General features: G+C 40.3%; 44 protein-coding genes, 2 tRNA genes and 2 pseudogenes (2 of these 48 only partly in view). 32 read left to right on the plus strand and 16 right to left on the minus strand.

Going from position 1 to position 57671, the window contains the following annotated elements; all coding sequences use genetic code 11:
* The 3 genes from NDQ71_RS01955 to NDQ71_RS01965 all read left to right on the plus strand — a co-directional run.
* Nucleotides 1–106 carry the 3' portion of an NAD(P)-binding protein gene (locus tag NDQ71_RS01955; protein WP_064666096.1) on the plus strand. The gene continues 2138 nt to the left of window position 1, outside the view, so the window shows 106 of its 2244 coding nt (coding positions 2139–2244); its start codon lies off the left edge, out of view; its stop codon occupies nt 104–106.
* A 109-nt stretch (nt 107–215) separates the two neighbouring features.
* Nucleotides 216–2486 (plus strand): TonB-dependent receptor, encoded by a 2271-nt coding sequence (locus NDQ71_RS01960; RefSeq protein ID WP_192540721.1) that lies wholly within the window; start codon nt 216–218, stop codon nt 2484–2486.
* A 30-nt stretch (nt 2487–2516) separates the two neighbouring features.
* Nucleotides 2517–5219, plus strand: a complete 2703-nt coding sequence (locus tag NDQ71_RS01965) for a 7TM diverse intracellular signaling domain-containing protein (protein WP_192540722.1) — start codon at nt 2517–2519, stop codon at nt 5217–5219.
* On the opposite strand, the gene NDQ71_RS01970 is transcribed toward NDQ71_RS01965, so the two are convergent.
* On the minus strand, nt 5208–6020 hold the full coding sequence (locus tag NDQ71_RS01970) for a hypothetical protein (protein WP_192540723.1): 813 nt from the start codon (nt 6018–6020) through the stop codon (nt 5208–5210). The two genes, NDQ71_RS01965 and NDQ71_RS01970, sit on opposite strands and share 12 nt — an antisense overlap.
* Nucleotides 6021–6190: 170 nt before the next feature.
* Between NDQ71_RS01970 and icd the strand changes: the two genes are divergently transcribed.
* Nucleotides 6191–7447 (plus strand): NADP-dependent isocitrate dehydrogenase, encoded by a 1257-nt coding sequence (gene icd / locus NDQ71_RS01975; protein WP_192540724.1) that lies wholly within the window; start codon nt 6191–6193, stop codon nt 7445–7447.
* 1 nt (nt 7448) lies between these two features.
* Here icd and NDQ71_RS01980 read toward each other — a convergent pair whose 3' ends face one another.
* Complete coding sequence (locus tag NDQ71_RS01980; protein WP_192540733.1) at nt 7449–7898, minus strand: hypothetical protein; 450 nt, start codon at nt 7896–7898, stop codon at nt 7449–7451.
* A 296-nt stretch (nt 7899–8194) separates the two neighbouring features.
* Nucleotides 8195–8938: a YciK family oxidoreductase gene (locus tag NDQ71_RS01985; RefSeq protein WP_064666101.1), complete on the minus strand. Its 744-nt coding sequence runs from the start codon at nt 8936–8938 to the stop codon at nt 8195–8197.
* A gap of 230 nt (nt 8939–9168) precedes the next feature.
* Here NDQ71_RS01985 and NDQ71_RS01990 point away from each other — a divergent pair, with 230 nt between their 5' ends.
* A complete protein-coding gene (locus NDQ71_RS01990) occupies nt 9169–11634 on the plus strand; it encodes a VolA/Pla-1 family phospholipase (protein ID WP_301562166.1) in 2466 nt (821 codons plus the stop codon).
* 95 nt (nt 11635–11729) lie between these two features.
* Nucleotides 11730–12746, plus strand: coding sequence for a protease SohB (sohB, locus tag NDQ71_RS01995; protein WP_192540726.1), 1017 nt, complete (start codon nt 11730–11732; stop codon nt 12744–12746).
* A gap of 87 nt (nt 12747–12833) precedes the next feature.
* Here sohB and NDQ71_RS02000 read toward each other — a convergent pair whose 3' ends face one another.
* A complete protein-coding gene (locus NDQ71_RS02000) occupies nt 12834–14165 on the minus strand; it encodes a dicarboxylate/amino acid:cation symporter (protein ID WP_192540727.1) in 1332 nt (443 codons plus the stop codon).
* 204 nt (nt 14166–14369) lie between these two features.
* Here NDQ71_RS02000 and NDQ71_RS02005 point away from each other — a divergent pair, with 204 nt between their 5' ends.
* Both NDQ71_RS02005 and topA read left to right on the plus strand, forming a co-directional pair.
* Nucleotides 14370–17864 (plus strand): hypothetical protein, encoded by a 3495-nt coding sequence (locus NDQ71_RS02005; RefSeq protein ID WP_192540728.1) that lies wholly within the window; start codon nt 14370–14372, stop codon nt 17862–17864.
* Between the two features lie 257 nt (nt 17865–18121).
* Complete coding sequence (topA, locus tag NDQ71_RS02010; protein WP_192540729.1) at nt 18122–20824, plus strand: type I DNA topoisomerase; 2703 nt, start codon at nt 18122–18124, stop codon at nt 20822–20824.
* 117 nt (nt 20825–20941) lie between these two features.
* On the opposite strand, the gene NDQ71_RS02015 is transcribed toward topA, so the two are convergent.
* Nucleotides 20942–21184 carry a hypothetical protein gene (locus NDQ71_RS02015; protein ID WP_064666107.1) on the minus strand — a complete coding sequence of 81 codons (243 nt, stop codon included), beginning with the start codon at nt 21182–21184 and terminating at the stop codon, nt 20942–20944.
* A 217-nt stretch (nt 21185–21401) separates the two neighbouring features.
* Between NDQ71_RS02015 and NDQ71_RS02020 the strand changes: the two genes are divergently transcribed.
* Nucleotides 21402–21950, plus strand: coding sequence for a TIGR00645 family protein (locus NDQ71_RS02020; RefSeq protein ID WP_064666108.1), 549 nt, complete (start codon nt 21402–21404; stop codon nt 21948–21950).
* Between the two features lie 66 nt (nt 21951–22016).
* Here NDQ71_RS02020 and NDQ71_RS02025 read toward each other — a convergent pair whose 3' ends face one another.
* On the minus strand, nt 22017–23225 hold the full coding sequence (locus NDQ71_RS02025) for an ABC transporter permease (RefSeq protein ID WP_192541017.1): 1209 nt from the start codon (nt 23223–23225) through the stop codon (nt 22017–22019).
* Nucleotides 23222–24160 (minus strand): ABC transporter ATP-binding protein, encoded by a 939-nt coding sequence (locus tag NDQ71_RS02030; protein ID WP_192541016.1) that lies wholly within the window; start codon nt 24158–24160, stop codon nt 23222–23224. The genes NDQ71_RS02025 and NDQ71_RS02030 overlap by 4 nt, the downstream gene beginning before the upstream one ends.
* Before the next feature lie 178 nt (nt 24161–24338).
* On the opposite strand from NDQ71_RS02030, the pseudogene NDQ71_RS02035 reads away from it, so the two are divergent.
* Together NDQ71_RS02035 and NDQ71_RS02040 are read left to right on the plus strand one after the other, a co-directional pair.
* Nucleotides 24339–24791, plus strand: a pseudogene (locus tag NDQ71_RS02035) (PAS domain-containing protein); the annotation flags it as partial.
* Nucleotides 24791–25162 (plus strand): annotated as a pseudogene (locus NDQ71_RS02040) (FixG Ig-like domain-containing protein); the annotation flags it as partial. The pseudogenes NDQ71_RS02035 and NDQ71_RS02040, both read left to right, overlap by 1 nt.
* A 1-nt stretch (nt 25163) precedes the next feature.
* Here the strand turns inward: NDQ71_RS02040 and NDQ71_RS02045 are convergent.
* From NDQ71_RS02045 to NDQ71_RS02055, 3 genes are all read right to left on the minus strand, one after another.
* The gene (locus tag NDQ71_RS02045; protein ID WP_192541014.1) at nt 25164–25589 is read right to left on the minus strand and encodes a hypothetical protein; all 426 of its coding nucleotides are present in this window, start codon (nt 25587–25589) and stop codon (nt 25164–25166) included.
* Between the two features lie 186 nt (nt 25590–25775).
* Nucleotides 25776–26687 carry a M14 family metallocarboxypeptidase gene (locus NDQ71_RS02050; protein ID WP_301562167.1) on the minus strand — a complete coding sequence of 304 codons (912 nt, stop codon included), beginning with the start codon at nt 26685–26687 and terminating at the stop codon, nt 25776–25778.
* A 113-nt stretch (nt 26688–26800) separates the two neighbouring features.
* A complete protein-coding gene (locus tag NDQ71_RS02055) occupies nt 26801–27367 on the minus strand; it encodes a hypothetical protein (protein ID WP_192541012.1) in 567 nt (188 codons plus the stop codon).
* A gap of 377 nt (nt 27368–27744) precedes the next feature.
* Between NDQ71_RS02055 and NDQ71_RS02060 the strand changes: the two genes are divergently transcribed.
* Entirely contained in the window at nt 27745–29028 is a 1284-nt protein-coding gene (locus NDQ71_RS02060; RefSeq protein WP_192541011.1) for a sensor domain-containing diguanylate cyclase, read from the plus strand.
* A gap of 62 nt (nt 29029–29090) precedes the next feature.
* Here the strand turns inward: NDQ71_RS02060 and NDQ71_RS02065 are convergent, their stop codons facing one another.
* The 6 genes from NDQ71_RS02065 to NDQ71_RS02090 are packed head-to-tail and all read right to left on the minus strand — an operon-like array spanning nt 29091 to nt 31794.
* Nucleotides 29091–29768: a pseudouridine synthase gene (locus tag NDQ71_RS02065; RefSeq protein ID WP_192541010.1), complete on the minus strand. Its 678-nt coding sequence runs from the start codon at nt 29766–29768 to the stop codon at nt 29091–29093.
* 2 nt (nt 29769–29770) lie between these two features.
* The gene (locus NDQ71_RS02070; RefSeq protein ID WP_192541009.1) at nt 29771–30100 is read right to left on the minus strand and encodes a TusE/DsrC/DsvC family sulfur relay protein; all 330 of its coding nucleotides are present in this window, start codon (nt 30098–30100) and stop codon (nt 29771–29773) included.
* A gap of 3 nt (nt 30101–30103) precedes the next feature.
* Nucleotides 30104–30370, minus strand: a complete 267-nt coding sequence (locus NDQ71_RS02075) for a DsrH/TusB family sulfur metabolism protein (RefSeq protein WP_064666118.1) — start codon at nt 30368–30370, stop codon at nt 30104–30106.
* Nucleotides 30367–30723 (minus strand): sulfurtransferase complex subunit TusC, encoded by a 357-nt coding sequence (gene tusC, locus NDQ71_RS02080; RefSeq protein ID WP_064666333.1) that lies wholly within the window; start codon nt 30721–30723, stop codon nt 30367–30369. The genes NDQ71_RS02075 and tusC overlap by 4 nt, the downstream gene beginning before the upstream one ends.
* Entirely contained in the window at nt 30720–31073 is a 354-nt protein-coding gene (gene tusD, locus NDQ71_RS02085; RefSeq protein WP_064666119.1) for a sulfurtransferase complex subunit TusD, read from the minus strand. Before tusD ends, tusC begins: the two co-directional genes overlap by 4 nt.
* A gap of 55 nt (nt 31074–31128) precedes the next feature.
* Nucleotides 31129–31794 (minus strand): Bax inhibitor-1/YccA family protein, encoded by a 666-nt coding sequence (locus NDQ71_RS02090; protein ID WP_064666120.1) that lies wholly within the window; start codon nt 31792–31794, stop codon nt 31129–31131.
* A gap of 252 nt (nt 31795–32046) precedes the next feature.
* Here NDQ71_RS02090 and NDQ71_RS02095 point away from each other — a divergent pair.
* The 20 genes from NDQ71_RS02095 to NDQ71_RS02190 all read left to right on the plus strand — a co-directional run.
* Nucleotides 32047–32137 (plus strand) — tRNA-Ser (locus NDQ71_RS02095).
* 51 nt (nt 32138–32188) lie between these two features.
* Nucleotides 32189–32279: transfer RNA gene (locus tag NDQ71_RS02100), tRNA-Ser, on the plus strand.
* Between the two features lie 142 nt (nt 32280–32421).
* Nucleotides 32422–32817, plus strand: a complete 396-nt coding sequence (locus NDQ71_RS02105; protein ID WP_064666121.1) for a hypothetical protein — start codon at nt 32422–32424, stop codon at nt 32815–32817.
* Between the two features lie 125 nt (nt 32818–32942).
* Entirely contained in the window at nt 32943–33404 is a 462-nt protein-coding gene (locus NDQ71_RS02110) for a GAF domain-containing protein (RefSeq protein ID WP_192541008.1), read from the plus strand.
* On the plus strand, nt 33401–33679 hold the full coding sequence (locus NDQ71_RS02115) for a hypothetical protein (protein WP_064666123.1): 279 nt from the start codon (nt 33401–33403) through the stop codon (nt 33677–33679). The genes NDQ71_RS02110 and NDQ71_RS02115 overlap by 4 nt, the downstream gene beginning before the upstream one ends.
* 15 nt (nt 33680–33694) lie before the next feature.
* Nucleotides 33695–34345 (plus strand): RNA chaperone ProQ, encoded by a 651-nt coding sequence (proQ, locus tag NDQ71_RS02120; protein WP_064666124.1) that lies wholly within the window; start codon nt 33695–33697, stop codon nt 34343–34345.
* Between the two features lie 28 nt (nt 34346–34373).
* Complete coding sequence (gene prc, locus NDQ71_RS02125; RefSeq protein ID WP_192541007.1) at nt 34374–36413, plus strand: carboxy terminal-processing peptidase; 2040 nt, start codon at nt 34374–34376, stop codon at nt 36411–36413.
* A 161-nt stretch (nt 36414–36574) separates the two neighbouring features.
* Nucleotides 36575–38038: a Na+/H+ antiporter NhaC gene (gene nhaC / locus NDQ71_RS02130; RefSeq protein ID WP_301562168.1), complete on the plus strand. Its 1464-nt coding sequence runs from the start codon at nt 36575–36577 to the stop codon at nt 38036–38038.
* Nucleotides 38039–38082: 44 nt separating this feature from the next.
* Nucleotides 38083–40677 (plus strand): aminopeptidase N, encoded by a 2595-nt coding sequence (pepN, locus tag NDQ71_RS02135; RefSeq protein WP_192541005.1) that lies wholly within the window; start codon nt 38083–38085, stop codon nt 40675–40677.
* A gap of 3 nt (nt 40678–40680) precedes the next feature.
* Entirely contained in the window at nt 40681–40902 is a 222-nt protein-coding gene (locus NDQ71_RS02140; protein WP_192541004.1) for a DUF2835 domain-containing protein, read from the plus strand.
* Between the two features lie 245 nt (nt 40903–41147).
* Nucleotides 41148–43259 (plus strand): DUF1302 domain-containing protein, encoded by a 2112-nt coding sequence (locus tag NDQ71_RS02145; protein ID WP_192541003.1) that lies wholly within the window; start codon nt 41148–41150, stop codon nt 43257–43259.
* Nucleotides 43260–43269: 10 nt separating this feature from the next.
* Nucleotides 43270–44634, plus strand: a complete 1365-nt coding sequence (locus NDQ71_RS02150; RefSeq protein WP_192541002.1) for a DUF1329 domain-containing protein — start codon at nt 43270–43272, stop codon at nt 44632–44634.
* 132 nt (nt 44635–44766) lie between these two features.
* On the plus strand, nt 44767–45768 hold the full coding sequence (locus tag NDQ71_RS02155; RefSeq protein ID WP_064666130.1) for a YCF48-related protein: 1002 nt from the start codon (nt 44767–44769) through the stop codon (nt 45766–45768).
* Nucleotides 45768–48092, plus strand: coding sequence for an RND family transporter (locus tag NDQ71_RS02160; RefSeq protein ID WP_192541001.1), 2325 nt, complete (start codon nt 45768–45770; stop codon nt 48090–48092). The genes NDQ71_RS02155 and NDQ71_RS02160 overlap by 1 nt, the downstream gene beginning before the upstream one ends.
* 210 nt (nt 48093–48302) lie before the next feature.
* On the plus strand, nt 48303–53144 hold the full coding sequence (locus tag NDQ71_RS02165; protein WP_192541000.1) for an NAD-glutamate dehydrogenase: 4842 nt from the start codon (nt 48303–48305) through the stop codon (nt 53142–53144).
* A 114-nt stretch (nt 53145–53258) separates the two neighbouring features.
* The gene (gene pyrD, locus NDQ71_RS02170) at nt 53259–54269 is read left to right on the plus strand and encodes a quinone-dependent dihydroorotate dehydrogenase (protein WP_064666133.1); all 1011 of its coding nucleotides are present in this window, start codon (nt 53259–53261) and stop codon (nt 54267–54269) included.
* Between the two features lie 121 nt (nt 54270–54390).
* Nucleotides 54391–54921 carry a cell division protein ZapC domain-containing protein gene (locus NDQ71_RS02175; protein WP_064666134.1) on the plus strand — a complete coding sequence of 177 codons (531 nt, stop codon included), beginning with the start codon at nt 54391–54393 and terminating at the stop codon, nt 54919–54921.
* Between the two features lie 90 nt (nt 54922–55011).
* Nucleotides 55012–57129, plus strand: coding sequence for a bifunctional 23S rRNA (guanine(2069)-N(7))-methyltransferase RlmK/23S rRNA (guanine(2445)-N(2))-methyltransferase RlmL (gene rlmKL / locus NDQ71_RS02180; protein ID WP_301562169.1), 2118 nt, complete (start codon nt 55012–55014; stop codon nt 57127–57129).
* The gene (locus NDQ71_RS02185; RefSeq protein ID WP_301562170.1) at nt 57122–57358 is read left to right on the plus strand and encodes a glutaredoxin family protein; all 237 of its coding nucleotides are present in this window, start codon (nt 57122–57124) and stop codon (nt 57356–57358) included. Before rlmKL ends, NDQ71_RS02185 begins: the two co-directional genes overlap by 8 nt.
* Nucleotides 57359–57373: 15 nt before the next feature.
* Nucleotides 57374–57671: the start of an ABC transporter ATP-binding protein gene (locus tag NDQ71_RS02190; protein WP_301562171.1), read on the plus strand. The gene runs 1622 nt beyond the window's last position; only the first 298 of its 1920 coding nucleotides appear in the window; the start codon lies at nt 57374–57376; its stop codon lies beyond the right edge, outside the window.

Below are 57671 nucleotides of genomic sequence, written 5' to 3' on the forward strand. Positions count from 1 at the left end.
TGCCGGCTGTGTAGAAGCTGCCGTTATGGCTGGTATGCAAACAGCACGAACACTGTGCGGGCACCCGGCGCAGATCAGTGGTGAGGATGCGTTTCAATCGCGATAAAACAACTCTCAGAATTAGGTATTTAGGCGACTTTAATCAATAAATTAGTCTATAATCACAAATAATTACAGTATGTTTACATATGTTCGCTATAAAGGTTTATTGTTTTATGAAAAGCCACATTTCAGCTTTTTCAAATAGTATAGTGATACTGTGCTCATCGAGTCTGGTTTTGTCTGCTGCTGTGCAAGCACAAAATGACGAATTGGCTGTCGCCAAAAGTAGCCTTGAAGTGATTGAGGTGTATGCCCAAAAGCGGGCGCAAGCAATTGAAGATGTTAGTATTGCAATTAGTCAGGTGAAAGGGGATACCCTAAAAAATCAGCATTACAAAGATTCAACAGAACTGTCGATATTTGCGCCTAATTTAAAAATTAGCCAAAATGCAGCAGAAGGCACACCGCCTGCAGTTAATATCCGTGGTGTTGGTCTTGTTGATTATAACACGGCGAATACGTCACCTGTGGCCATTTATATTGATGATGTTGCTGTAGGATCCGCAAGCAATCAAATTGTGAACTTTTTTGATATTGAACAGGTTGATATTTTACGAGGTCCGCAAGGTACTTTATTTGGTCGTAATGCAACGGGGGGGGCTATCTTAATTCGGACTAAGCGCCCTGAATTTAACGAGTCGGGGTATTTAACAGCGGGTATAGCAAATAACAACGCATTTAACATTGATGCTATGTATAACAATCAATTGAGTGATAAGACAGCATTTCGTCTTGCTATTAATCGTCAAGATTATGATTACTCAACAAACAATGTATTTAGCCAGTCGCCAACTGCGGGTATGGAGCAAACGAATGCCCGGTTATCATTATTGAGTGAGTTTGATTGTGTACAATTATTGTTACAAGGCCACATAGAAGATTGGCAGGGAATTGTTCAGCCAGTAGGAAATATTGGTATAGTTGCGGATCCTTTAACAGGTGAGCTATGCAGCCCAAGCCAAGCGGGTTCGACAAATTGTTTCGATAACTTTGGCTTTAATGATGCCAGTGACGATTTTTATACCGTTAAGGTCAATAATGATTCACCTCATAAAACTGACGGCAAAGGATTAAGCGCGCATATTAATTGGCAACTCAATGAGCGTAATGAAGTGGTTGCAATTAGTAGTTATAACCAACTAGAACGTACACATGCGTTTAATTGTGATGGCTCACCAGCGCGTTTATGTGAAGGGAATTTAGGGCTTGATACTCACTTATTTAGTCAAGAGCTTCGCCTACAAACACAATGGGATGAACATACTTTAACCAGTGGCCTGTACTACGCGGATGAGTCAATTAAGCAAAATAATATTAATGATATTCTCCGCGATTTTAGGGGGATCCTCGCCCCAGATCTCACTGCGACCTTTTTTTACGATAATCAAATTGATACGCAAAATATGGCTGCTTTTAGCCAGTTAGATTATCAGCTAGACTCCGATTGGTCGATAAGTGTCGGCTTACGTTATTCCTACGAGTCACTTGATTATGATTCAGTCGCACAGTTAAATGTGGTAGTCGATAGCGCGGATTTAGCGGGCGTATTAGTGCCATTTTATCATGTGCAAGGGCAGCAGTCCGACAACGGTTTTTCTGGTCAATTTGCAGTGAACTATCAGCTAAGCGATACAACCCATGGCTACTATCGCTTTGCGAATGGCGCCAAAAGTGGTGGCTATAACGGCGGCTTTTTATCATCGCCTGAACAAGCTGAATTAGCTGACTATGGTAAAGAACGCTTGAATGCTCATGAGGTAGGTAGCAAGTCATGGTGGCCAGAGCAAGGGGTACGGTTTAATTGGGCTGCTTTTTATTATGATTATAATGATCAGCAAGTATTCATGAATCAGCCCTCTGAATCAGTGCAAAAGCCCCCCGTGCAACTACTAGAAAATGTCGGTGACTCAGTGATTTATGGCCTTGAGGCAGAAATTGATTATCAGGCTACGGATGCTTTGTCGATGCGTTTTGCACTGGGCTATATCCCTCATGCGGAATTTGAAGAATTTGTAGACCCCTTAGGTAATAGTTTAACTGACAACCGTTTACCATTTACCTCAAAGTGGAATGTCAGTGCGGGCGTTGAATATCGCTTAGAGCTCGCAGGTAACCCTTTAACAACACAATTATTAGTTGATTATCAGTCAGAGTATTATTTTGATCAAAACCAAAACCCGTATGCCATGCAAGACGGTTACAGTTTAGTCAATGGTAATATTCGTTATCAATTGGATAATTTGAGCTTTGTATTTTGGGGCAAAAACTTATTCGACACTGAGTACAGCAATTTAAAATTTGATTTAAGCTCGTTTCTTGGCATGCTAGAAGACTTCAAAGGGGAAGGCCGTCGTTATGGTCTGGATGTTAGTTATCAATTTTAATAGCTTGCTTATAAAACGAAGGTTTATTCTATGTTGTTAAAGCTAGTATACAGTTTGTGGAGTGTCATTTTTATTGGCTTATTAACAACTTATACTTATGAAGCGCGCGCTATAACTACCTCTGATGTATTTGTATATACTGAGCAACAGCAAGACATTAATTTGTTCCAAGTTGGTACATTACTTGCCACCAGTAACGATGGTTTTCCGCGTTCTAGTTCGCAAATAAAAAGCTGGCTTGACAATAAACAACCGCAATCCACAACCACGTATTTTGGTGGTAGTTATTGGTTGGTTGTAGAGCTGGAAAATCAAACTCAGTTAGATGAATTAGTGTTGTTTCCTTACAACACGTTAGTGTCGCGTATTGAAACACGTGTCTATGACATGACTGATCCTACCATGGCCTTCGCTCGCTATTTGACTGGCGGTATCGAGAAAAATGAATTTGCCTTTCATTATGGTAACAAAATAACGCTTACCCCCGGCAAGCGTTATTTTATGATCACTAAGTATGAAAGCGACTATTTTTATACCCCGCCAAAACTGGTTTTAAAGCCTTATAACGCCTATTTTTCACAGATCACCATCGAGAATATGGTGATGATGTTGTGCTTTGGGGTAGGCATTGCGCTTGGTTTGTATAATCTATTAATTTACTTTGGTGCCCGTGATGTTACGCATCTATATTATGCGTTGTTCACAGCATGTTGGGTATTTGCCTGGAGCCAGTTTTTCCATATTCCTGATCAAATATTTGGTTTTTACAGTTCGCACTTGCATTGGGTTGGCTTTGTTCTCATACCGCTGACTAATATTCTATTTTTCAATAGCCTACTCAAACTCAAAGAAAGCTTTCCGCGATTATCAAATGCATCTTTTATATTGGCTGCGATATCAACAGCAGGGGTTCCTTTTGCGATAATATGGCCGGGCCTTGGTTTTATTTGGGCAACCATAGTCACCGGCGCGACTTTATGCCTAGGGCTTTACATTGGCATACGCAGTTGGATGAGTGGCTTTAAGCCGGCACGTTTTTTTGTATTTGCTTACCTTGCAATGGCTATTCCTAACATGGTGGGAAACCTCACTAATTTAGGTGTGTTACCACAAATCGCAATTGATTTATATTTGCTCGGCCTAATTGGAACTGCTCTCGATGCTATGTTATTGGCTTTTGCGGTGGCAAATAAATTTAGTATCTTACACGATGAGAATGTTGAGCTGACAAAAAACCTCGAGCAAAAAGTTCAACTTCGTACCCAAGAGTTACAACAACTAGCTGAAGAGCTGCGAGATGCCAGTGAGGCTAAAAGCCGCTTTTTAGCGAATATGAGCCATGAGATTCGCACCCCCATGACCTCAATTATTGGTTACGCAGATGGTATTATTTTAGGGGATATTAAACCCCACGAACGAAATCATGGTATACGGGTTATTTTACAAAATAGTCGTCATGTACTGGGCTTAATTAATGACATATTGGATATGTCAAAAATTGAAGCTAATCGTCTTGAGATCGATTTAGTTGAGACCGACTTATTTGCCACCATAGCCAATATTGAGTCGTTATTGGGTAAGCAAATACGTGATAAAGGCCTTAAATTTAAAGTTGATTATCAATTTCCTTTGCCTGATTGGATAGTCTCAGATCCAATACGATTACGGCAGATATTACTAAATTTAACAGCCAATGCCCTAAAATTTACCACGGTAGGCCATATTCAATTAGTGGTGAGTTGTAGCAAAGAGCAGTTGGTTATTAAAGTTAAAGACACCGGTATTGGTATGACAGATGCGGAACAAGCTGATTTGTTCACGCCATTTTATCAGGCTGATTCGTCTATTTCTCGTCAATATGGTGGCACTGGGCTTGGCTTAAATATTTCAAAAAGTTTAGCTGAAAAGTTGGATGGGGATATCACTGTCCATTCTCATGTTGGTAGTGGCAGTGAATTTAGTCTTAGTATGGCATTGTATACACCTGAGCGAGTTCGTTGGATAACTAGTTTTGAAGAAATATGCCAGAGCAGCGTAAAAGAGTTACCAAGCCTGTGCCAACGAAACTTAGTTGGTGAAGTACTGGTTGCTGAGGATCATCCAGAAAACCGTGAGCTTATTAAGCGTATTTTAGAGCGGATGGGGTTAACCGTTACTGCAGTTGAGAACGGTCAAGATGCAGTACAAGCGACTTTAGATCACCAATTTGATTTAATATTATTAGATATCCAAATGCCGATAATGGACGGTGAACAAGCGATACATATTATGCAGGCAACGGGTATAACGACACCGATTGTTGCGTTAACAGCTAACACCATGAAACACGAAATAGAGCGTTACTTAAAACAGGGTTTTATTGACCATATAGGCAAACCGATTGACCGCAGTGAGTTTAGTCAAAAAATCGCCAGCTATTTAGATATTGAAATGCATGAGGAAGTGAACCTTCCTGAGCATGAATTTGCAGCACTGAAGCAAGTATACATCAACGGTTTAAAAGCGCAGCGAAATACACTGAGTCGGCAATACACAGAAGGTGATATCGACGGCTTTTCACAAAGTGTGCATATGTTGAAGGGGACTGCAGGTATGTTTGATTGCGATACCTTGTATCAACATGCACTTAAGTTAGATAAAGCATTGAAAGCAGACCGCGTAATGCTAGACAGTAAGTTAGTGTCTAACGTACTTACTGAAATCGACGATATACTGCTTCACTCAACGCAATGATTTTAGTTGTTCGCGGCTTAATTGTACAAAGTCTGTACGTTGATAATATCGAGCATACAAGGTGGTAAAAATCGCACTTTGCGAGAGTTTATCAAATATGGAAATGAGCTCTTTCGCTGAAGCGGTTTTACTATAACAACAATTGCGATAACGTTTTATTAATTGCGCTAAACTGCTGCCTTGTTGCTGTAATGCTAATTCTGCTTCAATAAAAAACGCAGCGCCACTCCAATACACTCGTTGTTGCGCACCGTGTTGCCACATGTCTGCGGATAACTCACTCAGTGGTTGTGACATTTTACGTGTTTGATTGCGGCCACGTTCAAGTCCAGCACTAAGTCGTTGGATAAATTGTCCACTATTTATTACCTTGTTATCATGCATTATTCTATTTTGCATATAGGTAGCAAACCCTTCACTTAGCCAAAAAGCTGAATAGGGCAATAACGGTAAGTATAAATGAGCAAGCTCATGGTACAGAGTCCAATCATCATTTAGCTGGCGTAAACTAGCGAAGCGGTCAAAATGTAATTCTATACCATCAGGATCGCCTCTTTTTACGCTACCCCAAGGCACCGGCTCAAAGGCAATATAACGAGGGTGTAAATAAATAGGCAACAATGCATGTGGTAGTGGCCCTAAGCTTGCCTGTGTTTTCTCTACACTGGAATTTAACCATTTTATTATCCGTTGTTGTTGGTTGTCCGAAAGTGCCGCTAATCCATGTGGCTGAATCTGCGTACTAACTTGGGCTGCGCAATTAAAACACAACGCAAATAAAATCGAATATAATAGTTCCATAGTTTACCGTGTGACGCTTTAAGTGAGTAAGAGAAGACCAAACAAAGTGCAGCCGACATTCATTATTTTATTGTTGAATAATAAGTATAACGGCTAAAACCACGACATTAGCCCCTAAGCATGGTTTAATTGTTATATCAACACTCTATAACAAAAAGCATGGCAATAGTATGAGTTATCAACATATTGAAATTCCACCACAGGGTGAGCAAATACGTATTGATAACAAAGGTATTTGGCATATACCCGCGCAACCCATCATCGCTTATATTGATGGTGATGGTGTAGGGCAAGATATTTCCCCATGCATGCGGAACGTCGTTAATCATGCCGTGCAATTATGTTACCAAGGACAGCGTCAAATTCATTGGATGGAAGTGTTTAATGGTGAAAAAGCGGCGCAGTTGTATGACGGAGATTGGTTTCCTCAAGAAACGATCCATGCCGTACGGCAATTTAAAATAGCAATCAAAGGGCCGCTAACGACTCCACTCGGTGGTGGTTTTCGCTCACTGAACGTTGCCTTACGCCATGAAATGGATTTATTCGTCAATATGCGCCCAATCAAGGGTTACTCTGCACTGCCTTCGCCATTAAAACACCCTGAAAATACCAATATTGTGGTTATTCGCGATAGCTCAGAAGACGTCTATTCAGGCATTGAATGGCAAGCAGGCAGTGTAGAAGCTGAAAAAATGCTGGACTTTTTATGCCAAGAGATGGGAGTAACCCGGCTGAGATTTGATCAACAGTGTGGAATTGGCATTAAAAATATCTCTAAAGAAGGCTCTGAGCGGTTAGTACGTTATGCGCTGAACTATGCGATTGCGCAAAATAGTAGTTCAGTTACTTTAGTGCATAAAGGCAACGTACTTAAATTTACAGACGGTGCATTTAAGCGTTGGGGGTTTGCTTTGGCAGAACGAGAATTTGCCGCGCAAGCACACAGAAATGGGCGCTGGTTAGAGATCCCCCGCGAAGGGCAAGCGCCACTTATTATCAAAGAAGTGATTGCCGATAACATGCTACAGCAAGCACTAATGACCCCTGAGCAATTTGATGTGGTCGTAACCACTAATCAAAATGGTGATTATTTAGCGGATATGTTGACCGCACAAGTAGGCGGCATTGGCATCATGCCAGCGGCTAATTTGAATAACGAAGTGGCTTTTTTTGAACCTACCCATGGCACATTTGCACGTATTGCTGGGCAAAATAGTGCAAACCCGACAAGTAGTATTTTAAGTGCGGTCATGATGCTGCGTTTTATGGATTGGCATGAAGCTGCACAAGCAATTGAAAATGCGTTAGCACAGACATTAGGGGCGGGTGAAGTGACGTTTGATTTACAACAGCAACAAAACTCGACTATCCTCAGTTGCAGTGATTTCACGCAAAGGATAATCGAGCGTTTAGGCTATTCATGATCTACGCTGCGTTGGCATTTTTAAGCGTTGCACGATATGTACAAGGTCGATTAGTCAAGGTTGCAGCGCGTTGGTAAATCGCTTTAGCACCCTGTTCATCACTTAGTGTTCCACTTAAAGTATCCATTAAAGCAACTACAATAATTGCCGGAACCTGACAGCAATACTCATCTAACACGGCTGTAGTGGTTTGTGCATCAACATGACAATGCGGGTGATTTTGCTCAACTTGATAAGCATGTAGCAACGTTTGAGCATCTAAACTGTCGTTTTCAAAATGCTTGTTTTTACGGCATTGACAGCCAAACTCATCCACTAATGTTGCTAATGCTTGATAAACATCAGCACAATCAAGTGTAATTTGCTGACAAAGCTGTTGTTCAATGAAGGTGTGTAAATGACCATCGATGAATAATCCGTCTTGTTGGGTAAAGCTTGCTGTAGTTTGCATCATAATGTTGTCTCTTAATTGTAGTGGTTAACTCATTGGGTATGGGTTTACTTTAGTGCTAAGTTCACTATTTATGAAATTGTTGTTTTCAATAACTGATATTGATCTAATCAATAATAATATAGTCAGTAACTACTGAAGGGGATTTTTGCTGATGTAGTTAAACGATGCGAGACGAGTAAGGCTATTTTTAAGTGCTAAATTAAGTCTGTTGTTGGGGGAGGGTATAACAACCAGCCAGTCAGTATTTACAGACTGGCTGGTTGTTATAGAGCGACTTTAATTTAAAAGTTTGCTTATTTTGTTTGTGCATCTAATGATTGACCATTCACATCTATAGAATCGTCACTCATTAAGTATAAATAAGTTGGCATTAAATCTTCAGGGCACGCTAGCTTATCTCGATCTTCACCCGGGTAGACACTGGCACGCATTGCCGTATGTGTTGCACCTGGGTTGATACAATTGATGCGAATATTTGTTTTACCAACTTCACATGCCCATGTTTGCATCATGCCTTCAACAGCAAATTTGGAAATGGCATAGGCTCCCCAAAATTCACGGCCTTGGCGACCAACGCCTGAAGAAGTAAAGATAATTGACGCTGATGGCGATTTACGTAATACAGGAAACAGATACTTTGTGATCATCGCCTGAGCAGTCACATTCACTTTCATGATGTTATCAAACGTAGAAGAACAAAAATGCTCAAGTGGACCTAATGAACCAATAATAGCCGCGTTATTAAGTAAACCATCGAGCTTGCCAAACTGTTGTTCGATGGTTGCGCCTAAATCACGAAAATTTTGTTTACTGGCACCTTTTATATCCATAGGTACAATTGCCGGTTTTGGACCGCCAGCAGCAACTATTTCATCATAAACGGCTTCTAGTTTGCTGGTGGTTTTACCAAGTAAAATAACGGTTGCGCCATGTTTTGCATACGTTATTGCCGCGACGCGGCCAATGCCATCACCCGCACCAGTGATCAGGATAACTTTGTCTTGTAGGGCATTTTCAGCCGCTTTATAAGTTTGCATAATAAAGGTCCAAAAGAATCAATTTCATTGATTTTAACATAGCAAAACACCAAGTTATCGAATTTATTGCAAAATAAGGTGGCGAAATTTGAAACTTTACGTTAACTTTAACTGGTCTAATGTCTTATTAATAATCTAATTACAATATTTTAACCAAATATTACGCTATAACTTAAAAGAATTTAATTAAACACACACATAAAAAAAAGATTACGTGCGGAGCAAACAACATGAAAAAAATGCTACTCTCACTTGCAATTACAGCTGCTCTAGCTGGTTGCGGCGGCGGTGAAACGTTAGAAGATGTTAAAAGTGATACACCACCGGTTATACCCGCGGCTACGGTGAAATTTGATCCCGTAAATGGGGAGATCTCAGTGCCAAATGACTTATTAATGAGTGGTACAAAAGATGGCACTATTAATATCCCCGGTGAGTTGGGTGCTAATGGCGTATCAGTGCCAAGAAGTGCCTATGTTAACCCGTCACTGGCACTAGGTGCACTTGATGGCTGGTCTAGCCAAGTTCCTTATAAAGTAGATCTTACCTTTCCTGCGAATGTTAGCCTTGATGAAAGTTCGGCTGGAGCGCCGGGATCTGTGCGTATTTTTGAAGTTGTTATGGGCGCGAGTTTAACAGATGCAGATTGCGCAGCGGTACCTGCTGGAGCTGGATGTAAATTATTAGGTGAATTAACCTTTGGCGTTGATTTCATCACTAAAGCAAGTGGCAATGCGGTTGCTATTATTCCACTAAAACCGTTTAAAGCTGGCAGCTCTTATATTAATGTGCTGACGACTGAGCTTAAAGATTCATTAGGGCGTTCTATCGAACCTTCATCAACTTATGGTTTGGTTAGTGAGGAGACGCCACTGATCACCGAGAGCCAGTTAGCGCTGCAAGGCGTGGTAAACAGTTATGAAAATGTGGTCACCTCAGGTGGCACTATTAGTAAAGATGATATTATTTTTAGTGGGGCGATGACGATTCAGTCTGTTGGTCCGGTACTTGGTACTATTAAAAAGTTACTAGCAGCGAGCTTGCAAAACCCAGCTTTGCCAACACCAATGGTTCAAATCCCAGAGCAATCAATGTTAACGGTTGAGCAAGTCTTTGCTTCACAAGGTGTTACTGGACTTTCGCCAGCATTTGCAGGTGTTCAATATCAAAAAGGTAGTGTGACACTGCCTATGTATTTATCTCAACCTGAAGGGAAAGAAATTGCAAACTTGGCTGACACATATTGGCAAGGCATGTGTTCAAGCCCAGTTGCCGTTCTTAATCAGCAAGCAGCTGATCAAGCGCTGCGCGAAGCAGGAAAAGAAGATGAAATTGATCCTACCATGTTTGATGTTGGTTCATATGAGCCGCTTTGCCAAGGTTTAAGTGAGGGGAGATTACATGATTACCCGAAAATTGATATTACTCGTCACTTAACAAAATACAATCCGATCCCTAAAGTACAAAGCCAGCAAGAAGTGCCTGTTCAGATAACAAAACCTATTTTGCCTGTAATAAATTTTATCAGAACACAAAGTCTTGGTATGTCGGCACTTGAAATGCCTGCGGGTGGTTGGCCTGTTGTTATTATGCAACACGGTATTACTTCTAAAAAAGAAGATATGTTGGCATTAACGGCTAGTTTAGCGATTCAAGGCTTTGCAACGGCCTCAATAGACCATCCAGTGCATGGTGAACGTGGTATAGACGTGGATGACGATGGTAATGATGATTTTAATGCATCAACAGGTTCTGTTCTGGCGTATATGAACTTGCAATCATTACTAGTAGCACGTGACAATTTAAGACAGTCTGCAGCTGATTTACTTGCTTTACGTCTAGGTCTAAACTTTACAAACGATACATCACTTAACACTTCTGATGTAGTGTTTATTGGCCATTCACTAGGTTCGGTAGTTGCTCCCGCTTTTGTTACTCAAGCTAACACACCTTTAGATAGCCAAGTTGATGGTTTGTTCAAAGTCAATACCGTCGCTTTAGCAAGTGGCGGCGGCGGGATTGCCAGCTTCTTACTTGAGTCTGCTTCTTTCGGGCCATTTGTACAAGGCTCTGTTTTAAAATCAGCAGATACCGTAGAATCTGCTGAATTTGAAGCTTACCGAGAAGGTCCTGCAGTAGCGAACTGTGGAGAAAGTGAAGAAACTCAAGCAAGCATTTCGTGTGGCTATATTGAATACATGACTGCTTTAACCGTCGCAGGTGAAACGACTAAAATTGCAAATATTCAGGCTGTAATGACGCAATTCTCATTTGCTGCACAAACGGCACTTGATAGTGGCGATCCAACAAATTATGCCGCAACGGTACAAGCACTTGGCACGCCTGTTTATATGAATGTGGTGGTTGGTGACGGCGCTGGTAATAAACCAGATCAAGTTATTCCGCCAACAACAGTGAATAACCCACTTGCGGGTTCATTGCCATTAGCTAATTTAATGGGCTTAACAACAGTAACCCAATCGCAAGCGCCAACGGGTGAGGGCATGAGTTACCTAGTGAAATTTACTAAAGGACATCACAGTTCAGTACTCACACCTGCACCAAATGAAGCTGCAGGCTCAACGGTAGAAGATAGCGCCGCAGCGACAACTGAAATGCAATTACAAATTGCTAGTTATTTAGCAACACGTGGCCTTGCGTTATCAATCGATAACACAGAGATTGTCACTGACTAATTTCTAAGTGTATCAAAATGATGAAAAGCCACTGAAAAGTGGCTTTTTTTTGTTTGAATGGTAAATTAGGTGAAATTTTTATATGGAGAATACAATTGGAATTTTTATATGAGTACGGCTTGTTTTTAGCTAAAACCGCGACTTTTGTGATTGCCATTGCTGCAATCATCTTGATAAGTGTTGCTGCAGCGGTAAAGCCTAAAAGTAAAAAAGGTGAAATTGAGATTGATGATCTCTCAGAGCAACTCGATGATTTAAAAAATAACTTTATTGAAAGTACGTTATCTAAAAAAGCATTAAAAGCGCACCATAAAGCACAAAAGAATGAGGCTAAAAAAACCACTGATGAAGAGTCGAAGCCACGTTTATATGTCATTGATTTTAATGGCAGTATGGATGCTCATGAAGTCGACAGCTTGCGCGAAGAAATTACCGCGATCATCTCAATTGCTGATCCTAAACAAGACAAAGTACTGGTTAGGTTAGAAAGTGGTGGCGGTGTGGTGCATGGTTATGGTTTAGCTGCATCTCAGCTGCAACGCTTGAAAGATAAAGGTATTCACCTTAGTGTTGCGATTGATAAAGTGGCAGCCAGTGGTGGCTATATGATGGCCTGTGTGGCCGATGAAATAGTTGCCGCACCGTTTGCTATTGTTGGCTCAATTGGTGTGATAGCGCAAATTCCAAACTTTAATAAAATTCTCAAGAAAAATGATGTTGATTTTGAACAGATAACCGCTGGAGAGTTTAAACGCACGTTAACGCTATTCGGTGAAAATACCGATAAAGCGCGAGAAAAATTTAAAGATGAAATAGAACAAACCCATGATTTATTCAAACAGTTTGTCAGCAGCCAACGTCCTAGCCTAGATATTAATTTAGTTGCAACAGGCGAGCATTGGTTTGCAACTCAAGCAATTGGTAAAGGGCTAGTTGATAAAATTCAAACCAGTGATGATACCTTACTCAGTCATCAAAATGAGCGACAAATTTATAAAGTACATTATAAAATTAAAAAGAGCCTCAGTGATAAGTTTGCTATTGGCCTGAGTAACACAGTTAATAAAACGGGTATATCGTTAGTTTCTCGTTTTAAAGGCTTAAACCCATAGTCTGACCGTACTTTAATTAACGCTGTTTAGATAATAAAAAACCCGCTATTTTGCGGGTTTTTTATAGCTGACGGTTACACAAAATGCTTAGTCAGTGGATTTATGATAATCCTCTAAATCTTTGGCTGCATCAGGGTCGTTAAATACGTCCTCATCCAATTGACCTTCAGATTTAGCCACTACACAGGTAACCATACAATCACCTGTCACATTCACAGCGGTACGGGTCATATCAAGTAACCTGTCAACACCGATGATGATTGCAATCCCTTCTACAGGCAAACCAACTTGATTAAGTACCATGGCAAGCATGATCAAGCCTACACCTGGCACACCTGCGGTGCCGACAGAGGCGAGTGTAGCGGTTAGGATCACCATTAGGTAATCAGAAATAGTTAGATCAACACTGAACACTTGAGCAATAAACACTGTCGCAACACCTTGCATAATAGCCGTGCCATCCATGTTGATGGTTGCACCCAGTGGTATTGTGAATGAAGCAACTGAGTTCTTTGCGCCTAATTTTTTGGTGGCGGTTTCTAAGGTGATAGGCATAGTCGCACTTGAACTGGAAGTACTAAAACCAAACAGGCATGCGTGCTTCATTTTCTTTAAAAATATGATTGGGTTTAAGCCTGTTAATAGCTTTAATAAAATGGTGTAGTTAACAAACGCATGAATAGCAAGCGCCGCCATCACCACACCAAAGTATTTAGCTAAGCTGACGATTAAGTTCAGCTCAATGGTGGTAAATAGTTTCGCCATTAAACAGAACACCCCATAAGGTGCTACGTTCATTAATAGGGTCACTAATTTTAAGATAACGGTATTTAAATCTTCAAAAACGGCCGCGACTCGTTTACCTGCGCTGCCACTAAGTGCCATGGCAATACCAAACAGCAATGCAAAAACAATAACCTGTAGCATGTTACCACTGGCCATCGCATCAATCGGATTGGTTGGGAACATGCCAATGATAACTTGCGCAAGCGTTGGTGCTTCTTTTGCGCTATAAGTAGCGTCAGAAGGTAAATTAATGCCTTCACCGGGATTCACTAATAAAGCCAAGGTAATTGCAACTGTAATCGCAATAGCAGTAGTAATAAGGTATAGGCCGATTGACTTACCGCCTAATCGCCCTAACTTTTTTGGGTCACTTAAACTACAAGTACCACAAACAAGTGAAACAAAGACTAACGGTACAACTAACATTTTCAAACTGGCGATAAATATTTGTCCACCAATATGAAATAAACCATCAACAAAAAAGCTTTTAATTGGCAAAGAGAATAATCCAAGTGGGATTAGATAATCGTCTTCGCCAGCTAATATTGCTTGGAAAATAAAACCTACTGCAATACCCGAAAGCATACCAATCATGATACGGGTGGTTAAACTCATTGAACGGATTTTCGACATAGTAACAATCTATTTTTATAAATTTGCCATAGCCTACCAGCATGTAGATTTTTATACAGAAAAAATCGCTAAATATGAAAAAAAAATATTGTTCAAAAAAACCATAAAAAAGTAATAAAAGTTGTGATTTTAAAGCTTGATATAGGTTAATATTGGGTAAATTTTATATTCACATTATTAATAACAAACGCTAGGGAGAGGGCAATGCCTTTAATGCGATGGCTCAGTGTCGTAATGTTAAGTTTTTTGATCACGGCGTGTGGTGGCGGTGGTTCACTTGAAAAGGATGGGGGGAGTATAGGGGATGGTGCGACAGTGCAGCCAGCATATACAATTTCAGTTGTTGGCAGCAGCGCATCCAGTTCGCAACTGAGCAATCAGGTAACCCTTGATGAGCCGCTTATTATTTCTGCAACACTCTTAAATAATGGTACCGCGGTATCAGGTGAAATCATTAATTTTTCTTTAAACAGTTCAATTGGTTTGCTAGAGCCTGAATCAGGTACTGCTTTGACTGACGATAATGGTATTGCTGCTATTAAACTAACGGCTGGCGCTAATCAAGGGGCTGGTATTGTGACCGCAAGTTATGCTGCGGATGAACAAATATATTCAGTCAATTTTGGTTTTTCATCTGATGGTAGTGAGGGAGAGCAGAGCAGCGGCTCAGTCACTCTTAGTGTAACAATAGTTGATCAAAATGGTGCCCCTTTTAGTGAATCAAATCCCGTGAGTAAAGACAACAAAGGGACTGTGACTGCGACACTTTTTGATGATGAGAACCCTTTAGTTGGTCAGCTTATTTCATTTTCGACTAATTTCACGGGTAAAATTACGCCTGAGTTAGGGACTGCCCTTACAAATGAAAATGGTGAGGCAAAAGTCACTCTTAGTAGCGGTAACTTTAAAGGTGCAGGGCAGGTTATCGCAACATATACAAGCGAAACAGGGGACGCTATATCAAAAACGGCGGGCTTTATTTCGAGTGGTGATGACGCGCCTGTTGAAAGTGCTCAGGCTGAGTTAGATATTAAGCTACTGCAAGGTTGTAATGCTAATTGGGATGCTAACCGAAATACGGTTTCGTTAAATCCGTTAGATCCATCAACTGGTTGTACAGTAACGAATCAGTTTTCATCTGATGAGCTAATCGATGTTTTAGTCAAAGTAACAGATATCAGTAGTGGTGATGGTATCTCTGGTATTATTACAGAGTTAACAACTGATTTAGGACGTTTATTACCAGACTCTGGCAAAGCATTAACTGATAATTTTGGCTTTGCATTATTAAAATTGCAACCAGGAGCAAATAGCGGTGCTGGTAGCTTAACTGCAACGGCTAAAGGTACCAATTTAGATAAAGCATTCTCTATTAGCACGGTAGAATTATCGGTGGCTATTGATAACGGTTTACCAAATTTGCTTGATGCTGCGGGTAACCCAATTGCAGATGAGTATCAACCACTCGCTGCTGGTGCTACAACCGTTATTACAGTTGAAATAAAGGATGTAAATGGTAATTTAATTGTGACCCCTTTCGATGTTGAATTTACATCGGGTTGTGTTGAAAATAGCCAGTCAATTATTGATGGTAAAGTAACCAGTATTGGTGGTGTGGCAACATCAACTTACCGTACAGATGGTTGTAAAAGTGCACAAGGTGATACCGTTATAGCAACTGTTTTAACTGGTGGAACGCCAGAGGTTGCCTCTGTTAATATTCCTGTTTCTGAGGCCGATGTTGCGTCAATTGAGTTTGTTGAAGCGACTGACAATGTGATTGCATTGAAAGGAACTGGAGGTGTTGGCCGTAAAGAAAACAGTAAACTTACCTTTAAGTTAATTGACAAAATAGGCAAAGATGTAGCGAGTAAGCGCCTTGATTTTCGTTTAACATCGACAAATGGAAACATAAGCTTATCACACCATAGTGTTGATACAGACGCTGAAGGACTAGCTCGTGTACAAGTTAATTCGGGCTTTGTGCCAATGGCTGTTCGTGTCCAAGCATGCTACATTCCAGACGAGCAAATTCCTGTAGAGCAAAATGATGATGTAACGTGTTGGCAAGATGTTTATTTAGAATGCCAAAAAGCGGAAGCTGATCGTTCTGATCACGTAACTTGCCCAACAGGTAGCTTGTCTCTCATTTCTTTAGATGAACAAATTATCACTGTGTCTGATTTATTGTCTATTAGTACAGGGCTGCCCGATAACAATAGTTTTACTGCTGCAATAACAAACTATACAACCGAAACACTGAGCTATGATAATGAGAGCTTCGACATTACTGTACTGGTAGCCGATCACTTTAATAATCCAGTACCTGATGGCACCGCAGTTTATTTAACAACTGAAGGAGGAGCGGTCGGTACATTAGATGGCACTGATGGAAACCCACAATTAGAGTGTCGAACTGTTGATGGATTATGTGTTGCTCAATGGCGCAGTCAAAATCCAAGACCTTTTACTGAAGATAAATGGGGCAATAAGATTAATGACTATAACCCTAAAAAGCTACTTCAAGTTAAAGCAAAGTACTTAGAAGATGTTGAAGGGGAAATTGATCCAACATTTGTGCAATCATCAGCAGTGACTTTGGCACAATTAACCAGCAATGCTAATTTTGCTGGCTTATTAGCAGCAACCCGTAACTGTGACTTATACAGAAATAGTCCGGCACCTTGTATTAACGGGATTTTGAATGCAAATACTAACGAACTAGGGGTGCCTTTAGGCGGCCGAGCAACAGTATTGGTTACTGCAAAGGGACAAGAGTCGTTCATTGATATTAATGGTAATGGCGTGTTTGACAGTAATGAATATTACTCAGGTTATGATTTGAATGAAGCGTTTGTTGATCATAATGAAAACGGTATTTACGATGGTTTATCCGCAATTTATGATCCAATAACAGCGACTGTTGTCAAACAGCAACAAAATTGTACTGATGGTTCTGATGCTGATCCATGTAGTGAATTTGCATCCAACGGTGCACAATTTGAAGAGCCTATTGGCGATATTGACAGCAACGGCATGCATACTTTGTTAGATGGCAAATATAATGGCTTGTTATGTACTGAGGCAGCAGAAGCCGCCAATATGTGTAATAAAGAGCTTATTGATGTGCGTCGTTCATTTGAAGTTATTATGTCTGGAAGTAGTGTTTATTATCGTTTCACAATTGATAAAGCAAGTTTAGAAAGTAAGTTTGCATCTATATTAGCTGATACTGATGTTAATGGTGATCCATCTGTGGATGCATTGGGTGTGGCTAATAGCATTGATAATTGCACCGATATTACTAACCAATATGATGGCTCTGCTTCAGATGTTGTTCTTGGACTTGAAGCAAATGCTAATGAACAGTTGTGCGATATTACAGAAATTAATATTTCTGATTATCCAAGTGGGGCTGAGCTTATATCATTGTCGTTTATGCTATATTACAGCGACATTTATAATAACCCAATTCCAGCTGAAACGACTGTTGCGATCAGTACTGAAAATGGTGATTATAGCGGTAGTACAGGCTTTGAAGTCGGTAACTCTGCAGCGACAACAGCAGCAGGTTTTGCTTTATCAATTAGCCGAGAAGCTGAACCTAATAAGAAAACGGTTGGCTTTTTAGCAATTACATTTACTACACCAAAAAATAATATTACTACTGCCCAGTTACAAATTAGCGATGATGGCTAACTTGGTTTTTAATTATATTAAAATAAATGCCAACCTTAAGGTTGGCATTTTTGTTGCTATTCTATATATTCCACTGCAAATACCGAAAAACATCGTTTTGTCTAAATTAACGGCAATAATTGTTTAATTAATCATTAAAAACAGAAAAGTTTGTATTAAAAGCTTGTAACAATTGGTGTTTGTAGATATACCTATAAATATTCGCGCCCGTAAATGGGCAAAACACATTTAAAATACTTGGTTAGAAATAGGCAACTATGGGCAAATCGCTAGTAATTGTAGAGTCTCCTGCTAAGGCTAAAACAATTAATAAATATTTAGGAAACGATTTTATCGTCAAGTCCTCTATTGGGCATGTACGAGATCTTCCTACCTCCGGTTCAGGCAAAACCAAAACGACTGCTGTAAAAACACCTGCAGAAGTGCGAAAAATGGCACCAGAAGAAAAGGCCGCGTACAAAAAACAGCGTGATTATACTAATTTAGTTGCTCGAATGGGGATTGATCCAGAGCAAGGTTGGCAGCCACATTACGAAGTATTACCAGGTAAAGAAAAAGTTGTTCAAGAATTACAAAAGCTTGCTGAAAATGCTGACCAAATCTATCTCGCAACGGATTTGGATAGAGAAGGGGAAGCAATAGCTTGGCACCTGCAAGAGATCATTGGTGGCGAGCCAGAAAAATATAAACGCGTCGTATTTAACGAGATCACTAAAAATGCCATACAGGCTGCCTTTGAAGCACCCGGAGAGCTAAATACCGACATGGTCTATGCCCAGCAGACTCGTCGCTTTTTAGACCGTGTGGTTGGTTTTATGGTGTCGCCATTATTATGGGCTAAAGTTGCCCGCGGTTTATCGGCTGGACGCGTACAGTCTGTTGCAGTACGTTTATTGGTGGAGCGTGAGCGCGAGATCAAAGCATTTATCCCTGAGGAATTTTGGGATATTCATGCGGATGTCAAAAATTCTGAATCTAACCTTCGTTTAGAAGTCGTTAAACAAGGCGATAAAGCCTTTAAACCAGTTAACCAAGCCCAAGCTATGGCTGCAACTGCAGTACTAGAAAAGGCTGAATATAAAGTTGTCAGTGTAGAAGAAAAGCCAAGTAAAAGTCGCCCAAGCGCACCACTTATTACTTCAACCATGCAACAAGCTGCCAGTACTCGCTTAGGCTATGGTGTTAAAAAGACCATGATGTTAGCACAACGCTTGTATGAAGCCGGTTACATCACTTATATGCGTACTGACTCGACGAATTTGTCGAAAGATGCGGTGGCTATGTGTCGTGATTATGTAAGCGAGCAATACGGCGATAAGTATTTACCGAAAGAGCCTGTTAATTATAGCTCGAAAGGAAATGCTCAAGAGGCGCATGAGGCGATCCGTCCTTCAAGTGTTACGGTATTGTCTGGTCATTTAGATGGCGTAGACCCTGATGCGAAAAAACTTTATGAGCTAATTTGGCGCCAATTTGTTGCCTGTCAAATGGTTGCTGCGGAATATGATTTAACAACCTTAACTGTGAATGCCGCTGATTTTCAGCTCAAAGCGAAAGGGCGTGTGTTACGTTTTGATGGTTGGACTCGAGTACAACCTGCAGTGCGTAAGAAGAATGAAGAAGACCAATCTTTGCCAGCAATAACAGAAGGCGAGATATTAAGCCTTGTTGAGCTTGACCCTAAACAGCACTTTACTAAGCCGCCGGCGCGCTTTAGTGAAGCGAGTTTAGTTAAAGAGCTTGAAAAACGAGGTATTGGCCGTCCATCTACGTATGCGTCAATTATCTCAACGATCCAAGACCGTGGCTATGTGCGCGTTGAAAACCGCCGGTTCTTTGCAGAAAAAATGGGTGAGATTGTTACGGATAGATTAGTTGAGAACTTTACTGATCTGATGAACTTTGACTTTACTGCAAAAATGGAAGGTCGCTTAGATGACATCGCTGAAGGCGAGCGAGTCTGGACTCAAGTACTCGATAAATTTTACGCTGATTTTTCTACGCAATTGACTTTAGCCAGTGGCGAAGAAGAAGAAGGGGGGATGCGTAAAAATGAAATGGTTGAAACCGACATTGACTGCCCAACTTGTGGTAGAAAAATGGGTATTCGCACTGCCTCAACGGGGGTATTCTTAGGGTGTACGGGTTATAACTTACCACCTAAAGAACGTTGTACTACAACCATGAATCTAGTGTCAGGTGACGAAGCAGTTGCAGCTGATGTGGAAGATGTTGAAACCGAAACATTAATGCAAATGAAGCGTTGCCCAATATGTGAAACGGCAATGGATTCGTACCTTATAGACGAAACTCGCAAATTACATGTCTGTGGTAACAACCCTGCTTGTAAGGGTTATGTAGTTGAGCAGGGCACGTTTAAAATCAAAGGTTATGATGGCCCTATCATTGAATGTGATAAGTGTTCATCAGATATGCAGCTTAAGTCAGGTCGTTTTGGTAAATATTTTGGCTGTAGTAATGATGAATGTAAGAACACTCGTAAATTACTACGTAATGGTGAAGCTGCGCCGCCAAAAGAAGATCCAGTCCAGTTACCTGAACTTGAATGTGAAAAATCGGATGCATACTTTGTGCTACGTGATGGTGCTGCTGGTATTTTCTTAGCAGCGAATACTTTCCCTAAATCACGCGAAACTCGCGCCCCTAAAGTGGAAGAGTTACAACGTTTTAGAGATCGGATTTCACCTAAGTTTTACTACCTTGCGGATGCACCAGTAAAAGATCCTGATGGTAACTTAGCAATTGTTCGTTATAGTCGTAAGAATAAAGAACAATATGTAATGACTGAGGTTGACGGCAAGGCAACTGGCTGGACTGCACATTATAATGCAGGAAAGTGGGTTGAAGAGGCGAAGAAGAAAGCTGCACCTAAAAAGAAAGCAGCGGACAAAAAAGCAACGCCTAAAAAAGCAACTAAAGCCAAAAAAGACGCTGAGTAAGCTAACCGCAAATACTTAGGTTATTTGTGGTTTTTCAAGTCAAAAAAAAACCGGAATGCACACCCTTGTGTCATCCCGGTTTTTTTATATCAAAATTTCGCAATGGCAATTTTGAGATTAAATATTTACGTCAGTGACCTTTTTGTAGCCTTCAGACTCAAGCTCATCATTAACGCATTTTAAAACGTATGGCTTAAGCTCTTCATTGCTGATGTCGTCGTCTTTAGCCCAGTTTAGACACATTTCTGTGTATTCTTTAATTGTTTCGGCTGAAGCGTCAACAGCATCATCTGCAACTGCAAATGTTGTATAAACAGCAAACAGAGGTGCGACGATAAGTGTTAGCAATGCTTTTTTCATTCGTTCATTCCTAAAAAAGTAGTGACAATTGTTTTTTATAGTTAAAAACAAGAGTGTTCCAATCAAGCAAGACGCTGTTGGTAAGTGGATTTTTAAACGAAATGACAATAAAAGATAACGAAATATTTTTATCGTAAAGACAAATATAATGTAATTTAACTAGGGTAGTCATTTTATAAAATGCTATCTTAGTGGACTAACTATTTTAGGAACAAATATGTCTCACAGCCAACCACCAGAAATTAAGCCGCGTACTGCATCTAAATTAGAACAATTTGTTGAAAGCTGTATTTTTCGGGCCCGATGGTTACTTGCCCCTTTTTTTATTGGCTTGCTTGTTGCCATCGTACTGCTGCTGTTAAAATTTTTTAAATACCTGTTTCATATGGCAGTTAATACATTTAATGCCACTAATGAGCAGTTATTAGTAGGAATATTAACCCTCGTTGATACCGCATTACTGGCAGGCTTATTGTTGATCATTATTTTTAGTGGCTATGAAAATTTCGTTTCTAAGCTCAATATAGGGAATCATGAAGATCGCCCAGCATGGATGGGGAAGGTAGGTTTTTCTGGCCTAAAAATGAAATTGATTAGTGCGATTGTCGCTATTTCAGCGGTAGAGCTATTAAAAGTATTTATTAGTTCAACTAGTCACAGCAGTGATGAGTTATTGTGGAAGGTGATTATCCACGTTACTTTTGTTATTTCAGGCGTGATGTTTGCCTTGACTGATTTCATTAATAGTAAAACACACAACCATTAAAAAGGCAGCGAGACAAAGGCTCGCTGCTTGTTTAAATTGTTAAAACGTAGGTGAGCCGATTAATTATCAGGCCTTAGAATTAAATATACTTTGCCACATCACTTTTAGGCTCGGCTCTTTTGCATACATATTCATACCCATTTTAAAAGTGCGCGCGGCAAAAATACGTAAGTAATAAAAGCAAATGATGCTTAATAATAGTGATAGCAGCGGTTGCCAAAATGAAAGTTCAACTACCGACATGCGTACCGGCATTACGGCAAATGCAGTAATAGGCAAGTAGCTAAGTGCAATAGTTAAAATACTATTTGGTGATTCTATAACAAAAAAAGCAATAGCAATCGGAGCTAGCGGAAGCATCATTAAAGCGCTTTTACTGCTGTGGTTAGGGTCATCAATTCCAGCTGCAACAGCGGCCATAAATGCGGCGCAGATGCTAAGTCCAGCAATCGCAAAGGCAAAAAACCAAGGCAGTAATGCCCAATTCACAAAATGTAAATCAAGCGCTTGTTGTTTAATCACCACAGTAAAAAACAGCATAGATAATACAATCGACAATAGCGTGCTAAGCATGGTTTTGACTGCAAGCAATATTTGCCCCAGTAACTTACCATCGATCCATGTTTGCGCCGTCATAGTCGCCAGCAATTGCTCGGTGACACGGTTTTGTTTTTCGCCAGTTATACTTACAAACAGCTGACCAAATACGCCAAACATTGCAACAAAGAGTAATATCAATACCCCAAATGCGGTGTATGTCTGACTGCGATCAGCTTGATTTTTCAAAAGCTCATCAAGTACTTTATGCTCAATTGCAATATTTTTAGTTAACCCTAGCAGCTGTTGCTCGCTTAAGCCTAAACTATCAAATTGAGTTTGTTGCAATTGTGCTGTGAGGAGCGATTGCAATGACGTTTGCCATGCAGATTTCACCGCGGTTATTAAGGTATAAGTATGTGTTGCTTGGTCAAATTCAAGCACGCCGTCATACTCAGTATCTTCAGCTAAATTTGCAATGATGGCGGTCAAGTCATCGTGTTTGGTAAATTTAAATTGCGTTGCTGTCGGCTCTGTTTTTATGCTAAACGGCTGATTACTTGCTAAATGATAGCTGTCTTCTAACTGATTGCTCGCAGTGGCAAACAGATAAATAACCCCAGCAATGGCGAGCATGATCAACTTTGAAATGATCTCTTGTTTAAGTTTGAAAAAGTGTAAGAATTCCCATTTAGCAACAGTCCATAACTGTTGTTGAGTTAATGCTGATTTACTCATAGTGTTGTCCCTTGCACTCGTTGCGCGTTATGCTCGGCAACCGCGTGTAAATAAATTGCATGCAGTGATTGAGCTTGATTTTTAAACTCACACACTTCGCCAATAGTTAGTAACTGAGAGAGCAATTGATTCAGGGGTTGCTGCTCTGTCACAGTGATGGCTAATTGATGAGCGTGCATGTGCTCTATACAATACGTTTCACTCAACTTACTAATGGACTGCGGTGTAATGGCATTTTTAAAAGTGATGTGAATAACGTTATTTTGTGCGTTTTTCAGGACATCACTAAGTTTGCCATATAATACACTTTCACCTTGGTTTAACAGCAATACCCGATCAGCGAGTTTTTCTACCATGGCCATTTGGTGGGCGCTTAAAATAACGGTCATTCCTTGTTTTCTTAATTGGGCTAAAAACTCAACAACTAATTCTTGGTTAATTGGATCTAGACCAGAAAAAGGCTCATCCAAAATCACCCATTTAGGCTTATGTAAAATAGCCGTGATCAATTGGATTTTTTGCTGATTCCCTTTTGAGAGTGATTTTAGAGGATCGTTTAAGCGCTCAGTTAAATTAAACTTGCCTAACCAATAGGCACATCGCTGCGTAAATTCGCTATCTTTTACGCCGTGTAATGCAGCAAAAAATTGTAGATTTTGTTTTAGTGTTTTTTCTGGGTAGAGGCCACGATCCTCTGGTAAATATCCAAGTAAGTGAGCTGGGATTGACGTATAAGTGTGTCCATCATCAGTCAGTTCAATGGAGCCGCTGTTTGGGCTGGAAAAGCCAACAAGCATTTTGACTAACGATGATTTACCCGCACCATTGGGGCCAAGCAGAGCAAAAATTTCTCCCGCTTGCACCTCAAAAGAGAGTTTATTCACGGCCACAACGTTTTGGTGGCGTTTCACAAGATTATTAATGATTAAAGACATGTGTTCCCTACATTGTTTTTTCTTATCTTAATAGTTAAAAGCTATTTATGTAACCACTTATATTGTAAGTAAAGATGTATACAACCAATGCTAGCCCAAGGTAGTAAATTCAGCGTTTCACAGCGGCTCAATATCAAGGCATAATGATCGTGATATTTCGCGAATTTGGTCTAGTGTAATGATAAAACAGTTTTTAGACGATCCAAGCTTATTGCTTAATGCAGTGGGGGAAGGTATTTATGGTTTTGATTTAAGTGGTAATGCAGTATTTGTAAACCCAGCAGCAGAGCGGATGACTGGTTGGCGAGCAGATGAGCTATTAGGTAAAAAAATTCATCAGTACCATCATCACAGTCACGCAGATGGTCGACCATACCCGGCTGACGAATGCCAAATATATTGCACTATGTTTGATGGCAAACATCGCCAAGTTAAAGGGGAAGTGTTTTGGCGTAAAGATGGCAGCCATTTTGCTGTGGAGTATACTTCAACCCCAGTATATAAAGATCAACAGTTAATTGGCGCTGTCGCGATATTCCGCGATGTATCTAAACAGCAGCAAACAGAGCAAGCCCTGCGAGATGCGTTAGCGCAAGTAAATTTGCTTAGTGATCAGTTACAAGAGCAAAACTTTTAATGGTTTCAATGTTGACCTGGTTATTACAAAGAACACCAATTGAGGTATCAGTGTTGCGTGACCGTAACGCGTTATATCGGGTAAATTTTGAAGGATTAGTAGAGAACCCTTATACTTTGACGATTATCAACAAAACTCAACAATTAGTACATTATCGAGTCGCGATCAGCGGCCTTGATGTGGCTAAGTTACAGAGCCCTCAACTTACAGCTGTCGAAGCTGGTCAAATGAAGCGCATCCCGGTCACTGTTGTTGCCGATGGCTATGATTTACCAAATAAGCTCAATGCACTTGATTTTGTGATCACAGCCGAAGAAGACCACAGTATTAAGGCATCAATAAGCAGTGTTTTTTATCGCGACTAAGTTACGCAAAGTGCAATTGAGCTGCTTTACCGGCCATTGTTTGGTTAACAAAGGTTTTAGCTTGTGCTAAACATTTAAACAGACGATGGCGAATATCCACGCTCAGAGCTGCATTGTGAATAATGCGTTGCATTTGATTGATTACGATAGCTGAATCAAAAATATAAGCGCTGGCAATGCATCCATTACGAACCATGGCAGAGGCTAACAGTGTAAGTTGTTGCTCTGCTTGGGGAGTTGCAGCCAACAGATTTTGAGAATTACTAATATATCCCCATGGTTTATTGGCAAGCTGACTAACTTGTTCAAATAAGCCATTGCTAAATGCGGTCACTAAGCTTGCATTAAGATTGCCGCAGAAATCAGCGATGATAATATTTTGCTCGCGGTGTAAACTAACTTGGCCATGTTTATTGCTAAATTTCAACGTGCTTCCTTGTAAGAAAATTTAAGAGCGCGAATTTTATACAATTAAAGCGTAAAGTCTAGTTTTTTAGCAGTATTTCATAAGTTTGCATTGATTATTTTTTTGTACAGGTAAATTTTAACTTGAATATGCTGTTGTGGGCTGATGGTAGTTAATGCAGACCCACAGTTGATTAATTATCAGTGACTAGGCTAGTAAATGATCTAAGGCGCCTGTAATGGCTGCAACTTGCGCTAAAATACATTCTTCATCAGTTGCCGTTGGACTATCTGGGTACACCTCAGTCGTCGTGACATACTGTGCATCTGTAAAGCCCATACATAAACCGAGTTCTCGTGCTGCGTAATTGATCACACCATGTTGCTCTAGTGGCACACCAATGAGTTGATTGTTTTCATCACTGGGCGCGATTTGAGTTACTTTAGTGACAGAGTCAATAATCGCCTTTTGGAATTGTGGTTCAGGTTTATTGCGATCAGCGACAAGATAAAACCCATCAGGAATATTCCAATTAGTGTTCACTTTGCCGTCACGAGCCGCAAGTGCAGGGCGAAACTCACTGTTGTCAGTGTCAGTTGTTTCATGCAGATCAATATGCGCTAATAAGGGTATATTTTGTGCCTTAATATAATTTATTAGTGCTGCTGACTCCGGTGCTGGGCTTGGTGAATAAAACGAACGGTTTGGATCTATGGCGGCTGGATTCCAACGATTAATGGTTTCATATCCCCATGGGCTAATACAAGGGGCAACCAGTAAGTTAAACGCTTTTGTATATTTCATACCTAGCGTTTTCATAAAATGTAATGCGCCATGAACACCGCTTGTCTCATAGCCATGCACGCCACCGGTGATCAAGATGCTCGGTTTATTCGATGCCCACTGTTTTGATTTAATAATAAAAAGAGGATAGCGAGTAGGATCAAAACTGAGCGCACCATATTGCTCAACCGCGAAATCATTATCCAGTTCGTTGATTAAAGTGACAACTTGTGATTGATAACTGCGTTTAATCGTTTGTTGGTTAAACCAGCACTGTTTATCTTTATCATTCCAAGGCGTGCCTTGAGTACCTATTGGATAGTTATTTTCGCTCATAGAACCTTCATTTATTACAATAAAGGTTTAGCTTATCGCTGTGCTAACCTCACTGCAACTAGCTGCGACTAACACACAACGGTGAATTATCAATATTAAGCTTTATATAGCGGTTATCTGGACTCATATAAATTGGCATGTTGGCGCTTATGGGCTTCGAATAAATAGGCCCTGAGATGTTCTTTCCCTTGATGAATTTGAGTGTTCTTGGCGGCCATGCCTCGCTTACTAAAACGCACCGGCTCGATGTCGATAGTAATATTTCTCTTATTTGGCAGAGTTAATTTTATTTGTTGATCAACTGCTAAAGGAGCTTTTTGAGTCGTTGATTTTAGAAAAAGCCCAGTACTTGAGATTGATTCTACTTCAAAGCCTTGGCTCTGAATATTGAGATTATCGCCACGCCAACAGCGTTTTATTCCTCGTGTATCAATAACTTCAGGGGCGCTTAGCACTGGGGTCAAAATGCCTGTTTTATCAATTATTATTGCAAGTGGAAACCATAATTGATAATCGCCAACTTCAGCCAGTAGTGTTAATTTTGTATTGTTTAGTAATTCAGCAATATTGGCAGGGACAGCGCTTTGTAATGTCAGCGTATGATTGTCCTGCAATTTTGAAGGAGCCGTCACTTGAAAAAGATCTGCTATAAAATTTAGTTCTTCATTGGTCATATCCATATAGCACCTGATCCCATGGACGCGATAATGCAGTTAACACCGTATTTTCAAGTCGATAATTTATACATACAATTATGTATAACGGCAGCGCAGTAACATACTTGAGTTATTTAAGAAAATAATCATCGGCTAAATTTTAGTGCTAGAATTCACATAAATAACTGGACCTGATAAAGCTATTAAGGGTATTTTAAAGTTGTGATTTTTTAACTGCAATTATAAAAATAGTTTTAGCATTGCTACCTTACTTTTATCTCGTTTACATTAATCAACTGCTCTTTACTAATCTTTTCACGCCGAATACTTTCATTTGCTTACATTCCTTTAAATTATTCTGGTGTACTTTTAAGTGCACGGTTTTTACGCGCACGTAATTAATGGACAATATTTTCTATCAACAATCAATAATTAACTTCGTTGCACAATATGCCGGCTACTCTAAATCACAATTAGTAACGATGGTTGATGATACGTGCAGTACTTTAAGAGTTGATGCGTATCGGGTGTTTGAAAATACCCTTTCAAATTATCAACAATTGGGTGTAATTGAATACAGTAGCTTAGATAGTCTGCTCAAAAGTGTTGCTGTGAATTTGAAAACGACAAATGAGTCTGAGTCTTTTCTTGTTTCACAGCTAGCAAACTGGTGGCAAGAATGGTACTTCGCGCTATCGATGCATACAACACCGAACCAGCATAATTTTGTTTCGGTGCACCATAATATTGAACATTTAACGCAATATAATAAACCATTAACCCGTCAGCATGATTTGAGTGAATACGTTAATTTATTTATGCAAGTGCCAATACCTTTATGCAATGTATGTATGCACACCGAGAATATAATCCGCATAAACCAACGTTTTGTTGATGTGTTTGGCTACACTATTGACGATATTCCAACACTCAATGATTGGTGGCTTAATGCTTACCCTGATCCACACTATCTGATGTGGGTGCGACAAACCTGGCAACAAGCTCTTAGCTTTGCGTTAGAAAATGATACTGATATTCAACCACAAGTTTATTGTGTTACTTGTAAAGATGGCTCTCATATAATGATGGAAATTTCGGGAAGATATTTTAAACACGAATTTTTAGCTATTTTTAAGGATGTAACACAGCATTTAGCTGTTGAAGATACACTTCGCGACATGGCTTTTGTAGACTCATTAACTCAAATTGCTAATCGCCGTTGCTTTGATGACAAGTTGGTCAATGAACTTGAATTAATGCATAAAAAAATAAAACCGTTATCAATGATCTTAATCGACATCGATTATTTTAAACAATACAACGACAACTACGGCCATATTAAAGGCGATGAATGTTTGTATCAAATTGCACAATGTATTGCGGCTACGATGAATCACGAAAAGGACTTTGTTGCACGTTTTGGCGGTGAGGAATTTGTGGTGCTACTGCCAGAGGCTGATCCGAAAAAGGCTTTACATAGTGCATTACAAATCCAGCAAGCCATTAATCAGTTAGTTATTAAGCATGAATATACTGATATTGGTTATATAACACTAAGCATGGGCATTAAAACTTTGCATAATCCCCAAACTGGCGATTATACCTATTTTGTTGATGCGGCGGATAAAGCCTTGTATCAAGCAAAAGGACAAGGCCGTAATTGTATTGTTGTTAGTGAAGATTGATAGCAAAATCAGCTAGCGCTGCTAGGCGCATTTAAAATTGCAGCGCTCAAGCTTAGCTGACTTTATTGTCCATCAGTGATTACTTTAAAATGGCCATTATCAATTCCTTTTAACGTGTAGTCACCAATACGATAACGAATTAAACGTAAAGTAGGGTGGCCAATATGTGCTGTCATCCTTCTTACTTGGCGATTACGCCCTTCGGTAAGAGTAATACTGAGCCAACTAGTTGGAATGTTTTTTCGCTCTCTAACGGGAGGATTACGTGGCCATAAAGTTGGCTCATCTATACGTTTAACAATGGCGGGTAATGTGAGTCCATCTTTGAGCTCGACGCCTTGGCACAGTTGTTTAATTGCTGCATCAGTTGGTTCACCTTCAACTTGTGCCCAGTAAGTTTTACTGGTTTTTTTGTTTGGCGCTGTTAAAGTGTTTTGTAACTTACCACAATTAGTGAGCAATAGCAGGCCCTCACTGTCTCTATCTAATCGTCCTGCAGCATACACATCTTTAATGGCAATAAAGTCAGCTAAGGTTTGTCTGTTTGCTTCATCAGTAAACTGACACAGCACATCAAAGGGTTTATTAAATAAGACAATTTTGCGCTCACTTGCGGCAATGGCTGGTTTGATCTCGCGCTTTATTGCGTTATTCACTTTTTTGGTTGTAATTGCACCGCGATTATAACTACGGCCGCTATTTCGACGTTTTGCTGTATTACTTGGTTTAGCCGTTGTCATTGTTAAATGCACCGTGCCGGTTTTGGTAAACCGGCTATTTTAGTTGCTTGCTTAGCAGGACCTTTTGGAAACAGTTTATAAAGGTAGATACTGTTGCCTTTATCTTCGCCTAAAGCTTTTGCCATTGCTTTTACTAACATTCTTATTGCTGGGCTGGTGTTGTATTCTAAATAGAAACTACGTACAAAATGGATCACTTCCCAGTGTTGAGAGGTTAATTCAATGTTTTCTTGTGCGGCTATAATAGGTGCTAATTCTTCACACCATAAGGTATGATCGAGTAGATAGCCTTGTTTATCGGTGTCAATAAGCTGATTGTTAAGTTCAAGCATGGGTTACCACGTGATTGAGTGAGAAGTCGATAAAGTCAGCGCGACGAAGTCATCATAACTAAGCGCAAGATCTGGTTTATTTATAGCTATATCGCGCACTTTTGCGTCATCGGCAAGAATTAATAGTTGCCTTGCAAGTTGCCTAAATTGCGTCGTTGCAAAGCAGGCGTCGCTTAGTAATAGCACTTGATCACTTGGTTGAATAAGATTAACCAGTTGATCAGTATTGTAATAGCTAAGTGGCTTAGAGAATATATGCAAAGTACTCATAGGGTCACTATTTGTTGTTGTTGGCTAATAAGGTGATGTTGTTGCTGATAATTTAGCGCTTTTACTGGTACTAGCAGGTTATTTTTATCAAGGCCATATTCAAGCAATGATTTTTCACAGACATAGATGTTTTCAACATCATAAATTTCCAATGTTTTTATGCTTTTAAAATAGTTTTTTAAGCCAATATGTTCAGGCTGTTGCTGTTTTTTTAAGGCAAGCACAGCAGGGCCTGTGAATAACCAGCTGATATTTTGCTCTACTGCCGCAAAAATTAAGGTCATATCCAGCGCGTCACGAATATATAAATCATCAAAAGGACTATGTTGACTTAAAACAAGTACATTAATCATTTGAATTGCACCCATTTGTCGGCATCACTTGCGAGCATGGCAAATTCAGCTAGACCTGCAACAGAGAATACACCAGTATTATTTATGTCTAAACCGCGTTTCTCGGCGGCAGTAACACATAACATTAAGCTAACCCCTTGATCATATAATTGCTGCCAAAGTGAATTGATAGGTAATTCATCGGATGCCAGATTTAGTTGCTTACTGGCATGAAATACACCGTGTTGATACAAGAATATTGCATCAATTTGATGACCTGAGCTTAAACAAGCATCAGCAAATTTAATTAACCGCTGTGTGGCGTCATGATCGGATGGTGCGCTGTGCAGTGAAAGTACAAATCGTGCCAAAATTTTTCCAATAAAAAAGCCCCTAAAGAGGGGCTATTTTAACAGAACTATTTAATTAGTCATTATTTGCGCCAAGTAGGGCAAGTAATGAAGTAAATAAGTTATAAACGCTTAAATATAGAGAAACAGTTGCACGAATGTAGTTAGTTTCACCACCATTAATGATGCGGCTAGTATCAAATAAGATAAGACCAGACATAATTAAAACAACCGCAGCGTTAAGCACCATAAACATGAGTGAACTGCCAATGAAGATATTCACGATACTGGCGATGATCACTACGATAAGACCTACGGTTAAAAAACCACCCATAAATGAGAAGTCTTTTTTAGTATTAAGAGCGTAAGCAGATAAGCCTAAAAATATTAGTGCAGTAGAACCTAACGCTTGCATAATAAGCATCGGGCCATTCGGCATAGCTGCATAATGGTTTAATAGTGGACCGAGGCCTGCGCCCATTAAGCCGGTGAAAGCGAATACCCATGCAACACCTGATGCACTGTCAGCTTTCTTATTTACCACAAATAATAGGCCGAAAGAAATAAGTGTGAAAACTAACCCCATAAAATAAGGAAGTTGTAATGCCATTGAAATACCAGCCGTCACAGCACTAAATGCTAATGTCATAGCCAATAAGAAATAGGTATTTTTTAATACCTTGTTTGTTTCAATGGTCGACATAACCGGTCTAGCGGTATTGTACGATTGATTAAATGCCATTTTAGAGCTCCTTTAGAAACCTATTGTAAGTTCCGATAATTAAACTGAAGTTAGATTACCAAGACTTCTATATTTGGGCAAACCTTTGTAGTTCAATAGACCAATAATTAAAAAGAAAAGTTCAATTTTGTATGGTTTTCATACTAACCTGCATTAAGAGTGAACAAATTAATTGTTTTTTAAGCACTTAAGCATTTTTTTGAAAAAAAAGCTTCACAAAGACCACTGCCTTCTCTATTATGCAGGCCGTGCGGAGAGATGGCAGAGTGGTCGAATGCACCGGTCTTGAAAACCGGCAGGGGTTTATAGCCCCTCTAGGGTTCAAATCCCTATCTCTCCACCACTTAATTACAACAGTTATGAGTGCACTCTTACTCGTGACTTACAAAATTTCGGAGAGATGGCAGAGTGGCCGAATGCACCGGTCTTGAAAACCGGCAGGGGTTTGTAGCCCCTCTAGGGTTCAAATCCCTATCTCTCCACCATCTATAAAAGCCCGCTTATTAAGCGGGCTTTTTTGTATCTAAAATGCATAGTTTGTAAATTACGACCATAGTCTCTATTTCGATGTTGTTAAACATCATGCATCCTTAGTATTTACTCTTAGCCTGATTTTAAGGACGTATTATGAAACATCGGCTTGCGAAAAGTGTGGGTTTATCTTTGTTGTCACCTGTGATCATTGGCACTGTGCTTGGTATTTATTATGCACTTACGCTAAGTGGCGAACCAATAACGACTTTCTTCAATTTATTAATGAGTGCGATAGCCAACGCCCATATTGTTGGCTTGACGATGGCTGCCTTTGTCGTCCCGGGTTACTTATTAATGTACAAGTACGCAAAAGTAAATTACTCAGGTGTACTGACATTGGGTTTACTCGGCGGGGCAATATTTAGTTATTTACTTAGCGCCACAGGCGGTATGGTATTTTTAATTAACACTGCAATGTCAGCCCTTGCAGCTGGGTTATTTTTATATGGTCTAAGACAAGGTGCTGTAAAACAACAATCTCCTCAATAGCAGAATTATTAACCAAGCTTGCTGAAATTTAGGGCAAATTGTTTTTTTTTGCTTTGAAAAGGTTTCAATTATTGGCGACAAAGAGTACCTTTAGCTACTGTATGTTTGATAAGAAGTAGTTTGGTATGCAAAAGCAAGAATTTTACCAGTCATTAGTTAAACAAACTGAATCGCTAATTACTGGTGAGCCTAATATTATTGCCAATATGGCGAATATCAGTGCACTGTTATTTACGTCACTAGATGATGTCAATTGGGCTGGGTTTTATTTAATAGACTCACCGACTGAATTAGTGCTTGGTCCGTTTCAAGGCAACCCTGCATGTATCCGTATTCCACTAGGAAAAGGGGTCTGTGGGACTGCTGCTGCAACTGCACAAACTCAACTTGTTGAAGATGTACATGCATTTGCAGGACATATTGCCTGTGATGCAGCGTCTAACTCTGAGATAGTAATACCTGTCCATAAAAATGGTGAAGTATTTGCTGTATTAGATATAGACAGTCCAAGTATTGCTCGGTTTGATGCGGATGATAAGCTAGGTTTAGAAGCACTCGTAGCGTGTTTTGAGGCAACAATTGCATGAAAGACTTAGTAAATGTACAGGATTATCTGTTTGCCATCACCGATGTGGGTGATTGGGAAGGGGATGAAGAACATGTAGCGGAAACGCTCAATGATTTAATTCATATTGCTTGGGATCGCCTTCCTGATGACACGGAATGTGAATTAATTGATGAAATAATTAATGGTATTTGGGAACACCTTCGAGGTGATATGGCTGTAATTGAAGCCGACTTTGAAGAGCTGGTCGACTGGGTAACACACTACGTCGATTCGTCCCTTGATGAAAAGATGTGAAACATAGGTTCTAAAATGGAAACCACAAACAAGCTAAAAGATATTAATGAAGTGTTGGAATTTTTATATCAAGAATTCCCGCAATGTTTTAAACAAAAAGACGGCATCAAGCCGCTGAAAGTCGGTATCTTTAAAGATATCGCTGAGCGAATTGAAGGGTCTGAAAAAGTTAGTAAAACGCAGGTTCGCCAAGCGCTTAGAAAATACACGTCTAATTGGCGTTATTTAGAAGCGGTGACTAAGTCTGAGTTTCGTATTGATTTAGACGGTAATCACGGTGCTAAAGTTGAGCAAGAACATATTGATCATGCTCAAAAAGCCCTTGAAGAAAGTCGTGCAAAAATGGCTAAGCGTAAAAAAGCGCAGCGCCCACGTAATGATTCAGACACAAAATCTTACAAAAAGAAACCTGGCCAATTCAGCAAACCAGCTGATAAAAACGCTAAGGTTAACACTGCACCAGCGAAAGCTGCACCGGCTAAACGTTCAGGAAAAATTGAACCTTTACCAGCAAGTGAGGTCAAGGTTAATAACAAAGTTAAAGTTAAACTTGGCCAAGCCCTTGTTAATGCCGTAATCACTGAAGTGAATAAAGATGATGTTCACGTTGAGTTGGTAACGGGCATGCAAGTTAAAACGAAAGCAGACAGCCTGTACATTATCTAAAAGCTGTATATAAATTAAGGAGTTGTGTATGAGTCAGAAGTTTAAGCTCATTCCGTTAGTTGCGGCCCTGTATTCGGGTTTATTATTTGCATCAGATGTTGCTGATGTCGCTGATGTTGTTACGGCAAAAGACTTGCCAGTCCTTACACAAGAAAGTCAGCATAGTACGGCTAGCAAGCGGGTGACGAACTTATTTACTCGTGCACATTACAAACCAATTCGTTTTGATGACGCACTTTCAAGTAAAGTGTACGACCGTTATATCGAATCCCTTGATTTTAATAAAAGCGTCTTTTTGGCTGCGGATATTGCTTCATTTGAGCAATACCGCAACCAATTTGATAATGCGCTGACCACAGGCAAACTTGATTTTACCTTTGATATTTTCAACCTAAGTATGAAACGCCGTTTTGAACGTTATGAGTATTCATTAAGTTTACTTGAAAAAGAAATGACGTTTGATGAGGCTGATGAATATTACTTTGATCGTGAAGATGCTGATTGGGCAAAAACGCAAGTCGAGCTTGATGAGCTTTGGCGTGAGCGTGTTAAATATGACGCACTACGTTTAAAAATGACCGGCAAAGATTGGGCCGGTATTAAAAAGGTACTGACCAAGCGTTACCACAATGCGCAACGCCGTCTAGTGCAAACTAACAGTGAAGATGCATTTCAAATAGTAATGAACTCATTTGCGCGTAGCATTGAAGCGCATACTTCATACTTATCACCACGGCGTGCTGAACAGTTTAAGATGGACATGGATCTTGAATTAGAAGGTATTGGTGCCGTACTTAGCTATGATGAAGACTATACTGTTATTCGCAGTTTGGTTCCCGGTGGCCCTGCTGATAAGTCTGAGCAAATTAAAGCGGATGACCGCATTATTGGTGTGGCGCAAGATAAAGAAGAATTTGTTGACGTAATTGGCTGGCGTCTAGATGACGTTGTCGATTTAATTAAAGGCCCGAAAGGCACTAAAGTACGTTTACAATACTTGAAAGGTGTTGACGACCATGGTGCTCCAAAAGTTGTTGAAATTATTCGCGATAAGATTCGTTTAGAAGACCGTGCTGCAAAATCGGAAGTGTTTGAAGCACAATATTCTGATTTAACCAGTAAGATTGGGGTCATTGAAATCCCAGGTTTTTATAATAACCTTTCTAAAGATGTGAAAGTTGAACTTGCTAAGTTAAAAGAAGCGAAGGTAGATGGCATCATTATCGATTTACGCCAAAATGGCGGTGGCTCGTTATATGAAGCAACACAATTATCAGGCTTGTTTTTTGATCAAGGCCCAGTTGTACAAATACACACTTTGAATAACCGCATTGAAGAGCAAAAAGACCGTGATGGTGTCACTTTTTACGATGGCCCATTAACAGTATTAGTTGATCGTTATAGTGCGTCTGCGTCTGAGATTTTTGCAGCCGCCATGCAAGATTATGGTCGTGCGGTTGTTATCGGTGAGCAAACATTTGGTAAAGGCACAGTGCAACAGCATAAAGGTTTAGGCCGCGCTTACGATTTATACGATAATCCACTTGGCAGTGTGCAATACACCATTGCAAAGTTCTATCGTATTAATGGTGGTAGTACCCAGCATAAAGGCGTGATCCCAGACATTTCATTCCCATCAGCAATTGACCCAGCAGAGTGGGGAGAAAGCCAAGAAGATAATGCCTTACCATGGGATAGCATTATTCGTGCAAAATATAATTCAGTTGATGACTTACATGCAGCAATAGCTTACTTAAGCAAAGCCCATGATGAACGTATTAAGTCTGAGCCAGAGTTCAACTATGTATTTGAAGATATTAAACGCTATAAAGAAGAGAAAGATCGTAAAACGATTTCATTAGTTGAAGCCCAGCGTATTAAAGAAAAAGACGAAGGTGAAGCGCGTGCTTTAGCACGTACTAACGAAAGACTGGTTCGTTTAGGTGAAAAGCCGGTTGAGAACTTGGATGACGTTCCTGACGTTTTAGACGATTTAGACCCATTTTTAGAAGAAGCCGCATTAATTACGCAAGACTATATTAAATTTGGTCGTGTAGCTAAGAAATAGGGCGATTTTCCCGGTTAATTTAAAAGGCGCTTTTGCGCCTTTTTTACTGCCTAAAACTATTGGTATTGCTATAATCACCGATTAAACGCAGATAAATAAGTTGCGTTCGTGCTAAAAATAATAATTAAACGCGTATATAAATACGTGTAGGAGCCTCTATTTTGAAGTCACTAGAAGAAAAACCTATCCCACAGGCCAGCTTTTTTGATGCCTTGATCCCTATCACTGTGCTGATCTGTTTACTTGGTGCTGCGGTTTACCTATTTGGTGATAGCTCATCATCTGGACCAAACCAAATAGCTTTACTGTTTGCAACCTTTACAGCCGCATTGATTGGCCTGAAAAATGGCTACACTTGGAAAAAATTAGAGCAAGCAATGATTGAAGGGATCACTTTATCATTGGGCGCGATATTAATTTTGTTAATGGTTGGTGCGCTAATCGGTACTTGGCTGTTTTCAGGCACAGTGCCAACGCTGATTTATTATGGCTTGCAAGTCATCAACCCTAGTTGGTTTTATGCCGCAAGTTGCTTAATTTGTGGCATCGTGGCAATGAGTATTGGTAGTTCTTGGACCACAGCAGCAACCATCGGTGTTGCGTTACTAGGGGTTGCCACAGGACTTGGTTTAGAGCAAACAGTGACTGCAGGAGCTGTTATATCCGGCGCTTACTTTGGTGATAAGCTCAGCCCATTGTCTGAAACAACAAACTTAGCCCCAGCGGTTGTGGGCGCAGATCTATTTGAACATATTCATCATATGTTATGGACTACCGTACCAAGCTTTGTCATTGCTTTGATCATCTTTGTATTTATGGGCTTTAATGCCACAGCATCCAGTGAAGCAGGGCGTATTGATGAGATCACAGCCATTTTACAGCAAAATTTTAATATTGGTTTTGAAATGCTGGTGCCGTTACTGGTTTTACTCGTGTTAGCGATTAAAAAAATGCCTGCATTCCCTGCAATTTCAATAGGTGCTGTAATTGGTGCGGTTTGGGCTATGCTATTTCAGTCAGACTTAATTGCATCGCAAATAGATGGCTCTAAAGGTGAAATTGTTGGTTACTTTAAGTTAGTTTGGACGACTTTTTTTGATGGTTTTACTATCGCAACAGGTGATGAAAAAATGAATTCATTACTCAGTGGCGGTGGCATGTCAGGTATGCTTACAACCACTTGGTTGATCATGACTGCCTTGATGTTTGGCGCCATTATGGAAAAAACCGGCTTGCTTGATATTTTTGTAAAAAGTATCCTTAAAATTGCAAAAAGCACAGGCTCATTGATCACCGCAACGATCGCGACCTGTATTGGCACCAACGTGATTGCAGCTGATCAGTATATCGCTATCGTGGTGCCAGGTCGGATGTTTAAAGAAGAATATGAAAAACGCGGTTTAAAGCCAGTAAACTTATCAAGAACATTAGAAGATGGTGGCACGATCACCAGTCCGCTGATCCCATGGAACACCTGTGGTGCGTACATGCAAAGTGTGTTGCTGATCAATCCTTTTGATTATGCGCTGTATGCATTTTTTAACCTTATCAATCCATTGTTAGCTGTTGTGTATGCTTACCTCGGCATTAAAATCTTACGTATTAAGCCTAAACAACAGGCATAAATTAGTTGCTCCCCGCTGTCGGGGAGCCATTTTTGGAGTTTTCCATGACTGCATCAAAAAAACCTCAAGCACAATATCTTAAAGACTACCAGGCACCGCCGTATTTTATTGACCATGTTGATTTAACTTTTGATCTTGCGCCGTTAAATACTCGGGTCACCAGTGTCATGACCGTTAAAAAAGCAGTTGCAGATGCGACTGATTTAGCGCTTGATGGGATTGATTTAACGTTAATTTCAATTGCTGTTGATGGCTCAGTTTATAGCGATTATACGTTAGCTGATGAGCAGCTGATCATCCATAATTTACCAGCTCACTGCCAAGTCACTATCGTGAATGAAATTGCGCCAAAAACAAATACTTCACTTGAGGGATTATATTTATCTGGCGGTGCATATTGTACACAATGCGAGGCACAAGGTTTTAGAAAAATAACTTATTACCTTGACCGCCCAGACGTACTTGCCAGTTTTGATGTGACTATTATTGCTGACGAGCAATTTACTCATTTATTATCAAATGGTAATAAATTAGCGCAAGGTAAATTAGACAATGGGCGTCATTTTGCTAAATGGCAAGACCCATTTAAAAAGCCAAGTTATTTATTTGCTTTAGTTGCAGGGGATTTTGATGTACTTGAAGATAGCTTTGTAACAAAAAGTGGTCGCAATATTGAATTAGCCTTATTTGTTGATAAAGGGAATTTACCGAAAACCCCTCACGCCATGGCATCACTTAAAAAATCAATGCAGTGGGATGAGCAGCGTTTTGATCTTGAGTATGATTTAGATATTTACATGATAGTTGCTGTGGATTTTTTCAATATGGGCGCGATGGAAAATAAAGGGCTAAATATCTTTAATTCTAAATGCGTTTTAGCGAATCAAGAGACCGCAACAGATAAAGATTATCACACTATAGAGTCAATCGTTGGCCATGAATATTTTCATAACTGGACAGGAAACCGAGTGACCTGTCGTGATTGGTTTCAACTGTCGTTAAAAGAAGGCTTAACGGTTTTTCGCGATCAAGAGTTCAGCAGTGATTTAGGCTCGCGAGCATTGAATCGTATTGATGCGGTCAAAGTGATGCGTACCCATCAATTTAGTGAAGATGCAGGCCCTATGGCGCACCCAATTCGTCCTGAGCAAGTGATAGAGATGAATAACTTCTATACAGTCACTGTGTACGACAAAGGCGCAGAAGTCATTCGTATGATGCATACGCTATTGGGCGAAGAAAAATTTCAACAGGGTATGGCTCTTTATTTTCAGCGTCATGATGGCCAAGCAGTTACCTGTGATGATTTTGTTGCAGCTATGAATGATGCCTCTGGTATTGATTTAACGCAATTTAAACGCTGGTACAGCCAAGCTGGGACACCACGTTTAATTGTTGAGCAAAATTATGATGCTCAGCAGGGCGTTTTTTCACTCAACATAGAGCAGCATGCACCAGTCAATCAACCTGATAATGTGCCTTTACACATCCCATTTGCTATTGAGCTGCTTGATGCGCAAGGACGCTCTGTGCCATTGAGTTTTGCAGGCAACCGTGTTGACCATGTGCTTAATGTGACCAACAAACAGCAACGTTTTAGTTTTGATGGCTTAACAGAAAGACCCGTTGCCGTATTGTTAGAAGATTTCTCAGCGCCATGCATTGTCAAACAACAAACCACAGAGGCTGATTTATTACATATAATACGTTTTGCGCGTAGTGATTTTTCGCGATGGGATGCCCAGCAACAATTATTTATTAGCGCTGTTAAAACTGCGATTGAAAACCCTGCTAACAACCAGCTCGATGACAAGATTATCAATGCGCTGCGCAGTTTACTAATTGAAAGAGAAGGTGATTTAGCACTTATTTCAGAGTTGTTAAAATTACCAAGCTTTGACACATTGGCTGCCGAATTTGCAGTGATCCCAGTGGATGAGATTGTGGCTGTCACTCAGCAGTTTGAACTACAAATTGCTGAGCAACTGCAGGGCGAATTCACGGCTTGTTACCAAAGTTTAATCGATGATGGCTCTGTTAGTGCTGATGCTGTCGCAGTGCGGGCATTAAAGGGTCTGTGTTTACACTATTTAGCAAAAGTCGATGAACTGGATAATAATCAATTATTGGTCAGTGCCGCAAATTCTCACAATATGACGAACGCTTTAGCGGCACTTAGTGCCGTTGTCAAAGCTGATAGTCCATTGGCTATTGAGTTATTAAGTCAATTTGACAGTCAATGGCGTCATGATGTGTTAGTGATGGATAAATGGTTTGCATTACAAGCAATGCAAGGGGGCGAAAACGCCATCGATAATATCAAAAAATTATATGAACACCCTTGTTTTGACTTTTCAAACCCAAACCGAGTTAGGGCGTTAGTGGGTAGTTTTAGCCATTTTAATACCGCACAGTTCCACCGAAAAGACGGTTCCGGTTATCAACTTTTAGGTGACTTATTGGTTAAGTTAAACGCCATTAATCCACAAAATGCGTCTCGTATGCTTACGCCGTTTATGTCATGGCGTCGTTATGATGAAGTACGTTCAGCGGCAATGAAAGCTCAGTTGCAACGCCTTGCAGAGCTGGATAACTTGAGCGATGATTTATTTGAAAAAGTGGATAAAGCATTACAATAAATCATGGTTGAATATTATTTTCTACTTAATCTTACCTACAAACAGTGTATGGATTATTACGAAGGTAAATACACTTCGGTACAAGTAACGGAAGATGGCGGCAAAAAAGTACGTTTTGCCGCAAGTCATTTACGTCCTTTTATTTCTTCTTTAGGAGTGAGAGGGCGGTTTCGACTTTTGCTTACCCCTGAGCATAAATTCTTACGTTTGGAACGAGTCGCCTAAAATAATTTTTAAAATAAATACTTATATTATTGTTTTTTTGTTAATTCAATTTGTCCTATTGTTAATTTACGTGTATAAATTATCTGGTAGGACGTCTTACCATTGCGTAAACGCCAACTAAACTGAAAAATTATGACGGATTGAACGCGTTCTATTTGTAATTTCTTTATTTCGCTTCTATCGTTACGACTACACTAAAAACAATAACTTGATCACAAAATTACCCGCGACAGGGGGAACACACAATGATAAGAAGATCGCTTTTTGTTAAAAACAAAATATTTTTAGGCCTAGCTGCTGCAACATTAGGTCTATCAACGGGTGTAACACAGGCTGCTAACTTTGAAGTTGGTGACTTTGATGTCACGTTTGATTCAAACTTTTCTTATGGTCAAAGTATTCGCGTAGAAGACCGCGACTTTTCTTTGATTGGTAAAAGTAATAACCCCGCTTTTAACTGGACTGGCTATGATCCATCGTTAAACCCAATCTATACAGCGCAAGACGTGTGGGCACAACCCGGTGCATACTCAAATAATGGCGATGCAGGGGATTTAAATTTTGATAGTGGTGAATCGTTTTCGAAACTATTAAAAGGCACACACGATTTATCTATCAATAAAGATAACTACGGTTTGTTTACTCGCTTTATGTATTTTTATGATTTTGAGTTAATGGATGGCGATCGTGCTTACGTTAACCCAGTATCAGGCGGTGGGGTTGATCCATGTGATGATCCGGATACTAAAAAGCAAGTGTGCGCTGATATCCGCTTACTTGACGCCTTTGTTTGGGCTGATTTTGATTTAAACGATGGTAAGAATCCGTTATCAGTGCGTTTAGGTCAACAAGTGGTGAACTGGGGTGAAAGTACCCTTATTTCCCATGGTATAAATGTTAACCCAGTTGATATAGACCGATTAAAAGCCCCTGGAGCAGAGTTAAAAGAAGCTTTTATTCCTGTAGGTATGCTATGGGCATCATTAGGGATCACTGACAACATCAATCTTGAAGCGTTTTATCAGTATGATTGGCATGAAACACGCCTACCGGCAGCAGGTAGTTATTTTTCAACCAATGACTTTGCCTCTGAAAATGGTTATCAGCAGAATATCCAATTAGGTTTTACTTCAAACCCTGATATTGATTTGGAGTTCTTAACAAATAGTTTAAACAGCTTAGATGATATTGTCCGATCACAAGGTGTTGATCCAACCAGTGATCAAGGTAAACAAATGATGAGCCAGATGTATATGGCTTATCCGACTAAAGTTGCCTTGAAAGGCAAGGGTGGTGCCGGTAAAACTGATCCTAAAGATGGTGGTCAGTATGGCTTACGCCTAGGTATGTTTTTACCTGAACTAAATGATACTGAAGTTGCGCTTTATCATATTAATTATCACAGTCGTCGCCCTTTAATTTCTGGTAAGGTATCTGATTTCTCTACAGCTGCTGTTGGCCAAGATATCGCGACTATTTTGTCGGGCGAAATCACAGAAGATAACATTACCCAGTTAAATGCTTTCACCCAAGGTGTTTTAGAATACCCCGAAGATATCAAATTGTATGGGCTTAGTTTTAATACATCATTAGGTGAAACTGCTTTTGCTGGTGAATTTGCGTTTCGCCAAGATGAACCATTGCAAATTGATGACGTGGAGTTATTGTACGCAGGTATGCCTGAACAGTTAGCTGTGGCAGGCTTACGCCCTGACTTTGAGCGTATATCACAAGTGCCAGGTAATGCACAAACCACTCAAGCTGATGGAACCGTAGTAACCAGTGCTGTTGCACCAGGGCAAGTTGCTGCGGGTTATATTTTAAGAAACACAGCACAGCTTCAATTTACAGCAACACACTTATTTGGCCCATCGCTTGGTGCTGATAGTTGGGCTGTTGTGGGTGAAGTTGGCGGTGTTAGAATTAATGACATGCCTGAATATGACGAATTGCGTTTAAATGTTTCGGGTACTGGTCGCAGTGGTGTTATTACAGGTCCTGGTACGGATGACTATTCGACGCTTCACTTAGGGTTATCAAATGGTCCTGAGACCAATCCGTTTCCAACAGCATCGGCATGGGGTTACCGTTTAATTGCCAAAGGTGATTATTTTAACTTCTTTAAAGGTGTTAACTTCTCACCGCGATTTGTTTTTTCTCACGATGTTAATGGTATTACACCGGATCCTATGTTCTTGTTTATTGAAGATCGTAAATCATTAGGTGTAACAGCAAACTTTAACTATCAAAACGCGTGGTCGTTTGACTTCAGTTACAACTCATTCTGGGGGGGTGGTCAAACGAATACATTCTCTGATCGCGATTTTGTTTCTTTTAATATTAAATATTCAATTTAAGGGTATCATCATGATAAAAAAACCTACCCTCATTGCACTGACGCTATGTAGTTTATTCTCTACAACCGCGGTAGTTGCTAAAATGACCAGTGAAGAAGTGGCACGGTTAGGCGCAGATTTAACGCCTGTAGGTGCTGAAAAAGCAGCCAATGCTGATGGATCAATTCCAGCATGGACTGGCGGTATTACTAAAGCACCCGCGGGCTATACGCCGGGAATGCATCACCCAGATCCGTATGCCAGTGATAAAGTGCTTTTCACCATTGATAAATCAAATGTTGAAAAATACAAAGCAAATTTAAGCCCTGGTCAAGTTGCGCTTTTTGAAGCGTACCCTGACACGTTTAAAATGAACATCTATACCACTCATCGTAGTGCTTCAAATCCTCAGTTTGTTTATGATGCAACAAAGCAATATGCGCCAACTGCAGAACTGATCGAAGAAGGAAATGGCATTAAAAATACCGCTATAGGTATTCCGTTTCCAATTCCAAAAACTGGCTTAGAGGCAATCTGGAATCACTTATTACGTTATCGCGGTTTGTCTATTGAGCGTTTTGGTGGTCAAGCTGCACCGACCGCATCTGGTTCATATAATATGGTTGGTTTTGATGAGCAATTATTAGTGAAATACTCAGATCCAAAGGCAACGCCAGCAGAGCTGCAAGAATCTAATATTTTGTTTAAATTTAAACAAAAAGTAACAGAGCCAGCACGTTTAGCTGGGACTGCATTACTTGTCCATGAAACCATGGATCAAATTTTAACACCTCGCCAAGCATGGACTTACAATACAGGGCAACGTCGTGTTCGTCGTGCGCCAAATGTAGCGTATGATGCACCAGGAACGGCGGCTGATAGTCTACGTACTACAGATGATTTTGACATGTTTAATGGTTCACCAAATCGTTACACTTGGACGTTAAAAGGCAAACAAGAGCTTTATATTCCATATAACAGCTACAAACTGCATAGCGACAAGCTACAGTATGATGATATTTTAATGGCTGGGCATGTTAATCCCGAGCATGTGCGTTATGAAAAGCATCGTGTTTGGGTGGTAGAAGCTAATCTTAAAGGCGATACACGTCATATCTATAAAAAACGCGTATTTTATATAGATGAAGATAGCTGGCAAGTTCAAGTAACCGATATCTATGATAACCGTGACCAAATGTACCGTGTCGCTATGGCACATACTATCAACTATTATGATGCGCTGACGAACTGGAGCACGCTCGATGTGTACCATGATTTGAACTCACGTCGTTATCTTGCTATTGGTTTAGATAACCAAGAGAAAATGTACGATTTCTCACAATCGTTTAACGATAATGAATTTACCTCAAGCGCACTGCGCCGCGAAGGTCGTTAATATACTCAAGCACCTGGCATGAACCAGGTGCTTTTTTGTTCCAAATCGCGTTTGTCACTCTGACACGTACTGGGTCCCCCCAATTGCTCGTTATATACCGACAAACACACTCTTTCAAGGCGATTTAAATATATGAAGTACATGCTCTATGCAGGCCTTGCGGTTGCTGCAAGCCTTTCAACTCAATCAATAGCGTCTGAACCACTTGCGGCTATTACTGCAATAAAAGCAGATAAAACGCTGTTAACTGATATTGAGTACACAGGAAAGCAATTGGTCGCTGTAGGGAAGCACGGCACTGTTATTACAAGTGTTGATGCAAAAGACTGGCAACAAGCAAGTGTGCCAACCCAGGTATTATTAACTGCGGTTACGTTTAATGGCAGTGAGCGTGGTTGGGCGTGTGGCCATGATGCAACTATCATCAACACGACAGACGGTGGTGCTAACTGGCAATTACAACAAGTAAACACACAACTAGATAAACCTTGTTTAGATATTTTATTTACCACTGAGCAACACGGCTTTGCCGTTGGCGCTTATGGTATGTTTTATGAAACCACAGATGGTGGAGAAAACTGGCAAAAACGTTTTCTAGATTCATTATTATTTACAGAAGATCAAGAATACTTAAATGACTTAAAAGGCTCTGATCCAGATGCCTATGAAGCTGAAACAGCCTCAATACTGCCGCATTTTAATCGCATAGTTGCAACCGGCAACAAACTTATGTTGGTTGGTGAAATGGGCTTACTTGCTCACAGTACTGATGACGGTAAAACCTGGCAACGCGATGAAGAAATTTATATGGGGTCTTTTTTTGCTTATGCCAGTGACGAACGTGGCGAGGAAATTGTAGCGGGATTACGCGGCAATATTTTTAGCCGTCATCCAGACGGACAGTGGCAACAAATAGATAATAATAAAACAGCCACCGTAAACAGTATCATTAAAGCCGCTGAAAACCATTGGCTGTTGCTTGCCAACAGTGGGGTCATTTTTCATTACATAAATGACCAATTAACAGTTGAGCAGTTAGCGGATGGTAAAGCAATTTTGGATGCTGTTATTTTCGACAAGCAATTGATTATGGCTTCAGAAAATGGCATTAAAGTGAAGGGGATGGCTAGATAATGCATGCGATCGTAGAATTTTTAGAAAAAGTTGTTTTTCGTCATCGCTTACTGATGGTGATGAGCTTTATTGTTATAACGTGTTTTTTAGGCTTTAAGGCCACTCAAATCCAACTGGATGCGTCATTTAATAAAAATATTCCACTTAATCATGATTACATGAAAGTGTATTTAAAACATGAAAAACAATTTGGTGGCGCAAACAGTATCTTGATCTCGGTGTGTGATGATAGCGGTGATATTTTCAATCCAGAATTTTTTACGCAATTAAAAGCCGTTCACGACCAACTGTATTTTATACCAGGGGTAAACCGTCCTTTAGTGAATTCTATTTTTGCCCCAAGCGCACGTTTTGTTGAAGTTGTTGAAGATGGTTTTGCGGGAGGACCAATTATTCCTGCCAATTTTACAGCTGACCAACGTGGTTTGGCTGTGGTCAAAGAAAATATTGAGAAAGCCAAAGTTGTTGGCCGCATGATAGCGTCAGATTACTCATGTGCAATGGTCACTGCGCAGTTAATGGAAACTGATCCACAAACACAAGAAAAGCTGGATACTTTAGCGTTTGCAGAAAAGCTAGAAAGTGAGATCAGAGCGCCATTAAGTACGGATAAAGTCAGTATTCATATCATTGGTTTTGCGAAAATGGCTGGTGATATTGCCGAAGGCGCGAAAGGCGTTGTGCTATTTTTTGCTATAGCAATTGCCTTTACTTTTGTCATGGTGTGGTTATTTTGTGGCAGTTTGAAGCTCACGATCTTACCTATTACTTGTTCTATTATCGCTGTGGTCTGGCAGTTGGGGTTATTATCAAGCTTAGGGTTTGGCTTAGACCCAATGTCAATTTTAGTACCGTTTTTGGTATTTGCGATTGGTGTAAGCCATGGCGTACAAATGATTAACGCGATAGGTAAAAAGGTTGCAGAGCAAGGCAGTGATACTCGCAGCTGTTGTCAAGCAAGCTTCAGAGCTCTGTTAATTCCAGGTGGGATTGCTTTGTTATCGGATACGGTTGGCTTTTTAACCTTATTAACCATTGATATTGGTATTATTCGTGAGCTGGCTATTACCGCAAGTTTAGGTGTTGCGGTTATTATCTTCACTAACTTAGTATTATTACCTGTGTGGGCATCTTATATGCGTTTTGACAACACAGTCCATATTCAATCAGGCAATAGTAACAAGCCTAATATGCTCGATGCTATGCGTGATTTACTGGTGAAAACCACAGATCCTAAATGGGCTAAAATCATTATAGCTAGCACCGCAGTGCTATTTGCTTTGGGGTATTGGCAAGCCAGCAAAATGCATATTGGTGATTTACATGCTGGTGCGCCGTCATTGCATCAAGATGCGCGTTATAACCAAGATACGTTTTTAATATCGGACAAGTACACGATTTCATCAGATATTCTGAAAGTGATTGTTGAAGCGTATCCCGCAGCCTGTACTGAGCACGATGTAATGGAGCGTATTAGCCGTTTTCAATATAAGGTAGAAAACCTTGCTGGGGTGCAGTCTGCAGTAACATTGAGCTCTGTCGCGCAATCAGTTAATGCAGGCTATAACGAAGGTAATTTGAAGTGGCAAAGCTTACCACGTAATACGGCAAGTTTAGTGCAATCAACGGCCAGAGTAGAAACCAGCACAGGTTTACTCAACGGTGACTGCTCAGTGATGCCAGTGATAATCTTTTTAGAAGATCATAAGGCACAAACCATTGAGCATATCATTGCCAGTGTGAAGCAATTTGCCCTTGAGGAACAAACCGACACACTACAGTTTAAATTGGCATCTGGGCCTGTGGGCGTAATGGCTGCAACCAATGAGTCAGTCTCAGCAGCGCAATTACCCATGATGCTCTATGTTTATGGTGCGGTGATCATCTTATGCTTAATCAGTTTTAAGAGCGTTAAGGCGACCATAGCTGTGGTGCTTCCTTTGTACATAGTGTCAATCTTGGCGCAAGCGTTGATGGTACAGCTGGAAATAGGTTTGACGGTATCAACCTTGCCTGTGATTGCATTGGGTGTGGGGATTGGTGTTGATTACGGGATTTATATTTTGTCATCTATGATGGGGCAATTGAAGCAAGGAGTTGCATTACCAGTGGCGTATCGCAATGCACTTATTGAGCGCGGTAGTGCAGTATTATTTACTGGTATTACTTTGGCTATCGGTGTCAGTACCTGGATTTTCTCTGATCTGAAGTTTCAAGTTGACATGGGAATACTGTTAACCTTCATGTTTTTGGTGAATATGCTCGGTGCAGTGTTACTTTTACCAGCAATTGGTAGTTTGCTCTGGACCGACCAGAAAAAATAATGTGAATAATTTTGCTCCTAAATGGCCCGTATGGGCCATTTATATCTATAATTTGTGAATAGATGACCAAATAGCTGAAATGCTGAAAATGTTTTCATCGAAAGGGCTGTTTATTAATTTTAAAAGGGTTAGAATTTGCCTGACTCCACACAATAAATTGCTGTACAAATTTTCCATCTAAGTAGGTGGTATAGATTTAAGGAACATGTAATGACACGAAATGAAGGGCAAGCCTCGGTTATCTTAGATAATGTCTGTAAGCTGATCCAGAAAAAAGTTCACGCTGATAATGTGTTACTCGTTGAGAAATTCGCCAAATCCTTGTACAGCAATATGTCTAAAGAAGATTTGGCACATCGCAATGATAGTGACTTATATGGCGCTGCACTTAGCCTATGGAACTCGCTAGAAAAAAATACCTCTGATGATGCGGTGGTCCGCGTTTTCAATCCTGAAGTAGCAAAAGATGGCTGGCAGTCATCGCACACAATCGTAGAAATTATCGCTAAAGATATGCCATTTCTAGTTGATTCGGTGCGCATGGCCATGAGCCGTGAAAACATCGCTTCTCACTTGCTACTACACAGTCCACTTAAAATTCAACGCGATAAAAACGCCAAAATCTCAGCCGTTTCTAATTTAAAAGCGGAACAAGAGTCGAGCTCGACTAAAACGGTGTTTTTTATTGAAATTGATCGTCAAACAGATTCCTCAGTCATCGACTCGTTCAAAAAAGAACTTGAGTCAGTGCTCAGTGATGTCTCTACTGCGGTAGAAGATTGGCAACCAATTCGCAAAAAGTTGATTGCGGTTAGTAAAGAATTACCAAAGCGTAACCACAAAAACAATGCCAGTGAAGTGGCTGAAACGGTTGAATTCTTAGATTGGTTAGTCAAAGATAACTTTACCTTAATGGGTTATCGTCAATACGATTTATCGCCAGTACAAGGTGATTACCAACTTAAAGGTAAAATTGAGGGTAGCTTAGGTTTGATGAAAAACTCTACCGAAGAGCATTTTCGTCTGCTGTCTGAATTACCTGAGTTTGCTCGCCAAGAAGCGCGTAGCAGTAATCTACTGATCTTGACCAAAACCAATTCGTTATCACGCGTACATCGCCCAGCTTACATTGATTATGTTGGTATCAAGCGCTTCGATGATGAAGGAAACGTCATTGGCGAAGACCGTTTTATCGGCTTATTCTCATCAAGCTTTTACAATAACAGTGCCGCAGATGTACCTGTGCTAAAAAGCAAAATTAACCGCATTATGGAAATGTGTGATTTTGCCAAAGGGACGCATGCTTACAAAGCCGTATTAAATATTCTTGAGACTTATCCGCGTGACGAGTTAGTGCAAGCGCGTGAAAGTGAATTGCTTGAAGTCGCGATGGGTGTACTACAAGTACAAGAGCGCGACATGTGCCGTTTATTCGTGCGTAAAGATGCTTATGGCCGTTTCTTCTCTTGTATGGTGTATGTGCCTCGTGAGCGCTATAACACTGCCTTACGTCGTGAAACGCAGTCTATTTTAGGTAATGCATTTAATTCTGACGACAAAGTCGAATTTACTACTTTCTTCTCTGAGTCCACACTGGCGCGTACTCACTATACCGTGCGTGTGACTGACAACAATATAGAATATAACGTGAAAGACATCGAAAATAATTTAGTAGAAGCAGCTCGTACTTGGGAAGATAAATTACAATCAGCCTTGTTAGAATCAGCAGGTGAAGCACGCGGTAATGAACTTAACCGTAAGTATTGCAATGCGTTTGCTCGTTCGTATAAAGACGAAGTGCTACCAAGTGCAGCCGTTGTTGATATTGAAAAGCTTGAATTACTTAATGACGATAACAAACTGGAAATGTTGTTTTACCGTCCGCAAGAAGAAGCCAATAGCAATATTGTTCGTTTGAGCTTATTCCATAAAGACGAGCCAATTCACTTATCTGATGTTATGCCAATGCTTGAAAACTTTGGCTTACGTGTAATTGGTGAAACGCCTTATTCAGTTAAAACCAGTGATGGTAGTATTAACTGGATCATGGATTTCTCTATGCTACTTGATAGTAAAGGCATTGCTGACTTCGATAAAGTATCAGCACGTTTTCGTGCCGCACTGACTAGTGTATGGAGCAACCGCTTAGAAAACGATGGCTTTAACCGTTTAGTGTTAATGGGAGGCTTAACTGGGCGTGAAGCGTCTATTTTACGTGCCTACGCTAAATATATGCGTCAAGTTGGCGTTACTTTCTCGCAAAGTTACATTGAAAGCACGTTAGCAAACTACCCGCATATTGGTACGCAAATTGTTAATCTATTTGCTAAAAAGTTCTCAGTGAAAAGCCCTGCAAGTGTGAAAACACTGGATAAGCTAATTGCGCAAATCTATGTAGAACTTGAAAACGTAGCGAACTTAGATGATGACCGTATTATTCGTTTATACGTAGATATGATCATTGCTACGCTGCGCACTAACTATTTCCAAAAAGATGCCACAGGTCAATTTAAGTCATATGTGTCATTTAAAGTTAACCCGAGTTTGATCCCAGACATGCCATTGCCATTACCGGCATTTGAAATCTTTGTTTATTCTCCACGTGTAGAAGGTGTTCACTTACGTGGCGGTAAAGTAGCGCGTGGTGGTTTGCGTTGGTCTGACCGTCGTGAAGATTTCCGTACAGAAGTATTGGGCTTAGTTAAAGCACAACAAGTTAAAAATACAGTGATCGTGCCGGTTGGTTCTAAAGGTGGCTTTGTTTGTAAACAATTACCTACAGATCGTGATGCCTTTTTCAAAGAAGGCCAAGAGTGTTACAAAATCTTTATTCGCGGTTTATTAGACATCACGGATAACATCATCCAAGGCGAAATTGTGCCACCAACTGACGTAACGCGTCATGATGAAGATGATGCCTACCTAGTGGTTGCAGCTGATAAGGGAACAGCGACCTTCTCAGATATTGCTAATGGCATTGCTAATGAATATAACTTCTGGCTAGGTGATGCGTTTGCATCAGGTGGTTCAGTCGGTTATGACCATAAGAAGATGGGTATTACAGCGAAAGGTGGTTGGGAGTCAGTTAAACGTCATTTCCGTGAAATGGATATTGATACGCAAACAACCGACTTTACCGTAGTTGCAATTGGTGACATGGCAGGGGATGTATTTGGTAACGGCATGTTGTTATCTAAACATATTCGCTTACAAGTAGCATTTAACCACTTACATATTTTCATCGATCCGACACCAGATTCTGCGGCGTCATACCCAGAGCGTGAGCGCTTGTTTAACCTACCTCGTTCATCGTGGGAAGATTATAACAAAGACTTAATTTCAGCGGGCGGTGGGGTGTTCTCACGTGCAGCCAAATCAATCACCTTAACATCTGAAATGAAAAAAATGTTGGGCACTAAAAAAGCCAGCATGACACCAAATGAATTGATCAAAGCCTGCTTGATGATGGAGTTTGATTTACTTTGGAACGGTGGTATCGGTACATACATTAAGAGCAGCAAAGAAAGTGATGCCGATGTAGGCGATCGTGCCAACGATGCACTGCGCATTAATGGCCGTGAGCTAGGTGCAAAAGTATTTGGCGAAGGTGGTAACTTAGGTGCGACGCAATTAGGTCGTATTGAATTTGCAGCGAAAGGCGGTCGTGTCAACACTGACTTTATTGATAACGTGGGTGGTGTTGCCTGCTCTGATAACGAAGTAAATATCAAAATTTTACTTAACGGCTTAGTAACCGCTGGTGATTTAACCCGTAAACAACGTGATGAATTACTGTACTCAATGACTGATGAAGTTGCGCAATTGGTATTGAAAGACTGTTATCGTCAAACGCATACACTGTCTATTACACAATCAAAAGGCTCATCAACATTAAAAGAAAAAGTACGCTTTATTCATGCGCTTGAAAAGGAAGGCAAGTTAAACCGTGCGATTGAATTTATTCCAAGTGATGAAGAGTTAGCCGAGCGCGCGGCAGCAGGTAAAGATTTAACTCGTCCAGAGCTATCAGTACTTGTTTCTTATGCGAAAATGGTATTAAAAGAATCATTAGTGACAGACGAGATTACAGAAAACCCGTATTATCGTCAGCTGTTAGTAAAATCTTTCCCATTACCACTGCGTGAAAAATTTAATGCAGCGATGGATAATCACCCACTGCGTAAAGAGATCATTGCAACTAAACTTGCTAACAATATCGTTAACGATATGGGCCTTAACTTCATGGTACGTATGCATGAAGAAACGGGTGCTAATGAAGCTGAAGTTGCACTATGTTACTCGGTTGCAAGTGAAGTATTCCAAATGCGTGATACGTGGTCAGCGATTGTCGCGCTGGATAATAAGATCCCAGCTGCAGTACAAACTGAAATGCTGTATCAATTACGTCGTACGGTACGCCGTGCAACGCGTTGGTTCTTACGTCACCGTAATAAATCACAGAATATTGAGCAAACAATTGCTTTCTTCGCGCCAACGTTTGCTGACTTAAGTGCTAACTTAACGAGCTACATGGTTGAAAAAGAAAGTGAACGTTTAGATAAAGCTGCTGAAAAGCTTATCGACAGTGCAGTTCCAGCAGAATTGGCAACACGCATTGTGTCGCTATCTAGCTTGTTCTCAGTAATGGATCTTGCGGAAGTAGCTGCAAATTCTGGCCATAGTATTGATATGGTATCAAACACCTACTTTAAACTGGGTGCGCGGATGGGATTACATTGGTTCTTAGATCAAATTACTAACCAACCGGTAGCAAACCATTGGCAAGCATTGGCGCGCGCATCTTATCGTGAAGAACTTGATTGGCAACAACGTACTTTATCAGAAGTGGTGTTAAACAACTTCAGTGGTGATGATAAAGATGTTGATGGTCAAATCGATCAGTGGATGGATAGCCAAGATTTATTACTACAACGTTGGAAGCAAATGCTGGCTGAGTTTAAAACATCACAAAGCCATGATTTTGCTAAGTTCTCAGTCGCGCTTCGTGAGCTGATGTTACTGAGTCATAACTGTGATACGTCAACAAAATAAACGATTACTAGTGCAACACTATTTTCTCAACTGAAAATAATGAGTTAATCACTAAAATTGTTATACAATACCCCAGCCTAGTCTGGGGTATTTTTTTATATAGAGGATTATTTCATGTTTTACGATCTAGCTCGCCGTTTTATGTTCACCCGTGATGCGGAATGGGCCCATGAATTTGCACTGCATAACTTACGCCGTTTTAATAATACGCCATTCAGTGCAGCATGGTCGCAATCAGTGGCAGATCGCCCCGTAGAGTTTTTAGGCTTACAATTTAAAAATCCAGTTGGTTTAGCCGCTGGGCTTGATAAAAATGCTGAATGCATCGATGCGTTTGCAAAAATGGGTTTTGGTTTTATTGAAGTGGGCACAGTGACACCTCGGCCACAAGCTGGTAATGAGAAACCGCGTATTTTCCGTCTGCCAGAATCTAATGCGATTATTAATCGTATGGGCTTTAACAATAAAGGGGTTGATAATTTAATCAATAACGTTAAAGCTGCTAAATACGATGGTATTCTTGGTATCAATATTGGTAAAAACAAAGATACCCCGAACGAACAGGGTAAGGACGATTATATCCACTGTATGCGCAAAGTGTTCGAGCATGCATCTTACATTACGGTTAATATCTCCTCGCCAAATACACCTGGACTTAGAGATCTACAATATGGTGCTGCATTAGATGACTTATTGCAAAGCTTAAAAAACGAACAATTAGATTTAATCGCTAAGCATAATAAACAAGTACCAATGCTAGTAAAGATCGCGCCTGATCTTGATGAAGTACAAATTGGTCAAGTTAGTGAGTCGTTGATCAACAATAAGATCGATGGTGTGATCGCAACAAACACAACACTAGAGCGTGCAGCAGTGCAAGGTCAGCAGTATGCAAATGAAGCAGGTGGTTTGTCAGGCCAACCGGTCCGTGAGCGCTCAACCCACGTCGTACAAGAGTTAAAGCGCCTAACAGCAGGGAAATTACCAATCATAGGTGTTGGCGGTATTGATGATGCAGCCAGCGCGAAAGAAAAGTTTTCAGCAGGTGCTGATCTTGTACAGGTATACACAGGATTTATATACAAAGGTCCGCAATTGGTAAAAACGATCCTCCAAGGCTTATAAGGATCAGTTATTTAAGCTTTTGATCATTCAATAAATGTTCTAAAGAAATGTTTATTAATTGGTCAAAAGCCGCTATAATTCGCTATTCATAAGATTAATTTATAGGGAGCATAGACAGCGCATGTTACAAGCATCAAAACAATGGAAATGGATTGCTTGTCCAGTACGAAATCGCTTGTTGATCGATTTAGATCAAGATATGCAACTGTGCACGCCTTATAAACTCCGCCAACTTACCGATTCAGTCCTCGCAGACCCTAACTTTAGTTTAGCAGACGCTGCTTTTTATCAGCAAGTGTATCAATACCTTGATGGTTTTAATGTGTGGAAAGCTGCGCAACTGTGTCAAATAGCACTCAACGCTACTGCTGCAAAGTTTTACTTAAAACCGATGTTGGCAAAAAGTTGGTTCTTTGACCCTTATACTGGCAGTGAGCCAAGTGTCGAAGCGGTAATTAAACTACAAAGTCGACTGCAAGCAGGTGAATTTTTGATAATCGAGCACTGCAAAGACGCCTCTTTGTGTATTAGTTTAGCCGAACACTTCCAGTTAGATGAAAACTTAAGCTTGAATCAATTCGAGGCCATCCGCGTCCTTAATAATCGTGTTCACCCAATTTATAATCATGCTCAAAACAGTAAAACAGCTTAAGCATATTTTTTGTAGTTCCTGCCTTTATCGCGTGTTTGTCTGCCAACCTATGTTATAATCCTGCGCAATTAGCTATCAAGGGTTATTACTTTGCATTTTATCGCACTTACTTCTATCGGAATCGAAAATTTATTGGTTGAAGAACTTACTGACATTGGCGCCACGGTGACCAAGCAAACAGTGGGTTCAGTACGCTTTGAAGGTGACACTACATTAGCACAAAAAGTGTGTTTAATGAGCCGCTTTGCAACTCGTGTACTTATGTTGATCGAAGAGAAAGAGGGCGTAAATGATAAAGACAGCCTATATAAATTTGCTCGCTTGCAACCTTGGCAAGAATGGTTTGGACCGAGCCAAACATTTGCGGTTGACTTTAATGGCACCAATGATGCGCTTAAAAATACGCAATTTTCTGGTTTAGTCATCAAAGATGCCATTGTTGATTACTTTAATGACCTATATGAACAACGTCCGAACGTAGATAAACAAGATGCCAATGTCCGCGTTGTTGCGCGTTTATCGCGTCAAGGCGTTGCCATGTATATTGATTATTCAGGCCCGCGTTTATCTGAGCGTGGCTACCGTGAAGGCCAAGGTAAAGCACCAATTAAAGAACATTTAGCAGCGGCGCTTATCAAACGTAGCGGCTGGCTTGACAATGTTCAGCAGCCATTATTCGACCCATGTTGTGGTGCCGGAACTATTTTAATTGAAGCCGCCGGTATGGCACGTAATGAAGCACCCGGTTTATTCCGTGAGGGCTTTGCATTTGAGCGTTTACCAAGTTTTAGAGTCGCGAAGTATAAAGAATTAAAAGAGCAGTTAGCCGCCCAAATTACTGATCCTAAACTGTGGCTTATTGGTCACGATAACGACGCTAATGTGTTAAGCAAAGCGGTTGATAATGCTCGCAGAGCAGATTTGGGTGATGTGATCAAGTTTAAACAAAGTGATGCAACGAAACTTACTTCGGTCGCAAAACTTCCTGGCGTGGTTATTTCAAACTTACCTTATGGTGAGCGTATTGGTTCTATGGCCGAATTAGTCAGTTTGCACAGCGCGCTAGGCACTGGCTTTAAAAAGCATTTTAATAACTGGAAACTTGCCCTTTTAGGGATGGATGAAAGTCTGTTTAAGTTGTTAAAACTGGTAAAACTCAAGCGTTATAAGTTTAAAAATGGTCCACTTGATGTGGTGCTTAATTTATATCAGTTAGATGATAAACAAGTAAGCCAAAGCTCAGAAGATAAACCGGCCTTGAATTTTGAAGGCTCAATGTCATTTGCCAATCGGGTTAAAAAGAACAAGCAAGGGTTAAAAAATTGGCTTAAGCAAAATGATATTCAGGCTTATCGTGTGTATGATGCCGATATTCCTGAATACAATGTTGCAGTGGATGTCTATGGTGATTCTGCGGTTGTTTTTGAATACGCTGCACCGAAAGAAATTGACGATGTGACAGCGCATAAACGCTTGCAAGACGTGATTTCATTAACAGCACAACAACTTAATATTGCGCCGGGTAATATAGCTGTAAAAGTGCGTAAAAAGCAAAAAGGTGAAGAACAATATACACCTATGGCTAAACAAAATCGTACCCAAGTAGTTGAAGAGTTTGGTGCGAAGTTTAAAGTAAACTTATTTGATTACTTAGACACAGGCTTGTTTTTAGATCATCGCCTTGCACGTCGTTATATTCAAGAAAATGCTAAAGATAAACGTTTCCTAAACTTATTTGCTTACACAGGTACAGCCTCTGTGCATGCAGCTTTAGGCGGCGCTAAAGCGATAACCACAGTTGATTTATCAAAAACCTACTTAAAGTGGGGGCAAGATAATTTTGAGCTGAATAATATCAGTAATACTCGTTATCGTTTTGAGCAAGCCGATTGTTTGAAGTGGCTTGAACATGCCACTAGCCAATATGATTTGATCTTTTTAGATCCACCTACGTTTTCAAACTCAAAACGTATGAAAGACGCATTTGATGTACAAAATGATCATATCAAACTACTAACTTGGGTGAAAAAAATCCTCAGTCCATCAGGCACATTGATTTTCTCAAATAATATGCGCGGTTTTACCATGGATGAAGTGGGGTTGATTGGTTTAGGTTTAAAAGCCGTTAATATTTCTGATAAAACTATTTCACCAGATTTTAAACGCAACAAAAAAATACATAATAGCTGGTTGATCACACATGGCTAGTTGGGTTTTATATCATACTGATGGCTGTCACCTTTGTGAACAAGCAGAGTGTTTGATCACGCCATTGTTGGTTGATGATTCATTACAGCTAGTTGATATTATGAGTGATGAAGTGCTCATAGCAGAATATCAAACCAGCATACCGGTATTAAAAAGCGAACGAGGCTCGCAATTATGTTGGCCTTTTACTGCGCAAGATGTGCGGCAGTTTTTTACGCAAACAGAATAAGAGTAAACAGAGAATATGGATTTAATTAGAATTTCTAAAGCACAACTGGCGTATGGCACACATCCGTTACTTGATAATGCCGACGCCGTTATTGAAACCGGTGAACGGGTGTGTGTGGTTGGCCGCAACGGTGCGGGAAAATCAACGTTATTAAAAGTGCTTGATGGCCAAGTTATTTTAGATGATGGCGATATAAACCAGCTAGGTAGCATTAAAATATCGCGCCTTGAGCAAGATCCACCCAAAGGTGCCAGCGGCTCGGTATTTGATTATGTTGCTCAAGGTATGCCTGAAATAGCAAACTTACTTATTG

The sequence above is a fragment of the Pseudoalteromonas sp. KG3 genome (genome assembly GCF_030436385.1).
GTDB classification, from domain to species: Bacteria; Pseudomonadota; Gammaproteobacteria; order Enterobacterales; family Alteromonadaceae; genus Pseudoalteromonas; species Pseudoalteromonas prydzensis.

Coding starts and splice junctions, on each gene's coding strand:
- NDQ71_RS01960 (WP_192540721.1), top strand. CDS start 216: ATGAAAAGCCACATTTCAGCTTTTTCAAATAGTATAGTGATACTGTGC.
- NDQ71_RS01965 (WP_192540722.1), top strand. CDS start 2,517: ATGTTGTTAAAGCTAGTATACAGTTTGTGGAGTGTCATTTTTATTGGC.
- NDQ71_RS01970 (WP_192540723.1), bottom strand. CDS start 6,020: ATGGAACTATTATATTCGATTTTATTTGCGTTGTGTTTTAATTGCGCA.
- icd (WP_192540724.1), top strand. CDS start 6,191: ATGAGTTATCAACATATTGAAATTCCACCACAGGGTGAGCAAATACGT.
- NDQ71_RS01980 (WP_192540733.1), bottom strand. CDS start 7,898: ATGCAAACTACAGCAAGCTTTACCCAACAAGACGGATTATTCATCGAT.
- NDQ71_RS01985 (WP_064666101.1), bottom strand. CDS start 8,938: ATGCAAACTTATAAAGCGGCTGAAAATGCCCTACAAGACAAAGTTATC.
- NDQ71_RS01990 (WP_301562166.1), top strand. CDS start 9,169: ATGAAAAAAATGCTACTCTCACTTGCAATTACAGCTGCTCTAGCTGGT.
- NDQ71_RS02000 (WP_192540727.1), bottom strand. CDS start 14,165: ATGTCGAAAATCCGTTCAATGAGTTTAACCACCCGTATCATGATTGGT.
- NDQ71_RS02005 (WP_192540728.1), top strand. CDS start 14,370: ATGCCTTTAATGCGATGGCTCAGTGTCGTAATGTTAAGTTTTTTGATC.
- topA (WP_192540729.1), top strand. CDS start 18,122: ATGGGCAAATCGCTAGTAATTGTAGAGTCTCCTGCTAAGGCTAAAACA.
- NDQ71_RS02015 (WP_064666107.1), bottom strand. CDS start 21,184: ATGAAAAAAGCATTGCTAACACTTATCGTCGCACCTCTGTTTGCTGTT.
- NDQ71_RS02020 (WP_064666108.1), top strand. CDS start 21,402: ATGTCTCACAGCCAACCACCAGAAATTAAGCCGCGTACTGCATCTAAA.
- NDQ71_RS02025 (WP_192541017.1), bottom strand. CDS start 23,225: ATGAGTAAATCAGCATTAACTCAACAACAGTTATGGACTGTTGCTAAA.
- NDQ71_RS02030 (WP_192541016.1), bottom strand. CDS start 24,160: ATGTCTTTAATCATTAATAATCTTGTGAAACGCCACCAAAACGTTGTG.
- NDQ71_RS02050 (WP_301562167.1), bottom strand. CDS start 26,687: ATGAGCGAAAATAACTATCCAATAGGTACTCAAGGCACGCCTTGGAAT.
- NDQ71_RS02055 (WP_192541012.1), bottom strand. CDS start 27,367: ATGGATATGACCAATGAAGAACTAAATTTTATAGCAGATCTTTTTCAA.
- NDQ71_RS02060 (WP_192541011.1), top strand. CDS start 27,745: ATGGACAATATTTTCTATCAACAATCAATAATTAACTTCGTTGCACAA.
- NDQ71_RS02065 (WP_192541010.1), bottom strand. CDS start 29,768: ATGACAACGGCTAAACCAAGTAATACAGCAAAACGTCGAAATAGCGGC.
- NDQ71_RS02070 (WP_192541009.1), bottom strand. CDS start 30,100: ATGCTTGAACTTAACAATCAGCTTATTGACACCGATAAACAAGGCTAT.
- NDQ71_RS02075 (WP_064666118.1), bottom strand. CDS start 30,370: ATGAGTACTTTGCATATATTCTCTAAGCCACTTAGCTATTACAATACT.
- tusC (WP_064666333.1), bottom strand. CDS start 30,723: ATGATTAATGTACTTGTTTTAAGTCAACATAGTCCTTTTGATGATTTA.
- NDQ71_RS02090 (WP_064666120.1), bottom strand. CDS start 31,794: ATGGCATTTAATCAATCGTACAATACCGCTAGACCGGTTATGTCGACC.
- NDQ71_RS02105 (WP_064666121.1), top strand. CDS start 32,422: ATGAAACATCGGCTTGCGAAAAGTGTGGGTTTATCTTTGTTGTCACCT.
- NDQ71_RS02110 (WP_192541008.1), top strand. CDS start 32,943: ATGCAAAAGCAAGAATTTTACCAGTCATTAGTTAAACAAACTGAATCG.
- NDQ71_RS02115 (WP_064666123.1), top strand. CDS start 33,401: ATGAAAGACTTAGTAAATGTACAGGATTATCTGTTTGCCATCACCGAT.
- proQ (WP_064666124.1), top strand. CDS start 33,695: ATGGAAACCACAAACAAGCTAAAAGATATTAATGAAGTGTTGGAATTT.
- prc (WP_192541007.1), top strand. CDS start 34,374: ATGAGTCAGAAGTTTAAGCTCATTCCGTTAGTTGCGGCCCTGTATTCG.
- pepN (WP_192541005.1), top strand. CDS start 38,083: ATGACTGCATCAAAAAAACCTCAAGCACAATATCTTAAAGACTACCAG.
- NDQ71_RS02140 (WP_192541004.1), top strand. CDS start 40,681: ATGGTTGAATATTATTTTCTACTTAATCTTACCTACAAACAGTGTATG.
- NDQ71_RS02145 (WP_192541003.1), top strand. CDS start 41,148: ATGATAAGAAGATCGCTTTTTGTTAAAAACAAAATATTTTTAGGCCTA.
- NDQ71_RS02150 (WP_192541002.1), top strand. CDS start 43,270: ATGATAAAAAAACCTACCCTCATTGCACTGACGCTATGTAGTTTATTC.
- NDQ71_RS02155 (WP_064666130.1), top strand. CDS start 44,767: ATGAAGTACATGCTCTATGCAGGCCTTGCGGTTGCTGCAAGCCTTTCA.
- NDQ71_RS02160 (WP_192541001.1), top strand. CDS start 45,768: ATGCATGCGATCGTAGAATTTTTAGAAAAAGTTGTTTTTCGTCATCGC.
- NDQ71_RS02165 (WP_192541000.1), top strand. CDS start 48,303: ATGACACGAAATGAAGGGCAAGCCTCGGTTATCTTAGATAATGTCTGT.
- pyrD (WP_064666133.1), top strand. CDS start 53,259: ATGTTTTACGATCTAGCTCGCCGTTTTATGTTCACCCGTGATGCGGAA.
- NDQ71_RS02175 (WP_064666134.1), top strand. CDS start 54,391: ATGTTACAAGCATCAAAACAATGGAAATGGATTGCTTGTCCAGTACGA.
- NDQ71_RS02185 (WP_301562170.1), top strand. CDS start 57,122: ATGGCTAGTTGGGTTTTATATCATACTGATGGCTGTCACCTTTGTGAA.